The organism is Flavobacterium sp., from assembly GCF_031411595.1.
Classification (GTDB): Bacteria; Bacteroidota; Bacteroidia; order Flavobacteriales; family Flavobacteriaceae; genus Flavobacterium.
Genome location: NZ_JANOBI010000021.1, coordinates 173,014 through 230,684 on the forward strand (window position 1 = coordinate 173,014; position 57,671 = coordinate 230,684).

Below are 57,671 nucleotides of genomic sequence, written 5' to 3' on the forward strand. Positions count from 1 at the left end.
ATTTCTGCATTAAGGTTTTTCCGATTAATTCTTTTTTGGTGTACGTGCTGATTTGCACCAAAGCATCATTCACATAAATGTATTTCCAATCAAAATCGTGAATTTGAACACCTTCTTGAAGAAAATCAAAGCTGTTTTGATTTTGTAAATCGATGCTTGGCAGTGGGTTTTGTTCATCGATTACCGATGAATTTGCAGTATTTTTTTTCATAATCATTCACTGGTTTTCCATGAATGTTAGTGGCGTCATCTATGGTTTAATTTCTAATAGTTAAGAGCTAAAAAATGACATCTCTTGGCTTGAAAAAAGAGCATTTTTTTTGCTATCATGACTAAGGTAGTTGTTATTTATAAGGCACAATATAAAATCAAAAAAATATATAACTATTGAAATTAATTGTACAACAAGCGGATTTTTATCGCACTGATAAGAGTGCCATTACTATCGCATTTTATAAGAGAAGTATATTCGAGTCAGATTCAACTGTTTTCTATACTTTCGAGAAATTCTTTGTTGATTGGTTTTTCATGAAAAGCTTCAATGTTTTTATCAGAACGAATGCGATTGATATCCATTTCATCTATGGTCGAAGAAACCACGAAAATGCGACAGTGCTTTTTTAAATCAACGGGCAATTCATCAAAGGCTTCCATAAATTCAAATCCCGACATTAAAGGCATGTAGATGTCAACAAAAATTAGATTTGGTAAGGCCTCGCTATTACTACCGTTTTGTTTTAAATACTCTAGAGCATCCAAAGCGTTGGAATATTCTAAAACTTTTTTGGCGAGGTTGTTTTTGAGAATGATTCGCGACGTAATATATAAATCGATGGTGTTATCATCAATAATCATTATAGTTTCGAATTTTGTTAGAACTTCTACTGACATAATTTTAAATTTAATAGTAAAACAGAGCCAACTCGATTTTTAGAAATATCCCTTTCAGAACATTATTACAGTAAAAATTATATAAAAATATTGTCAATGGAATTTGGATAATGGGATGATGTGTTGCTTTTAAATCCGCACCATTCGGCCTAACAATATTAAGGCTTTTTTAACGATTTCTTACACTTCTTTTTGTTTAATTGTGTTAAATTTTTATTTTTATTAGCGTTTACAATATTCTTGTTAAAGTATTCGCATCCTTTACAAAACAAGAATGAAGGCGTTTTGGCATCAATCTAACTGATTCGCAACCCATTAACTACTTTCAAATCCGAAGTCAACAACACTATATCATGCTGGTCACCGACCGAACCCAAAACAAGGCATTCACTCATAAATTCACCGATTTGCTTTTTAGGAAAGTTAACCACACCCACTATTTGCTTCCCAATCAAGTCTTCTTTCTGATAGCGTTTGGTGATTTGTGCTGAAGATTTTTTGATGCCAATTTCACTGCCAAAATCGATAGTGATTTGATAAGCAGGCTTTTGTGCTTCTGGAAAATCTTCGGCAGTGAGAATAGTCCCTACACGCATTTCTACTTTTTCAAAATCAGACCAAAGCAATTCGTTCGTTTCCATTGATGATGATGTTGTATTAATGATTCTTTAATGTCAGTTAGCACTTCAAAGTTCAATTATTTTATTTAAATTTAGATTTTTAAATCGATTTTTATCTTTACCCATGGAAATTTTTCATCTCAGTGCCGAATGTTATCCCGTCGCAAAAGTGGGCGGTTTGGCTGATGTCGTTGGCGCTTTACCCAAATATCAAAACCAATTAGGTCGATATGCGAAAGTGGTTGTGCCTGCTTATAACAATAAATTTTTTCAGGAAAATGAGTATAACGTTGTACACCAAGGTCAACTCAAATTAGGCCATTTTCTCTTCTCTTATTCGATTTTAAAAGAAAAAACCAAAAAACTCGGCTTTGAATTATATCAGATTGCGATTCCCGAGTTGTTTGATCGCCCGAATGTATATTCTTATGAAGACGACACCGAACGTTTCCTAGCCTTTCAAATCGCGTTTTTAAATTGGCTCATCGAAACGAATCAGTATCCCGATATGTTGCATTGTCACGATCATCACACGAGTTTGATTCCGTTTATGGTGCAACATTGTTTTAATTATCAAAATTTAAGAAATACACCTACCATTTTAACCATTCACAATGGTCAATATCAAGGATGGTTTGGTTATGATAAGTTGCATTATTTACCGCAATTCGATTTGTCGAAAATCGGTTATCTCGAATGGAATGGCACGATTAATCCGCTTGCTTCCGCAATCAAATGTTCATGGAAAATCACGACTGTTTCGCCAAGTTATCTCGATGAAATCAGCAACCACGCCAATGGTTTAGAAAACTTAATGCGTTGGGAACGACCAAAATCATTAGGCATTCTAAACGGCATCGACACCGAAGTCTGGAACACCAAAACCGATGCATTGATGGCGAAAAATTATACACTCAAAGATTTCAAAAAAGGAAAAGCGGAGAACAAAGCGTTTTTGTGTTCGCATTTTAATCTCGATCCGGCCAAGCCTTTATTCACATTTATCGGCCGATTGGTTGGCGAAAAAGGTGCTGATTTGTTGCCACAGATTTGCAGCGTTGCCTTGCATCAAAACCAAGGTGAAATCAATATTTTGATTTTGGGCTCGGGCGATCCGAATGTAGAAAAAGAGCTTTCAAGTTTGCAAAATTTCTATCACGGCAACTACAATGCATACATCGGTTATAATGAAAAATTGGCGCATATTATTTATGCCGGTGCCGATTTTCTATTAATGCCATCGCGGGTTGAACCTTGTGGTTTGAATCAAATGTATGCCTTGCGTTACGGAACGATTCCGATTGTTCGACGTACCGGTGGTTTGCGCGACACCGTTATCGATATGGGCGACGGAGGTTTTGGAATTTGTCACAATGACACCAGTGTTTTCGATGTAACCCATTCGATTTCGCGTGCGATTGCATTATTTCATGACAGCAAAAAATTCGACGCCATTCGAAAAACCATCCAACAAATTGATCATTCTTGGGATAAAGTAGCAGCACAATATATTGAAGTATACCAATCATTAAAAAAATAGAACATGAACAATCATATTTTAGCCATTATTTTAGGAGGTGGACAAGGTTCTCGATTAGCACCACTGACCGAAAGCCGTTCAAAACCTGCCGTTCCGATTGCAGGAAAATACCGATTGGTGGATATTCCGATATCGAATTGTATCAATTCTGATATTAAAAGAATGTTTGTACTGACGCAGTTTAATTCGGCTTCTTTAAACCAACACATCAAAAACACGTATCACTTCAGCCATTTCAGCACTGCTTTTGTCGACATTTTAGCGGCGGAGCAAACACCTGATAACCCAACATGGTTTCAAGGAACAGCCGATGCTGTGAGGCAATGCATGCAACATTTCCTAAACCATGATTTCGAATATGCATTGATTTTATCGGGCGATCAGTTGTATCAAATGGATTTCAATAAGATGATTCAAGCCCATGAAAAAAGCGGCGCCACGATTTCGATAGCTACATTACCCGTGAATGCTAAAGAAGCACCGGAATTTGGCATTTTGAAAACCGATTCTGAGAATTTTATCACTTCATTTATTGAAAAACCAAAGGCGAATTTACTTCCTGAATGGACTTCTGAAGTGAGTGATGAGATGAAAGCAGAAGGCAAGCATTATCTGGCTTCTATGGGAATATATATTTTCAACCGAGATTTATTGGTAGCGCTGATGAACAATCCAGACACTAAAGATTTTGGGAAAGAAATCATTCCACAAGCGATTGGCAAACAGAAAATATTGAGTTACCAATATGAAGGTTATTGGACCGATATCGGAAACATCGATTCGTTTTTTGAAGCGAATTTAGGATTGACGGACGACATTCCGAAGTTTAATTTGTTCGATAATTCGAGTAAGATTTATACGCGAGCGCGGGTTTTGCCACCATCAAAAATTACGGGCGCATCAACGATTGATAGATCGGTTATTGCGGAAGGTTGCATTGTGAATTCTGCCACGATCGAACATTCGGTCATTGGCATTCGAAGCCGAATCGGTTATGGCTCGACGATTTTCAATTCGTATTTGATGGGTAATGATTATTATCAAAATCTTGAAGAAATCAGAACCAACAATTTGCACAACATTATGAATGTAGGTATCGGCGAACGCTGCTTCATCAACAACACAATTGTAGATAAAAATTGTAGGATTGGCAACGATGTCAAACTCAACGGCGGCAAGCATTTGCAAGACACCAACACCGATTTATATACCGTGAAAGACGGCATTATCGTAGTCAAAAAAGGGGCGATTTTACCTGATGGCTTTTCAGTAGAGTAGCTTTAAATTAATGATTAACAGACCAATATTAACCTAAATAAAAACCACACAATGAAAACTAAACTATGCGCTTTTTTGCTTTTAATGTTGGTAACCGGAAAATCATTTTCGCAAGCTTATATTCCGGTTTTAGACAATGCTTCGTGGGTTGTTACCGTATACTATTTTGGTGGAAGCCAAACTTTTACGATTAGTCAAAGTGGTGAGCAAACTGTCGGTACACATACCTATAAAAAATATGTCCGCCCTGGAACGAGCACGGAATTTCTGCTCAGAGAAGATGTCACTTCAAGGAAAGTGTATAAAAATGTTGGAGGTAATGATATTTTGTTTTTTGATTTCAATTTGAATGTTTCGGATAACATCACGTTGGCCAACGGAGAAAACTATACGGTTGATTTAATCACCAATATCAATGTGAATGGTGGACAAAGAAGGCAATGGCATTTAAACAATATATCGAGTGCGTTTGGATTTGATGAAGTTTGGATTGAAGGTGTTGGAAACAAAGAACATCCATTAATTGCCAAATATGAAATGCTGTCAGATCCTGCGTATGCTTTAAGATGTAGTTTTCAAAATGGTGAAAATGTTTACAATCAAGGATTAGCAAATGGTGGCACTGCAACAGATTGCTTGGCTTTAGGGGTTTTCGAACCCGATTATTCAGCTTCAAAAATTAGCTTTGCTCCTAACCCATTTCAAACGGAACTTATGATTACTACTGAGGTGAGTTTAAATAATTCGACATTAAAAATGTATAATGCGATTGGGCAAATGGTCAAAGAAATCGATCACTTGAACGGCAATAAAATTTCATTAAGCAGAGGCAATTTGACTGTTGGATTGTATTTGATTCAGTTAATTGAGAACGGGAAATTGTTGAAATTAGAGAAAGTGTTGATAGCGGATTAATTAAACACGGATTGCACAGATATACACGAATTAATCTGTGCTAATCTGCGCAATCCTGTTCACTTTAAATCATAAAAAAAAGCATCCTTTTTGGGATGCTTTTTTCAAGTATCGAAACTTGAAAATTATAATTGGGTATAAATATAATTCGTTATTGATGCCATTTGCGCGTCGTCTAAATGGGCTTTCATTTGCATTTTTACTAAAATCGGAGCCCAATCTTCTTTGGAAAATTCTTTTGCTGCAAAAAGTCTATGACACTTGGCGCAATTGTTCTCATAAGTTGTTTTTCCTATGGTCAATTCCTCTGTCATCACCATTACTTTTGCATCTTTGTCCGTCGTTTTGACAACCTCTTTTATAGGCGGTGGCTTTGGCGTTGTTGGCGCAACAGCCGTTTTAGAAGCACATGAATAAATTATTACTGCGAGAATGGTTAGTGCGATTATTTTTAATTTCATAGTATGAATGTTTGTTTCGTAAATATAAAAAATCCCGATAATAATTTACTATCGGGAAGTTATATTTTGATAAATTTTATGTTTTTTATTTTACATCCATTAGTTCAACGTCGAAAACCAGCGTTGCGTTTGGTGGAATCACACCGCCGGCGCCACGAGAACCGTAACCCAAATGCGATGGAATAACGAAACGTGCTTTATCGCCTACTTGCAATAACGCAATACCTTCGTCCCAACCTTCAATCACGTTGCCTTGTCCTAAAGGAAATTCGATTGGTTTTTTTCTGGTGTAGGATGAATCGAACACTTTTCCGTTTTCTAAAGAACCTGAGTAATGCACCGAAACCGTTTTTCCGTTTTCAGCTTTTTTACCGTTTCCTTTTTGAATCATTTGGTATCGCAAACCGCTTGCTGTTTTTTCGAAACCCGCAGCGAGTTTTTCCATGGCGGCTTCGGCTTCGGCTTTCACTGCAGCCTCGAGTTTGGCACGGGAACCTTCGAAAGTTCTGAAAGCTTCGATGGCATTCCATTTTTTAGCTTCGTCACCTTCTCGGATGATTTCAACAGAATCGATGACATCGCCCTGCGCAATAGCATCAACAACATCCTGACCTTCAATTACATTTCCGAAAACAGTATGTTTGTTATCGAGCCATGGTGTGGCAATGTGTGTGATGAAAAATTGAGAGCCATTACTTCCTGGTCCAGAATTCGCCATCGACAAAACGCCTGGCGCATCATGTGTCAAACTTGGGTGAAATTCATCATCGAAGTTGTAACCCGGTCCGCCTGTTCCTATGCCTTGTGGGCAACCACCTTGAATCATAAAATCAGGAATCACACGGTGGAATTTTAACCCATCGTAATATTTATTGCCTTGTGGTTTTACTTTATTTTCCAGATTTCCTTCTGCTAATCCTACGAAGTTTCCGACAGTTCCCGGTGTTAAATCGTGGGTAAGTTTTACTAAAATCGCACCTTTTGTGGTGTTGAATTTAGCGTATATTCCGTTTTCCATTGTTGTGTATTTTAAAATTGTGGTGCAAAATTAAGGAAATTAATCCGATAATACCACGATGCCCTAGCCCCGATTGCAACGGTATCCTTTTGTGGCGGTGTTCGCCATAAAAGATATAGTGGAAAGCGGGAAACAGCTCCCGAAAAAGTGGATTTTGGAATTCGTGAATTTGGTTATTTGAAAAGTGCGTCAACTTTGTACCTTTGCAACCTCAGTGCCTTAATCCCTCAGAACCTTAGAACCTCAAAAATGAGAATTGATATAATTACCGTTTTACCCGAATTACTACGCAGTCCGTTTGAGGCTTCAATCATGAAACGTGCTATCGATAAAGGTTTGGTGGAAGTGCATTTTCACAACTTGCGTGACTATACGACCAACAAACAAAAAAGTGTGGATGATTATCCGTTTGGTGGCGGTGCCGGTATGGTGATGATGGTGCAACCAATCGACGCTTGCATTACGCATCTCAAAAGCGAACGTGAGTACGATGAGATTATTTATATGACGCCCGATGGTGAAACGCTCGACCAGAAAATGGCCAATACGATGTCGATGTATGAGAATATTATGATTTTGTGCGGACATTATAAAGGTGTGGATCAGCGTGTTCGGGATCATTTTATTACGCGCGAAATTTCGATTGGTGATTATGTTTTGAGTGGTGGTGAATTGGGTGCTTTGGTATTATCTGACGCTTTGATTCGATTGATTCCGGGTGTTTTAAGCGATGAAACTTCGGCCTTGACGGACAGTTTTCAAGACGGTTTGTTATCACCACCGATCTATACACGCCCTGCAGATTATAATGGTTGGAAAGTGCCCGATGTTTTGACGAGTGGTCACTTTGCGAAAATTGAAAAATGGCGGGAGGATATGGCTTATGAACATACCAAAAATCGTCGGCCAGACTTATTAAATGAATGATTAATAGTTAATAATTAATAATGAGGTGTTTACGTTAGCAAAAAATTATCAATTATCCATTGTTAATTATCAATTAAATTTTATCTTTGCGCCCACATTAGACCAACCTCTGGCGAAATCCGTGCATGTTGCTCTGACTTTAAAACCATAATTAAAAAAATTATCATGGCAGATTTAATGAAATTCGTTCAAGACGAATTAGTAGCTAGAAAAGATTTCCCTGAATTCGGAGCTGGTGACACGATCACGGTTTATTACGAAATTAAAGAGGGTGAAAAAACAAGAACGCAGTTTTTCAAAGGCGTTGTGATCCAAAGAAGAGGTTCTGGAAATACAGAAACTTTCACGATTCGTAAAATGTCAGGTGCTATTGGTGTAGAGCGTATCTTCCCTGTAAACTTGCCAGCTTTGCAAAAAATCGAAATCAACAAAAAAGGTCATGTTCGTAGAGCTAGAATTTTCTACTTTAGAGAACTTACTGGTAAGAAAGCAAAAATTAGAGATAAAAGAAGATAATCTTCATTCCAGAATTATAGAAAGCCTCGATGTTATGTCGGGGCTTTTTTTTTGACCGTAAGATTTTAAGACTGTAAGATCATAAGATTCAATCTTACAGTCTTATAGTCCAAAATCTCAAAATCTTATATCAGAAATTACGGCTTTCTTATTTTTAAAGATTGAAAATGACAAATCCATAAATCAATCGATTTCGCTGAACAAGTAAATCGGTATGTAGTTGATTTTACTATATTTGTCTCCACAAAAAACACAAAACCCAAAAACGATTTATAATGGCAAAAATTAAAGTAGCCAATCCGGTAGTAGAATTGGATGGCGATGAAATGACTCGAATTATTTGGACTTTTATCAAAGAAAAATTAATTCTTCCTTATTTAGATTTAGATATTAAATACTATGACTTAGGCATCGAAAGCCGCGAAGCTACCAAAGATCAAATCACGATCGACTCGGCGGAAGCGATTAAAAAATACAACGTTGGAATCAAATGTGCGACCATTACTCCGGACGAAGAGCGCGTTAAAGAATTCAACCTTTCTAAAATGTGGAAATCACCCAACGGAACCATCAGAAATATTGTCGGTGGAACGGTTTTCCGCGAACCAATCATCATGAGCAACGTACCGCGTTATGTGCAAGGTTGGACCAAACCCATCGTAATCGGGCGTCATGCTTTTGGCGATCAATACAAAGCCACCGATACCGTAATCAAAGGAAAAGGAACACTCACAATGAGCTTTACCAATGAAGCCGGCGAAACCAAAACTTGGGAAGTTTATAACTTTGAAGGCGATGGTGTTGCGATGGCGATGTATAATACTGATGAAAGCATATACGGATTTGCACATTCTTCGTTCCAAATGGCATTGACGAAAAAATGGCCGCTATACCTTTCTACAAAAAATACGATTTTAAAAGCCTATGACGGGCGATTCAAAGATATTTTTGAAGAAGTATACCAACAACATTACAAAGCACAATTTGAAGCAGACGGAATCACTTACGAACACCGTTTGATTGATGACATGGTAGCTTCTTGCATGAAATGGAATGGTGGATTCGTATGGGCTTGTAAAAATTACGACGGCGATGTACAATCAGACACCGTAGCACAAGGATTTGGTTCCTTAGGATTAATGACTTCCGTTTTAGTTACTCCTGATGGAAAAACCGTAGAAGCTGAGGCAGCACACGGAACCGTAACACGCCACTTCCGCGAACACCAAAAAGGAAGAGCAACTTCAACAAACCCAATCGCTTCTATCTTTGCTTGGACAAGAGGTTTAGAACACCGAGGAAAACTCGACAACAACCAACCGCTAATCGATTTCTGTTTGGCATTAGAGCAAGTGTGCATCGACACCGTAGAAAGCGGAAAAATGACCAAAGATTTAGCAATGTTAGTGAAACCGGAAGGATTGACAAGTGCCGATTATCTTACAACTGAAGGTTTCTTAGAAGCCATCAAAGAAAATCTAGATAAGAAACTGTCATAAATTTTTTTGATATTCAATAATGAAAGACAACTGGAAACGGTTGTCTTTTTTGTTTCTCGCAAAGACGCTAAGGCTTATACACAATTCTTTGCGGCTCTGCGTCTTTGCGAGACATTTTTTTTTACATTGCATTTATAAAGCGATTGCACCATGGAAAAACTAAGAACCAACTTCGCCATGTCAGGATTCTCAGGCGAAACATTAGATAAGATTGTCGATGCTTTTCACCTCAAAGAATACAAAAAAGGAGACTACTTCGTCGAAGCCGGAAAAACCAGTTTGTATTTGGGTTTCATCGAAAGCGGATTATTCCATTATTATGTCATCAAAGACGGTGATGAAAGAACCACTTACGTTTCTATTGAAAATACTTTCGTTGCTTCATTGATGAGTTTCATCAGCGAAACCCCTTCCAAAGAATCCGTTCGTGCTTTAACCGATAGCGAAGTCAGTGTCATTTCACGAAAAGATTTGAAGATATTGATTCATGAAATTCCACCCTTCAAAGACTTTTATATTGCACTACTCGAATGGGCAATCTGCGGTATCGACTCCAGCCGTCATGACCTCATCGTGCTTTCGGGTGAACAACGTTATGAAAAAATGCTAAAGGAAGAACCCAAACTTTTACAAGTCATTCCATTGCAATACCTAGCGTCAATGCTTGGTGTCACACCAAGACATTTGAGTCGAATTCGCGGAAAAATTCGTTAAATGCCGAATTGGACATTTGTCTAGTAATTCATTATCAGCCGTGTAGATCTTTGCATCAGAAATTTTAACTAAAAAATTAAAAATCATGCAAAAATTAATTTACACAGGAATGTTGCTATTATTACTAACCGGTCTTAACGCACAAAACAAATTATCAAAACACGAATTGAGTATCAACGGTTTTAGAAATCCATCAGCTGGAATCGAATACCGTTACAAGCAAGTTTCCGTTCATGCAGGTTACTACACGACAGCTTTCGAAAAAGGCGTTTACACGAACTTCTACAAAACAGGAGTTACTTATTGGTTTATGCCGGTCGGCAAAAAAGAAAATCCATCGTCTTTCTATTCTTCTTTATCGTATGCACGTGGCATTGATCACGATTATAAAGACAAAGACGCTGTCATCAACGAAATGGGTTTCCGTTGGATGGCTTGGAAAGGTTTGAATCTTAGAATCGGTGTGGCAGTTTTAGCTGCAAGTGGTGAAAGTATCAAAGTCAATCCTACACCTGGCGTGAGTTATTCATTCTTCTTTTAATTGCCATAGCCATGAAAAATAACATCCATATCGGAATTTTATTGATTGTAAGCAGCATCGCTTTGTTGATTCCCTATTCAATCCTGACAATCATTTTCGACTATCCGAATATTCTGCGCCAAGACACCGCGATGGTTTTACAGCAATTTCACGAAGGTGGAAATACGTTAATCGCTACCTGGTTTGCGTTTGCGATGACAGGAATTCCGCTCGTTCCGGCTTACATTTTAATCGTCCAACAATTCGAAAAGAAAACTACAATCATACGCACAGCTACAACGATTGGTGTCATTGGTCTAATCGTTCAAATGATTGGTTTATTACGTTGGACATTTGTAGTTCCAGTTTTGGCTGACACTTTCGTGAATGCGACTGATCCCGCAACCAAAGCGGCTGCAGTTGTGGCTTTCAAAACAATACATCAGTTTGCAGGTGTGCTTCTGGGTGAACATTTAGGGCAATTATTCACGATTGCATGGACGTTGATGCTGTCCTATTCGCTCGCGAAATTGCAATTCGTTCCCAAATCGATGGCTTGGTTCGGCTATATAACTTCTGCGATTTATTTGTGTGCACAGGCAGAATTATTCGCCACAGTAGTTCCTGGTTTTCCGGTTTGGGAAATGGCGGGCTTCATCGGAAGCACACTTTGGCTGATCTGGCTGATTATTCTTGGAATACTATTTTTAAAAAGTTAAGAAACAGTAGTTTCATTCATCATCAAAAAAAGCAATCACAAAAGCAATCAGTAATGGTTGCTTTTTTTATTTCTCGCAAATACGCTGAGCCGCAAAGTTATCTCTAATCAATACCTAAAAAATCTATGCATCTTTGCGAGCGATTTTTATAACATTTATTTAACAACTGCGTTAGTAACAAACGTTCGTTTAATGGGACTTAAAGGGCAATCAAAAAACTAACATCATTCATGACTTCAAAACTAATTTATTACACTACGTTCTTTTTCATGCTGCTTATCAACAGCGTGTTTGCACAAGAAAAATTTACACTAAGTGGCACGATTACCGATGCCAAAAGCAACGAAACCTTAATTGGTGTCAATGTTACCATTCCTGAACTCAAAACAGGAACCACCACCAACGAATATGGTTTTTATTCGATTACGGTCCCAAAAGGAAATTATACCGTTCAGATCAGTTACATGAGTTTTCAGACCGTGACTGAAACCATCAATCTCGACAAAAACATCAAGAACAATTTCAAACTCTCGAGCATTGAAGAACAATTGGATGAAGTGGTCATAGCCGACAACCGAAAAGCAACCAACATCAGAAAAGCGGAAATGAGTGTCAACAAACTCTCGATCAGCGCGATTAAAAAAATGCCGGTCGTTTTGGGTGAAGTCGATGTCTTAAAATCGATTTTACTGTTGCCCGGTGTGACCAATGCCGGTGAAGGTGCTTCAGGTTTCAACGTTCGAGGCGGTGCTGCGGATCAGAATCTGATTTTATTAGATGAAGCGAATATCTTCAATTCGTCGCACGTTTTTGGTTTCTTTTCCGTATTCAATCCCGATGCAATTAAAGATTTGAAACTTTACAAAGGTGGCATTCCAGCCCGTTATGGTGGTCGTGCTTCTTCGGTTTTAGACATCTATCAAAAAGATGGCAGCAGTAAAGGTTTTCATATGAATGGCGGCATCGGCGTGATTTCAAGCAGATTGCTCGCTGAAGGCCCGATTGTGAAAGATAAAGGTTCGTTTCTGATTGGCGGACGCGCTTCGTATGCGCATTTGTTTTTAAAATTAAATGAAAAACAAAAAGACAACACCGCTTACTTCTATGATTTGAATACCAAATTGAGTTACAAACTCAACCCAAACAACAATTTGTATTTGTCAGGCTATTTCGGTCGTGATGTATTTAGCATTCAAAAAAGTTTTACGAATGTTTATGGAAACGCCACTTTAAACTTGCGTTGGAATCATTTATTCTCTGACAAACTATTCTCGAATTTATCACTAATCTACAGCGATTATTATTACGGTTTGGATTTAGGTTTTATCGGTTTAAGATGGGATTCCGGTATCAAAAACTACAACATCAAATACGATTTCAAGAATTATATCAGCGACAATTTCAAATTAAATTATGGCATCAATAGTATCTATTACGACTTCAATCCCGGCACTGTAAAACCGCTTGATAGCGATTCCGGAATCAACTACAAACAACTAGAAAAGAAAAAAGCGTTAGAACCTGCAGCCTATATTGATGTCGAGCAAAACGTTTCCAAAAAACTCTCATTGTCTTATGGTCTAAGATATAGCATGTTTTACAGAATGGGCGAATCGAATGTGAATACGTATGCGAATGACAATCCTGTGGTGTTCAATCAAGAACAACAGATTTATGAAAAAGCCACACCAACGGGTTCGATACATTACGGAAAAAACAAAACCATCGCCGATTTCAACAACTTCGAACCGCGTGCTTCGGTAGCGTATCAACTCGACGAAAACCAATCGTTTAAAGCCAGTTACAACCGCATGGTGCAATACCTGCAATTGCTGTCGAATACTTCATCGCCAACGCCATTAGATGTTTGGACACCAAGCGACGAATTCATCAAACCACAAATTGCCGATCAAGTGGCTTTGGGTTATTTCAAAAATTTTAGCAACGATAAATATTCGCTTGAAGTGGAGACGTTTTACAAGAAAATCAAAAACCGCCTCGACTATATCGACGGTGCGAATCTGATTGCCAACGAAGCCATCGAACAAGTCATCCTCAACGGCCGCATGCGTTCCTACGGATTGGAAGTCATGTTGCGCAAAAACGAAGGCAAACTCACAGGTTGGATTTCGTACACCTTATCAAAATCACAACAACAAACACCGGGAAGAAATGCTTCAGAAACCGGAATCAACAACGGCGAATGGTATAATTCGCTTTATGACAAAACCCATAATTTAGCCATAACCAGCAATTACGCATTGAATAAAAAATGGAGTTTCGGTGCCAATTTCACCCTACAAACCGGACAGCCTGTAACCTACCCGACCGGAAAATACGAATACCAAGACATCAAAGTTCCGAGCTACGGATTGCGCAACGAAAACCGATTGCCACTGTACCACCATCTCGATATTTCAGCCACATTAACACCACACAAAAACGCCAACAGAAATTGGAAAGGCGAATGGGTGTTCAGCATTTACAACGTCTATGCTCGTAAAAATGCAGCATCAATAGCGTTCCGTGAAAATGTCGATACCGGTGTCAACGAAGCCGTAAAAACTTCGATTTTCGGATTTATTCCGGCCGTTAGTTATAACTTTAAATTTTAATTGATTATGAAATCGAAGATTCACGAATACCAAAAACTAAATTTTAAACTCATGAGTAAAAATATATTTATCATCACCGCAATCATGTTCTCGTTTTTCCTACACAGTTGCGAAGAAGTAGTCGACGTGCCGCTCAACACCGAAAAACCAAGACTCGTCATCGATGCCGGAATCAACTGGTATAAAGGCACCGCAGGCGACCAACAAAAAATAAAACTGACTACAACCACCGACTATTACAGCAATACAATTCCTGTAGTTTCTGGCGCAACGGTTTACATCAAAAATAGCGTGAACACCGTTTTCGATTTCATAGAAATTCCCAATTCCGGCGAATATGTTTGCACGAATTTCATTCCGCAAATCGACGAAATATACACGCTTACAGTCATCAGCAACGGACAAACCTACACGGCAACCGAAACCTTAAAATCTGTCACACCAATTCAAGAACTGATTCAAAAAAATGACGGTGGTATTACGGGCGAAGACATCGAAATCAGAACCTATTTCAACGATCCGGCTTTAGAGGAAAATTTCTATATGTTCAAATTCAAATATTCGAACCAAGTCAAACTCAATTACTACGTTGATGAAGACCGATTCTACAACGGCAATACGTTTTTTAGTGTCACAGATAACGAAGATTTGAGTGTTGGTGACAATGTCGAAATCACGCATTACGGCATATCGAGATCGTACTACAATTACATGAATGTGCTGCTCAGCGTAGCCGGAAATAGCGGTGGCGGCCCGTTTCAATCACCTCCGGCAACCGTTCGAGGCAACATTGTCAACCAAACCAATTTCGATAATTATGCGTTGGGATTTTTTAGGTTGAGCGAAGCAGATACGCGCAGTTATACGATTCAGTAGGAGATTTTAAGATTGTAAGATTATAGGATTCTAAGATTCGATCTTAAAGTCTTGAAATTTTATAATCTTAAAGTCCATTCAGAAGCTAATCCGGCTATCACTACAAAAAAACCGCGTCATACCCACAATGGTAAAGTCCGGCAAGAGCTTCCTTTGGTCGCTTTCCCGAACCAACCAAAGTAACGGTCATGACGCGGTTTTGTTTTCCGTTACCATCCGGGCTAGGGCAATCCATTACTGATTTACAATTCGGATTCAAGATTTACTATATTTACGCAAGCAAATCCAACAGTCTAAAAATCTAATAATCTAACAATCCAAAAAATGTCTTCCCATCACATCGTTCGCGACGACCAAGAACCCGCACTAATCATAGCCAACGGGGCCGCCTGCAACAACGAACTGCTAGGACAATTGCTCGAATGGCAACCTTTGGTAATTGTGTTAGATTCGGCTATCGAACGCGTCAGTGAACTCAACATCAAAGTCGATGTATTGCTCGGCGATTTCGATCGTGGTTTCAATCCAGAAGCCTTCGTAGCATCACAATATCCAATAGAAATTATCCACGCGCCCGACCAAAACAAAACCGATCTCGAAAAAGCTTACGATTATTTGATCCAAAGAAAAATTCCAGCAGCGAATGTCGTTTGGGCTACCGGAAGACGCGCCGATCATACGATTACGAATCTTACCAACATTGTGCGGTATCGCAATAGTTTGAAAATTGTGATTCACGATGACCATTCGAAAATATTTCTGTTGCCCACGCATTTTCAGAAATGGTATCCCAAAGAAACCATCATTTCGTTAATTCCAATCGGGCAAGTCAATGGCATTACCACACAAAATTTAGTGTATCCATTGCATGACGAATCACTAATGATGGGCTATCGCACAGGAAGCAGCAATGCAGTCGCCGAAGACGGCATCGTCACGATCAGTCATGCTGAAGGCGATTTGTTGTTGATGGAATGTATTGATTAGTGAAAAATAACCAACAATGAAAAACAGAAAAATTCATAAAGTTATAACCTACACGATCGCAACAGTTTGGATAGCAAACGGGCTTTTCTGTAAAGTACTAAATCTAGTTCCCAGACACGAACAAATTGTTGCAAGAATTCTAGGAAATGACTATTCCAAACCTTTGACAATGCTAATCGGATTTTCAGAAATCATGATGGCCATTTGGATTTTAAGTGGTTATAAAACAAAACTAAATGCCGTTACGCAAATCGTTATAATAGCAACAATGAATACGCTTGAGTTTTTCGTTGCTCCTCATTTATTACTTTGGGGAAAATGCAATGCCCTATTCGCTTTCCTATTAATTTTAGTAATTTACTACAACGAATTTTATTTAAACAAAAAAAATACTCCAACGATATAATGCTTTCATCTTTAAAAAATCACCCATTTGCTGTTGAAGCTTTTTTTGAAAGTTCGCTTGTGCTGACCTTTGCAGTTCCAAAAGAAGAATTGCAAAACCTTATTCCCGAATGCTTACAACTTGACACTTTTCACGACCAATGGGCTTTTATTGCGGTAGCCATGGTGCAGACAAAAGATTTACGACCAAAAGGGTTTCCTAAATTTATGGGCAACGATTTTTTTCTTATTGGTTATCGCGTGTTTGTTCGTTACACTAACAATGCAGGTAAGAACTTGCGTGGCTTATACATCCTAAAATCTGAAACCGACAAAAAGAAAATGGAGGTTATGGGCAACTTATTTACCCATTACAATTACACCACAACAGATATCAAACAAATTGAACAAGCCCATACAAAAGAAATAACTTCAATACATTCCAATTTCAAAATCACCATAGATCAATCGGAAGGGGAAATTGCTTTACCCAAGCATTCTCCATTTGCGGATTGGAAAGAAGCCAGAAGGTTTGCTGGACCGTTGCCTTTTACATTCACTTACAACAAAGAAACTAAAGAAGTGCTTATCATTGAAGGCGTGAGACAAAACTGGACGCCAAATCCTATACAAATTGTCGATTATAATTTCGAGTTTTTAAATACTCTTAAACTTGAACCATTAGTTTTAGCCAACGCTTTCATCATTAAAAACATTCCATACTATTGGAAAAAAGGTAAAATCGAATCATGGAAATAAAAAGAAGAAAGTTTCAAGGCGTTCTGAATATTTTAAGTTTTAATAGACATTTTTACTTGTTTGGATTGGGCGTTTTGACTTTAATAATAACAAGTCATGTCCTAATCAAATGGTCTGACATGCTATTTTATATTACCATTGCGGCTTTTCTTTATGGACTTATAATGCCTTTGATCGTATCGGCTTATGTGTATGATTTTTCGGGATATTATGATTTCAATTGGTTGAAAAAAATTGAATTCAACGATTCAGATTCAATGCAGATTCTTAATATCAACGCAGGATTTGATGAAACAAGTTTTATTATTAAAAATAATTTTCCGAATTCCGATTTGAAAGTGTTTGATTTTTACAATCCAAAAAAACATACCGAACCAGCTATTATTAGAGCCCGAAAAGTCAGTTTAGTATTTCCTGACACACAGCAAATAAAAACCAATTTGATTCCTTTAAAAGACAATTCGATTGACATTATCTTTCTTTTGTCTGCCGCGCATGAGATAAGATCGCAAGACGAAAAAATTCAATTCTTGAAAGAATGTCACAGGTTATGCAAACCAAACGGAAAAGTAATTATGGTAGAGCACTTGCGGGATTTTCCAAATTTTTTGGCTTTCTCCGTTGGCTTTACGCATTTTTTTTCAAGAAATGTTTGGAAAAGAGCTTTTGAAAGTGCGGGGTTTTCTACATTTGAAGAAAGCAAATTCACGCCATTTATGTCTATTTTCAATTGTTGCCCTTAATCTGTAAATTTAAAAATGGATATTCATCTTAAAATAATTGGTGTTCTTTTAATTCTATTGGCATTGATACACAGCATTTTTCCTAAATATTTCAATTGGAATGAAGAACTTCAACCATTGAGTTTAATCAATCGACAAATGATGACGGTGCACACTTTTTTTATTGCATTAACGGTATTGCTCATGGGCATACTTTGTTTGACTTGTTCAAACGAACTCATCGAAACCAATTTTGGAAAAAAAATAGCACTTGGACTGGGCATATTCTGGACAACACGATTGTTGATTCAGTTTTTCGGCTATTCATCAGATTTATGGAAAGGGAAAAAATTGGAAACGATTATACATATCATCTTTTCGATACTTTGGTTGTATATCAGCACTATATTTTTGACCCTATATTTCAATTGATAACAATAAAACATGCAAAACAAAAAAATAATATTCGCACTTATTTTTATGCTAATATCGCAAATCAATTACAGCCAAAAACCTAAATTGAAGCTCGATAAAGAATCGTTTTTGTTAGGAACATTATCCGATTATATGGGTAGGATCGTAATATCGAATCAAAAAGAAAAAATTGACGAGTATGACAATCCCATGGCGGAAACAATCACTTCGCTTTTTAAAGCGGACTATGATGATTACAGAACTGAAATCAAGGAATATCCCGCTTATCACTCCAATAAAATGATAGTTTATTCTGCAAAACTTTCCAAAAAAATCAATGCAAACTTCACTTTTGAAAAATATGCATTGACACATCCCAATAAGGATACTGTGTATTATGGAAAATTGAAGGAAAATCTATTTCAAACGGAATTGCAGAAAATATCATTCATCGTGGGTTTATACTCGCAATCCGGAGTAGAAAACAAAACCCGATATTGTATTAGGTTATCCAACTCAGTAAGAAAATTTACTGAAGCCGAAAAAGTATTAAAAGAACTGCATTGTCAAAATGTTGATGTTGCAATTGAAAAAAACATCCCTACCCAATTCATCCTCTATTTTAAACCTAGTGCTGCGCTCAAAAAGTACTTGAAAGAATATATGTTTCTGCGCAAAGCAATACAAAAGGAACTCGAAAATCGCTTTCAATTGTCTTCCAAACATTCCGCTAAAAAATAACTTATGGTTGCGTAAGCTTCATTTGCAATAACGCATCGCGAATCAAACCAAAATGTTCCCACGGAATAAAGTGATTGGCGTTTTCAATCGAGATATTCTGAATCGATTTGGCGTGAACAAAAGTCTTATTCATAAACGCCATATTTTTATAAGGCACCAACGGATCTTTCGTTCCGTGAATAATAACAACGTCAGCGGTGATTTTTTTTAAGTCCGGTTCCATCGCCACCAAATCGCCTTTGAGCCACCACAATTCATCATTGGCCGGACGTAAAGCTCCCGGAATCAAATACCGCAATGGTTTCGACATGATGATGCTGCGCCAAATTTCAGGCGTTTCCGCTTTCGGATCTATCGCTCCGGCTAAAACCACCAAATGTTGAAACAAAGTTGGATTGTCAGTAGCCATTTTAACAATGACTGGCCCACCTAAAGAATGCCCGATTAAAACTATGGGCTGGTGGTTATCGATTTGTGTTACAAAAGCTTCAATGATATGCGCTTGAGTTGGTAAATCTTCGGCAACACCAAAATTACTGTTGCCAAATCCCGGGCGGTCAATAGCAATCATGCGGTATTTTTTGAGCAGCAAACTATCGCTTAAATAACTTTTGTACGCATCCCAACTTCCGGGTGAACCATGCACGAAAAACAATGTGGGTTTATCCGCATTTCCGGTTTGGATGTAATGCATTTCGTGTGCATCTACTTTGAGGGTTATGCTGATGAAAGGAATTTTTAAAGTATCAAAATAAGTATTGGTTTCTTTGGTTGTCATGCGCATCGTCATACACGACTGACAAAACAGTATGTAGAGAAACAATATTCCGAACAGCGTGTATTTAAAGTAATGTCGCAATGGATATGCAATTTATTATTCTCTAATCATCATAAACGAAGCTTTAAAACCTGTAGCAAGATACCAACGTCCTGATGTAATCAAATTTCCTTGATCATCGTAGATTTCAAACTCAGCAGTATTCGGAACGGAAAGCCCTTCGTTGATGGCTTCACATTCAATTTTATTAAAACCTTTTTCTAAACCTAAATTAAAACTGTGGGTTTCCCCTCCGAGTGTAATTTCAGAAATCATGACGCGACCATTGACTAAAAGTTTGATTTGATCACCATCAACGTAGCCAAAATCCCGGTACGTTATTTTCACATGATCCGCCTTGATTTTGAATTCGCCAAAAAACTCATCTTTCCTGAAAACCTTATTGTCTTGACCGCCCTCTTGAAGGCTGTTGTTGAGCTTTTCTTTATAAGAATCTCCGGGATTGGCAAACTTATTATTTTGAGCAAATTGTAGTTTTTTATCTTCCAAAATAGAGGATGAAGTATTCGATTTTGGTTTGGCATTCGGCGAAAAAACAGAAGGTGTAAAAGTCTTTGGCGTACTCAAACCACTGCCTTTTGGAAGCGAATTTGAGGGATTCAAAAATTCACTTTGTGCCAGTCCAACTGCTGTAAAACAACACATGGTCATGCAAAAAAATAACGTTTGAATTCGATTAAATGTCCTCATTTTAAACAAAAATGGATTTATAATTCCGCCGATAAAATTATAGTTTTTCAACGCAAGCCAACGCTTTTTATCATTTTTTTATCATTTCTTTTGGAAAGCAATTTTCGATAATTACTTTCGTTATGATTCCATTCAAACTAAATATTATTTTCATGTCGAATCCTAAAATTAAAATCACCAACACCGAAGTGCTCGCGAACAATTGGTATACATTGCGAAAAATCACTTTCGATTACCAAAAAAAAGACAATACTTGGGAAACACAAGTACGTGAAGCCTATGATCGCGGCAATGGCGCCACAATTCTACTCTACAACAAAACCAATCAAACGGTTATTCTCACGCGACAATTCCGCATGCCAACCTATCTCAACGGCAACGAAACCGGAATGATGATAGAAGCTTGCGCCGGATTATTAGACCAGGATAACCCCGAAGATTGCATCAAAAGAGAAACGGAAGAAGAAACGGGTTACCATGTGAAAGACGTTCGCAAGATTTTCGAGGTCTATATGTCGCCCGGTTCCGTCACGGAAATCGTTCACTTTTTTGTTGGTGAATATACCAAAGACATGAAAGTCAATGACGGCGGCGGTGTTGCGGATGAACAAGAAAATATTGAAGTGCTGGAATTTCCATTCAATAAAGCGTATGACATGATGGCCACTGGTGAAATCAAAGATGCAAAAACCATCATGCTGTTGCAATATGCGAAAATCAATAGCATCTTACAGTAAAGGTTCGCTATCTTTGTGCACAACTTACTGCCATGAAACCCCAAAATCCAACAGAAAAAACGCATTTGCATCCCAGAAATCTGCATCGAAACGGCTATGATTTTGAAGCTTTGATTTTGGCGAGCCCTGAATTGAAACCTTTCGTATTTACCAATCAATATCAAACGCAAACCATTGATTTTAGTGATGCTGACGCAGTAAAAAATCTCAACAAAGCGCTTTTAATTTCGTATTACAACATCGCTTTTTGGGATATTCCGGCGACTTATTTATGCCCGCCCATTCCGGGTCGTGTGGATTATATTCATTACCTCGCTGATTTACTGGCTTCAAGCAACAACGGTAGCATTCCAACATCAGAAACGATTCAAGGTTTGGATATTGGCATTGGGGCGAATAGCATTTACCCAATACTTGGAAACGCAATATACAATTGGAGTTTTGTCGGAACCGATACTGATGAAAAAGCACTTCAAAACTGCAAGAAAATCATCAGTCAAAATCCACAATTGATGGATGCGATTAGCTTGCAACTGCAAACAGAATCGAGGTTTATTTTTAAAAACATCATTGTTCCTGAAGATCGATTTACTTTCACCATGTGCAATCCGCCTTTTCATGCATCGCAGGCGGAAGCCAATAAAGCGAACCTTCGGAAAATCAATACACTTCAAAATTCGAAAAGCGAAAAACCGGTTTTAAATTTCGGTGGACAAAATGCCGAATTGTGGTGTGATGGCGGTGAAATCAAATTCATCACCCAAATGATTTTCGAAAGTGTCAAGTACGCCAAACAAGTGTTGTGGTTTACGACTTTGGTTTCCAAAAAAGACAACTTGGCGTCGATTTATAAAACCTTGCAAAAAGTCAATGCCGCCGAAATCAAAACCATCGACATGGCGCAAGGCCAGAAAAACAGCCGCATTGTAGCGTGGACTTTTTTGACACAAACGCAACAAAAAGATTGGAAGTTTTAATAATTTCAGGATTTATTTTTCTCTGATAACTTTGTACCTTAGCATCTCAGAACCTTAGCACCTTAGTACCTCAAATGAATTTCCAAGTCATCTCCGATTACCAACCAAAAGGCGACCAACCGCAAGCCATTGATAAACTTACACAAGGTGTTGTTGATGGCGAAAAATTCCAAACACTATTGGGAGTCACTGGTTCCGGAAAAACGTTTACGGTGGCGAATGTCATAGAAAATGTACAAAGACCGACTTTGGTTTTAGCGCACAATAAAACATTGGCAGCGCAACTATATTCTGAGTTCAAGCAGTTTTTCCCGCACAATGCTGTAGAATATTTTGTATCGTATTACGATTATTATCAACCAGAAGCTTTTATGCCTGTGACTGGCGTTTTCATCGAAAAGGATTTATCCATCAATGAAGAACTCGAAAAGATGCGAATGTCGACCGTATCGTCTTTATTATCCGGACGCCGCGATGTGATCGTCATTTCTTCCGTTTCGTGTTTGTATGGAATCGGAAATCCGACCGAATTTCAAAATAATATCATTCCGATTATAAAGAACCAACTCATTTCAAGAACCAAATTGTTGCATTCGTTGGTGCAAAGTTTGTACTCAAGAACCGAAGCGGATTTCACTCCGGGAAGTTTCAGAATCAAAGGCGATATTGTGGAAGTGTATCCGAGTTATGCTGATGATGGTTTTCGTATTCACTTTTTTGGAGATGAGATTGAAGAAATCGAAAGTTTTGATGTCAAAAATTCGAAAGTCATCGAACAGTATGAAAAACTCACGATTTATCCTGCGAATATGTTTGTGACTTCGCCCGATGTATTGCAAAATGCGATTTGGGAAATTCAACAGGATTTGGTGAAGCAAGTCACTTATTTCAATGAAATTGGAAAAAACCTCGAAGCGAAACGTTTGGAGGAACGCACCAATTTCGACTTAGAAATGATCCGAGAATTGGGTTATTGCTCGGGTATTGAAAACTACTCGCGCTATCTCGACGGCCGACAACCGGGCACGCGTCCTTTTTGTTTGCTCGATTATTTCCCCAAAGATTATTTGATGGTTGTTGATGAAAGTCATGTGACGCTTTCGCAAGTGCATGCGATGTATGGCGGCGACCGAAGTCGAAAGGAAAACTTAGTTGAATACGGTTTCCGTTTGCCCGCAGCGATGGACAATCGACCTTTGAAATTTGAAGAATTTGAATCCATGCAAAACCAAGTGATTTATGTTTCAGCAACACCCGCCGATTATGAATTGCAGAAAACCGATGGTGTTTATATCGAGCAAGTCATTCGTCCGACAGGTTTGCTCGATCCGATTATTGAAATCCGACCAAGCTTGAATCAGATTGATGATTTGATTGAAGAAATTCAACAGCGCGCCGAAATTGACGAACGCGTTTTGGTCACCACATTAACCAAAAGAATGGCCGAAGAACTCGCGAAATACTTGACGAAAGTGAATATTCGTTGCCGATACATTCATTCGGAAGTCGATACTTTAGAACGTATTGAAATCATGCAGGATTTGCGAAAAGGTATTTTTGATGTGCTGATTGGTGTGAATTTACTTCGTGAAGGTTTGGATTTACCCGAAGTGTCGCTTGTTGCGATTCTCGATGCCGACAAAGAAGGTTTCCTTAGAAGCCACCGTTCATTGACACAAACCATTGGTCGTGCTGCGAGAAACCTCAATGGGAAAGCGATTTTGTATGCCGATAAAATCACAAACAGCATGCAAAAAACGATTGATGAAACGAACTATCGCCGAACGAAACAAATCAATTTCAATACAGAAAACAATGTGGTTCCGATGGCGTTGAATAAGAAAATCGAAAGTGCATTCACAAAAATCCCATTGATTGATGCGGAGTTGGGCTATTTACCGTCGATGGCGGCCGAACCGGTTCAGGAATATTTATCGAAAACCGAAATTGACAAACGCATCCGTGACAAACGCAAATCGATGGAAAAAGCTGCCAAAGATTTAGATTTTATGCAAGCAGCGAAATTGCGTGATGAGATTAAAGCGTTGCAAGGGCAACTTTCTTAGTTGCTTTGCTCCTGAAAAACGCCCAATAAATAATCCGGAGATACCATATTGGTTGGTGAAAGTTTCATTGCTTTGAGAACTCGCTTCATCGCATATGGATTCAAACCCATATTGATACCAATTTCATGAATGGCATTTTTTTCACGTTCGTGCAAAACACCGTCACAGTGCATCAATAAAGCCAATCGATAAAATTGTTGAATGCGTTGAAACTCCGTTTTAATTACCGTTGGATAAAATTCCTGATGAAATAATTGCTTGAGATCTTCAGGTTTGATTTGAAGTTCGTCGGCTACCAAAGTTAAAAATTGCAGTTCACGCTCATGCAATTTTCCATCAACTACAGAAAACGAAACCATTTCCGCCAATAAATTGAGTTTTTCTTCGTAGCTATTCATCAATTGATTATTTTTAGCTAAAATATTATTTTTTGTTTAATTTGAAAATTATTCCTTTGAAATCGATCGCTTCATTCTTATTTTTATTTGCATTTTATTGCACTCAAGCGCAAGAGAGCACAGCATCAAAACAAGTTTCTACGTTTACGATCGAGGCGCCACAACTGCAATCTTCAAAAAAAATATGGTTGTATTTACCAAAGAATTACGATACATCGACCAAAAAATATCCGGTGATTTATATGCACGATGCGCAAAATTTATTCGATGACAAAACATCTTATGTCGGCGAATGGAATATTGATGAAAAACTCGATAGCCTCAACGCACAAGTTATTGTTGTGGGCATTGAGCATGGCAATGACAAGCGCATCGAAGAACTCACACCCTACAAAAACGAAAAATACGGTGGCGGAAAAGCAGAGCAATATCTCGACTTTATTGTCAATACTTTAAAACCGGAAATCGATAAAAAATACAGAACAAAACCCGATGCCAACCATACGACAATGATAGGCAGTTCCTTGGGTGGATTGGTTTCGTTTTATGCGCTTTTGAAATATCCTAAAGTGTTTGGAAAAGCCGGTGTCTTCTCACCATCGTTTTGGATTAACCGTAAAGATATCACTGCATTACTCGAAAATACTAAGAAATTGAAATCCAAGATTTACTTTATGTGTGGCGATAATGAAGGCGATGCCGATATGATTAATGACCTTAATAAAATAGAATATCTGGTCAATACCAAACGCTGTGCTTGCAAATTGCTCAACAAAAAAGTCATCGTCAAAGGCGGACAACATAACGAAAAATTATGGCGCGATGGATTTGTAAAAGCGTATCTTTGGCTTTTCTAAGTGACTGAGTTGCTGAGTAACTGAGATACTGAGAATGAGAAGCTCAACAAATTACTAAATACCCGTTTTAAAAGTCAAAATTATAACTCAGAGACTCAGCAACTCAGTCTCTCAGCAACTAAAAAAAAAATGAACAACAACGATATCTTCAAAAAACTCCGTGTCGCACTGATGTTGCGCGATGATCAAATCATAGAAATTCTTGAATTGGTTGATTTCCGTATGTCGAAAGGTGAAATTGGGAACATTTTCCGCAGTCAAGATCATGCTGATTTTATGGAATGTGGCGACCAAGTGCTTCGAAATTTCCTCAACGGATTGGTGATTCATTTGCGTGGCACTAAAGAAAATTCGAAAAATCCAAATGAGGTTTTAGCCAAACACAAAGCGGAAATTCCGGCGAAAGAGAATTTTAAATCGAGACCGGAATTCAAAGCTGCACCGAAAACTGATTTTAAGAAGAAACCTGCATCGAATGCAAAATCGCGTGAGAAAAAACCCACACCGAAAATTCAGGTGGTCGAGAAAGTAAAATTCAATAATGGGAAAAAGAAGTCTTAAACTTGTTCGATGGAAACGCTTAATACTTTATTAAATGACCTCGAAAGTAAAATAGAATACAGCGATTGTATTAATATCCATGTTTCTCAACGCGAAGTTTCTTGGCACATGGCACACAGTTTAAAAGTCGTTGGCAACATTATAAAAGCGCTTCAAAACTCGAATCCGGAAGAATACCATTGGCAGTTTAATCGTAACAGAAGCTTTGTTTATATATTGAATCACATTCCAAGAGGCAAAGGAAAAGCTCCAAAATCTGTACTTCCAGCTGATGATATCACAATCATCCAACTGCAACAAGAATTGAATACCGTAAGACAATTGGTTCTCGAATTAGAGCATTTGAATCCTAAAAGCAATTTCAAACACCCGTATTTCGGGCAATTGAATCTAAAGCAAACCAAGAAATTCTTAGACATTCATACGAAACATCATCTCAAAATCATTGATGATATCATCAAAAAAAATAGACCAACCTAAAATTTTATTCTTAAAATATTCTAATAAATAAAGGCGCATCGAAAATTCGATTGCGCCTTTTTATTTCCGTACGATTGAATCTGAAAAACATATAAGTTATTTCAAAAATAGTGTAAGGCATATTCTGGCAAAACTGTTGAATTTTACCATGTACAAAACCGAGAAAGAATTGACTGCTAATAAACTTTCAAATTCATCTCAATAGCATTTAATAATATTTAAAACTAATCCCAATGAAAAAAGCCCTCCTCACAATCGCAGCAATAATCATCACTTGTGGTGTGTTTGCACAAAATGATTCGGAAAACAAAAAAGTGAATCCAGAAAAAACCGCAACCCAAAAACAATACCCTCATCCGAACGGTTATATGATGAAAGACGGTAAACTAATGATGGTAAAAGAGGGCAACATGACTCTCGTTCAAAAAGACATTACACTCAGCAATGGTACTTTAATTATGGCTGATGGAAATTATATGGAAAAAGGAAAGTCAAAAATGATTCTTAAAGAAGGCGAACATATCGACATGAATGGGAATAAGACTCCAATGAAACCAAAAACAAAATAGATGCGACACTACATATTATACAGAACCACTTTGCAAATCTTTTTTGCTATTGTTTTGATTTTAATGATGTTTTCGTGCAACAATTCGAAAAAAGAAGAAGTACAGCAACCCAGTGTCACTGAGCAGAACGAAACCAAGATTGATGATACCAGCAAAGAAACCGATGCACAATTTCTGGTCAAAGCCACTGAAATCAGCCTCGAAGAAATCAAACTCGGGAAATTGGCACAGCAAATCGGAAGCACCAAAACAGTCCGAGATTTAGGCAAGATGATGGAAACCGAGCACGCCAAATCGCTTGCGGAAGTTACTGAACTTGCCAAAACAAAAATGGTTACCATTCCAACGGCTCCCCCTTTTGATGCTGAAGATGCCTACAACAAACTCAGTGCAAAATCTTCAGTAGATTTTGACAAGGCCTATTCCGATATGATGGTAAACGGGCATCAAGAAACTATTTTGCTATTTGAAAAAACATGCAACGAATCTCAAGATACCGACATCCGTGAATGGGCAACGAAAATGCTTCCTGCTTTAAAAATGCATCTTGCACAAGCACAAGTTGCTCAAAAGGAATCTGATAAAAATTATAGATAATATGAAAAAACAATAATAAGCTTGTAATATAACGCGGGACCTGTCAACGGTGATGCGTGTTGTTCTCGCTGTTATTGAAAAAAAAATCCTAAGTACAATGTACTTAGGATTTTTTAAATTTATTAGGTTTTATTCTTACGAACCCAAAGCTTTTTTCACTTGATCTGCAGCCTCTTGAAACTCCACCGCAGATAAAATTGGCATCCCTGAATTGTCAATCAATTCTTTGGCAATCTCAGCATTGGTACCTTGCAAACGCACGATAATCGGCACTTTGATGGCATCGCCCATATTTTTATAAGCATCCACGACACCTTGAGCTACACGGTCGCAACGTACGATTCCACCAAAAATATTAATCAAAATCGCTTTTACGTTTGGATCTTTTAAGATGATTCTGAAAGCCAATTCAACACGTTTCGCATCAGCTGTTCCTCCAACGTCTAAGAAATTCGCAGGCTCAAAACCGGCGTATTTAATCAAATCCATCGTAGCCATTGCCAAACCTGCTCCATTCACCATGCAACCTACAGTTCCATCCAAATCTACATAGTTCAAACCGGCAGCTTTCGCTTCCACTTCAATTGGGTTTTCTTCACGAACATCACGCATTTCAGCATATTGTGGGTGACGGTATAAAGCGTTGTCATCTAAATTTACTTTAGCATCAACCGCGATAATTTTATTATCCGACGTTTTCAAAACCGGATTGATTTCAAACATAGTCGCATCGCAACCTACATAAGCATTGTATAAAGCCGGAACGAATTGCGTCATTTCTTTAAAAGCCGTTCCCGACAAACCCAAATTGAAAGCAATTCTTCTCGCTTGAAAACCTTGCAATCCAACAGCTGGATCTATTTCTTCAGTAAAAATCAAATGTGGCGTGTGTTCTGCAACTTCTTCAATGTCCATTCCACCTTCTGTAGAATACATAATCATATTGCGCCCTTTTCCTCTGTTCAATAAAACCGACATATAGAATTCAGACGTTTCACTTTCACCAGGATAATACACATCTTCGGCAACCAAAACTTTATGCACTTTTTTACCTTCAGCAGAAGTTTGTGGCGTAATGAGTTGCATTCCGATAATTTGCTCAGATATTTCTTCAACCTGTTGTAAGTTTTTCGCCAATTTCACACCACCACCTTTACCTCGGCCTCCCGCATGCACTTGCGCCTTAATCACGTGCCAACCCGTTCCGGTTTCAGCAGTCAATTGTTTCGCAGCCGCAACGGCTTCTTGAGGATTGTTGGCAACATAACCGCGTTGCACTTTCACACCATAACTGGCTAATATTTCTTTTCCTTGGTATTCGTGTATGTCCATATTGAAGGTTTTTTTGACTTTTTAAAAGTGCCACAAAAATAATAAAAAACCTCAAACTATTCACTGCGATTTTGAGATTTATTTTGTGTTTTTTTAGGAGCTATTCCCGCTATCATTCCAATCTTGTCATTGCGAGCTTGCGCGGCAATCTCCCAATACCAAGGATTTTCCCTTCTATCGGGGCTAGGGCATCTCGTAGCATTCGAGAGTTATTATACAATCAGGGTTGCGTGAGGGATTGAGCCATTATTTGAGCTCTTTTTGCGCTGGCGTTCAGCGCAAAAAAGCGAGTGCGAAAGCCCGACCCTTGTGGTCACGCCCTAAAACTTACAGCCAATAATTTCATATCGACTACAGCTAACGTTCTAAAAATAAAACGATTAAGCATCCAATAATTTACTAACTTTGATGGGCAAACTTTAATTCACAGCATCATGTAATCGAAGATTCACGAAAACCAAAAAAACAATGAAAACTATGAGTAAATCTATAAAAATCATATTATGCCTGTTCGTAATGACAGCGCTAAGTTGCACCGACAATGAAACAGAAATCCCTCAAAATAATACGCCTCAAAACAAACAAAGTACCAATATCGTCAGAGACATTGGTAATACCAATACGCTTTTAAAAGGAACTTGGATCTGGACCAATACCGCCGGAGGATTTGCCGGAACCAACGAAACGCCGGCTTCTACGGGAAATACAAAAACAATCGTCTTTAGTGGCAATCATGCTTATCAATGTGCTACCAATGGCGTAACAACTTCTCAGGGAACCTATTCTATTGGAACGAAATATTGCATTCATTACGGCATCTACAAACCATCAATAGACTTTTCCGACCCAATGATTGAGGATCAAACTATTGAACGCATTTACGCTTGGGAACTAATCCTTTCGGATGATTATTTTGATGGTTACACCAGTCGTTATATAAAATAAATAACCACTTCGGTATTTTGCCAATGCTTTTAATAATTTGAAAACTAATTATTGAACCATTTTTTGCGATAGACTTTACCGCCAGACCAGACTTCAATGATGTAAAGGTCTTTTTTCAATGCCGAAACATCAACCATATAAGTGTTTTCAACCGATTTCCCGGTTGTAAAAACTATACGTCCCGAAATATCATGGATGGTTATTGTCTTCCTTTCGGATTTCTTACCCGCGAATGAAATGAGTATGTGATCATTATCTGCATTCGGGTAAACCGTAATTCCATTTTTATTACCTGCCATGAGGTCAAGGCCGATTGGGGCTTCAACATCAACGGAATCGATAGCATCGGCGCTCAAGCGGAAGTTTTTTTGCGCCTGAACTGAAGCTATTGTCAACAATAAAATGACAGTTAATTTTTTCATGGTGGATTAAGGTGATGCAAATAAACGATTTTTATTGCACTTCATCGATGAATATGCAACTTTAACACAATTTAAGTACTCCAAAATCTTATAAATCTATTACGAAAACGTTTGATTTCTAAATTCTTCTCTAATTATTTGGAAGTCAATTGCAGTAGCAATAGATTTGCTAAAAAGAACCACATGCAGCCCAAAGAACTAGTCGATTTAGCAACCGAATTCGGATGTCCGTTATACGTTTACGACGCCGAAAAAATTGAATCCCAATACCTCCGATTAACCAACGCTTTCTCGAAAGTAGAACGTCTTCGCATCAATTATGCGGTCAAAGCACTATCGAATGTTGCCATATTGCAATTCATCAAAAGCATCGGAGCCAGCCTTGACACGGTTTCCATTCAGGAAGTACAACTTGGCTTGCACGCAGGATTCCAACCAGAAGACATCATCTATACACCGAACGGCGTATCGAATGAAGAAATCGAAGAAGCTGCAGTTTTGGGTGTTCAAATCAACATCGACAATCTTTCTGTCCTAGAACAATTCGGAACCAAACACCCTAAAACTCCGGTTTGCATTCGCATCAATCCACATGTGATGGCTGGTGGAAACACTAATATTTCAGTGGGCCACATCGACAGTAAGTTTGGGATTTCGATTCATCAAATGCCACACATTTTGCGCATCGTTGAGAATACCGGAATGCACATCAACGGCATTCACATGCACACAGGTTCTGATATTCTCGACATCGAAGTATTTTTATACGCTTCTGAAATTCTGTTCGAAGCTGCGATGCATTTCAAAACTTTAGACTTTCTAGATTTCGGAAGCGGCTTCAAAGTGCCCTACAAAAAAGGCGACATCGAAACCAACATCGAAGAATTCGGGCGCAAATTGTCTAAACGTTTCAATGCTTTCGAAAAAGAATACGGTCGACCATTAACTTTAGCTTTCGAACCCGGAAAATTTCTCGTTAGTGAAGCAGGTTTCTTTTTAGCCAAAGTGAATGTAGTCAAACAAACCACATCGACAGTTTTTGCAGGCATCGACAGCGGCTTCAATCATTTGATTCGCCCAATGTTATACGGCTCGCAACACCATATCGAAAACATCTCCAACCCAAAAGGCAAAGAACGTTTCTACAGCATCGTTGGTTACATCTGCGAAACGGATACGTTTGCTAATAATCGTCGTATTGCTGAAATTCAAGAAGGTGATATTTTGTGTTTCAGAAATGCCGGTGCGTATTGTTTCTCGATGGCATCGAATTATAATTCACGCTACAAACCAGCCGAAGTGTTGTGGAAAGATGGAAAAGGAATCTTAATCCGCGAACGTGAAACTTTTGAGGATTTACTCAAGAATCAGATTTTATTGGATTAATTTAATCTCTCGCAAAGACGCAAAGGCGCAAAGAAACCGAATACTTTAGCACCTTTGCGTCTTTGCGAGAATATTTTTTTAATCTTACGCACGAATAAAATCATTATTTTTATCTCTCAAAAAAATAATGCTATGAAAACAAGATTACTTCTTATCATTTTATTTCTTTCTAATCTTTCACTTTTAGCGCAGCCTACATGGCATGAAGTATTGCCTACTTCAAGCGGTGGAAGATATGACGATGTATTTTTCTTAAATGAAAATATGGGATGGGCTGCCGGTAGTGGCGGTTTCGTATACAAAACTACTGATGGTGGCACCAATTGGGATATGCAACTTGATATGGGTGGTGTCTACATCCGAAACATCGAATTTCTGAATGAAAATGTTGGTTTCCTGGGAACACTCGATGGAGGGTTTTATAAAACAATTAACGGCGGTACTGATTGGACTTTGGTCAACAATGTCATTCCACCCAATGGCAATGACGAACCTAACGACGTGATTTGCGGATTGGACTGTGTTGGAACCCATACGATTTATGGTTGCGGTACTTATTTTGGTCCGGCTTATATCATCAAATCGGTTGATAGTGGTACTACTTGGCAATTTATTAATATGAGCGCTTATGCCGAAAGCCTTGTCGAGGTCTTGTTTGTTGATGAGAATATTGGTTATGCGTCGGGTGGCAACAGTAATGGCGGTGTGATTTTAAAAACCATCAACGGCGGGACAACATGGACAGAAATTCACCACACCGGTATCAATGGCGAATGGGTTTGGAAAATGCAGCGTTTGTTCTCTAATCCTAACGTGATGTTTGCATCGGTAGAATCGTTTTCACCACTCAATGGGAAATTACTCAAATCTGTCGATGGCGGTCAAAATTGGGTTTCGAAGGAAGTTCCTGATACCGACATACAAGCAGTAGGTTTCATTTCCGAAACGCACGGTTGGATGGGCGGTCATCATACAGGATTCCTTGAAACATTCGACAGCGGCACCACATGGACCAATACCGCATTTGGCGGAAGCCTCAACCGCATTCAGTTTTTCGACGCGAATTTGGCGTATTGCTCCGGTCGTGGCATTTATAAATTTTCGGATGAGAATCTGGGTACAAACACCTTCGCCGGAAATGCCGAAAGGGAAAAACTTGAAGTGCATGTCGTTCCTAACCCGGTTGAAAACCAATTGGACTTTAGCGTTACTTTCAAAAGCACCGATCACATTATCTTACGATTGTTCGATGCTACCGGAAAATGGCTTACTGAATTTAAAACAGAAAAAATTTATAGCGCAGGCCAACACCAATATAGTTTTCCATTTCCTTATCCAACAGGAACTTACTATTTAAGTTTGCATAACGATTCGGGTGAGCAATCGGAGAAGATTATCAAGAAATAATTATTGCTTGCTGAATTTCAAAGTTTGTATGTTGCCACTTTGATTGATTTCCAAAAAATAAATTCCGGTTTCAAAAGAAGCCACATCTAAAACCAAAGTGGTCGTGATTTTGTTTTCTTTTTCGAGTATCAATTGTCCTAAGTTGTTGTAAATTTTAATCGTAGCATTCTCAATCGTACTTCCAGAAATAGTCAGCTGATTCGAAACAGGATTCGGATACAAATCAACATTAGCCACTTCAAAAGAATTGTTAGATAAAGCTATACACGTTCCTGGAGCATCAAAAGGATTAAACCAACGCAAGGCATCTTGTTGAATCGATACATCTTCATTGCTTTCTACATCGCGGCACAACCAAGCCGTTATTGCCCCGGTTTGTAAACATTTTGGAGTTAATGCAAATCCTTCAATATTGTCATTATCGCTGTTCGGATTGGTAACATCATATTCATTAGAATCGACAAACTTTCTGTTTGCTCCAACGATTGCCGTTGTTAAATTGGTTACTTCTAATTTGTTGTTTCCGGAAATATTGTGCAGAATATACATCAAACCTGTACTTCTATCAAAAGCCAAATCGCAGCTTTCTTCTTGGTTGGTTTTGTATTTTCCGACGTAAGCAAAATCGTTATTCGTGTTCGGATTGACATCGAAAACCCAAACATAACCTTCGTCTTGATGCGCCACAAAAAACAAACCGCCCAATCCTTTGACCGAAGTGTACAATTGCCCGGTTTGTTGGCTGATAAATCCTATTGAACTCAAAAAACTATCAGGGACGAAAACTATGCCTTCGGGTCCCGTGTTTCCGGTATCTTGCATTGGTGAAGGTGAATTCAAAAGATTCCAATGCTTGAATTCGGTTACAGATGAAAAACTTGCGGTATGAGTATAACGTTTGATGGCATAGTTATTTTCATCAATCGTATAAAATTCATTCGCATACAAATTGGCTTGTGTGATGCCTTCAGGTCCACCACTTATTGTTTTATTGGCGATTTGTGTGTAAGTATTGGTCAGTGTATCCCACAGTAATACCCTAAGATGACCATCACCTTGAACACAATACAAGCGATTGTTAGTAGTATTAAAATGCAATCCACTCAAATCGGTGACACCATCAACATCCATGATATTGGTTAAATTGATTCCGTTTGACCAAGGAGATGCGGGCCATGCCTGAGCATTAGCATTAACATTCAACATCAAAAACAAAATAAAACAGTAGATAAAAGTTTTCATAAGCTAATATTTTAAGATACTAATTAGTGTCTAGTATCTCGCTGAGTACTTGAGCTTCCGTACCATTTGGAAAAGTGATTCCTATTTTTTGAGCAATCGTCGGTGCAATTTCGGTAATGACTTTTCTATCGGATGTATTTCCGGATTTGATGTTCCAACCGAAGAAAACCAGTGGCACGTGTGTGTCATAAGTATACGTTGTACCATGTGAAGTTCCTGTCGGGCCATATTCGATAAAAGCGGGTTTATCGATTAAAAGCAAATCCCCATTTTGTGTCACGTCGTAACCTCTGGCAATGCAATGCAAATGAAAATCGTTTCCGTTATCAGCCAAAATTTCTTCTTCGGTATACACGCGTTTCACTTGTTCTTGCGTCATCAAATAGTCTTTGAATGATTGTTTTACAGCAGTTAAATCTAGGTTTTTAGATTTAACTTTTTCTCGATTGATGAATACATTGAAATTCGAATAATTCAATAACAAATCTTCGCCGAAAGTGTCTGTTGAAAATTTGCGCAATCCTTTCACGATTTCCTTTGGTTCGATAGGTTGTACTGCGTAATGATGATCGGAAAGAAACTTTGCATTCTCGGCTCCGGCATGATCGGCTGTCAAAAACAACAAGTAATTGCCTTTGCCAACATTTTGGTCAAGATAATTCAAGAAATCAGCTATGGTCAAATCGAGGCGCAAATAAGTATCTTGCAATTCCATCGAGCGCGGGCCTAAAATATGTCCAACATAATCTGTTGATGAAAAGCTCACCGTTAAAAAATCGGTAATATCATCTTTACCGAGTTGTTCTTTGTCAATCGCACGTTTGGCAAAAAGCTCAAGCAAATCATTCCCAAATGGTGTGGAACGAATCAAACCGGCATCGCTTTTTTCATACATACTTTTAAGATCGTATGGAAAAACAGCTTTGTCGGCTTTACCAATTTTACCTTCATAAATATTATCATCCTCCAAACTTTCATTGTAGGTTTCAACTGGTTTTAGCAATTCCCATGGTTTAGAAAGGTAAGTCTCGTAATTTTTCTCTTTGTTGAATTCGTTCACCCAATCCGGTAAAGCAGTGCCATAGAAAGTACTCGAAATAAAACTTCCGGTTTTGCTGTACCAAAAGGCCCAATTAGCAAAATGTCCAGCTGGCAATATCGCGCCACGGTCTTTAAGGCTCATGCCAATGACTTTTCCTTTGAAGTTGGTCGACAATCGAAGTTCATCAGTAATGGTCGTCGACAATAAATTCTTAGGCGACATTTTCCCTTCATCAGCGGAACCGTTGCCTAGTGTTTGTACAGCGTCATCATCTGTGCAATAACGCTCTTTTCCGGTTTTTCTGCTAAACCATTCGTTGCCCACAATGCCGTGAATTGCCGGTGTGGTTCCGGTATAAATGGAGGCATGACCCGGTGCGGTATAAGTCGGCAGGTAATTGTAATGTGTATTGCTGAAAGTATGTCCTTGACTCATCAATCGTTTGAAACCATTGTTTGAAAAGTCTCCAGAAAAACGGTATAAATATTCCATTTTCATTTGATCGACCACGATGCCAACCACAAGTTTTGGGCGTTGTTGTTGACCGTATGAAACAATGCTCGTGATCAGTAGTAAAGTAAACAGTATTTTTTTCATAGTATAGAAATCCGATATTCTGGAAATTAAACGTTTACAAATATAATATTCTTGAGCAGTAACCATGAGAAGAAAATGTTATTTGTTGCGGTACTATTAAAAAAAAATGCCACTATCCCTAGTGGCATTTTAACCCAATTATTAACTATTTCAAAATGATAAACTCGCAACGTCTGTTGATGGAATGCTCTTGCTCGGTGCAATTATTTCCACATCTTACTAAAGGAACCGTTTCTCCGAATCCTTTCGAACGGAGTCTTTTCCTTTTAATACCATTCTTAACGAGGTACTCTAAGGTCGAGGCAGCCCGTTTGTTTGAAAGCATTATATTGTATGTGTCGGTCGCACGGGAATCGGTGTGTGCGCCTATCTCGATATCCATTTCTGGATATTTTTTCAATAAGTCAACCAATACATTTAGGATTCTTTCCGCATCGGATTTGATATCCCATTTATTTAAATCAAAATAAATATTCTCCAATACGATTTGCACTTTTCCATCTTGACGCTTGGTGATAATTTCTTCGGCATCATCATAACATTCCATGAAAAGTTCTATGGTGTAACGTAATTTTCCATCTTCATTGGTGGTGAATTCTTCGCTGTGTGGAATGTAGAAATCCTTCATAGCTTCGATTCTGTACTTTTTGTTCGGTTCGGTAGCAAATACGTAATCGCCGCCGACACCTACGACCATTTGACCTATCAAAATGTTGTTTTCATCATACAACGAAACCAAAGTCCCCGGTAACAAATTTTGGGTGTTTTTATCTTTGACTTCACCTTCTACGACATAGCGTTCTTGGTTTTCAGTTCTTGTGAAACTGTATAAAGCATCGCCGACTTTTCTGTTCGATGAGAAATAACCTAAATTTCTTTTTTCATCGACTACATAACTGAAATCATCCATGTTACTGTTGATGGTTTCACCTAAATTGAGTGGCTTGGCAAACGGTCCACCATTGAGAGATTTGCTCATAAAAATATCGAGACCGCCCATACCTTGGTGTCCATCGGAAGCGAAATATAAAGTGCTTCCATCATTGGAGATTTCCGGGAATTGCTCTCTGTGAATCGTATTGACTGCATTGCCCAAATTGATGGGTTCACCGTAAGTCCCGTCTTCATTTACGTCGACAACAAAAATATCGAATGAACCTAAAGTACCCGGCATATCGCTCGAGAAATATAGTTTCTTCCCGTCTTTCGTCAGCACCGGATGCTCAGTAGAATATAAGTCGCTACAAAATGGTAATGCTTTGATGTTCGTCCATTTGCCATCAACGAATTCTGCTTTATAGATTTTGATATTGGCAATTTTTTCTTTTCCGATTTTTACTTTTTTATCATTCGTACGATTGAAATACATGATGTGTCCGTCTTGACTGAACGTCACATTACTTTCATGGGTTTTGGTGTTGATTTCTTTTGGAAAAGGTTCGATGTTGGTCAATAACCCTTTGGCATTGACTTCCGCGCTAAACAAATCCAGATACGGTTTTTCATTCCATCCGAACGATTTGGAATCGGCAGTACGTAATGAAGCAAAAGCTACTTTATCGCCGTAGAATGACATTCCAAAATCGCCATTCGAAGTATTTTTCGACATGGTTTGCACGGTATAATTGAACGGCACATTGGTTTTGAGATTGTTGATAAATTTTGTTGTACTTACCGGAAATTTCAAATATTCACCCATAATTTGATCCGCCTTATCATAATCTGCCATACCTAATAAAGAATGGGCATACTTGAAATAATACTCAGGATTTAAAGTGTCTTTCTTATAAGTTAAAAACAATTTTCCGTAGGCACGAACGGCTTCTTTCATTTGCGTATTGTTGTAGTAGCAATCACCAAGATTTTGGAGTACATTTCTACTTTCACCAAGCTGCTCGTACATTTCAGCGGCTTTCACATAAGATCGCTTTTCGAATAATGAATTTGCTTTCTTCTCGCTTCCTTTTTGGGCCATGAGCGAAAGATTCAAGCAAAGTATAAAAAGTATATAATAGTATTTTTTCATTTTTTCCGTTTTAGAAGAACCTTGGTGATTTTTCGTAGCCTTTTGCTGAAAGATTCGATGTATCTAAATCAAACAATAAAAATATTTCGTGTGATCCTGAATTGAATTTACCCAAATTAGAAAGCGTATAATCGTAGGAATAGCCGATGCGTAAATTGGGTGTAATAGAAAATGCTACTAACCCACTCACAGCATCTTGAACGCGATAACCAGCACCCAATTCGAATTGATTATCGAATAGGAAATTCGCGGTCAAATCCATTGATAATGGCGCACCCGAAACTGCTTTGGCCATGAAAGCCGGTTTGAATTTGATGCTGGAACTTAAATCGAAAACATAACCACCCGTAAAGAAATAATGAATTTCTTCAACACCTGTAGTTTTGAGACCATTCTTAGTTTCTAGGTGTTTTGTGGTCAGCAAATTCGGAGCAGAAAGTCCTAAATAATAATGATCGCTGAAGTAAAAAGCACCGGCACCAACATTCGGAAATGTTTTATTGACGTTGTCTGCAAAAGCATCATCGGGCGTGGCATCGGTATATTGAAATCCACCAAAATCCGCATCAAAAAGGGTTACTCCTGCTTTAAGTCCAAATGATAATTTATTGGTTGGAGAAACCGGAATCACGTAAGCGGCATCGGCATAAATATTATTTTCATGAACGACATCACCAATAACATCACTAACGACAGACAACCCCAATTCGATTCTTTTAGCAATTGGAGAATGCACGAATACTGTAGCGGTTTTTGGCGCCCCTACTACTCCAACCCATTGTGTTCTGTATAAACCACCCGCATTGATGACGCCTTCGTTGTCGGTAGCATAGCCCGGATTGATGATACTCATGTTATACATATAATGTGTAAACTGAGGATCTTGCTGCGCTTTTGCCATAGTAGAAACCAGGAAAATACCGATAAAAACTAAATATGTAAAACTTCTTTTTTTCATCTTATTTCATTTATCTACTTAAATAAAGTCGACCTTGTTTGTCATCCAGAATGCCGTCATTGAATTGCAGGATATAAAAATAAACCCCAACCGGAACTGTTTTATCACCGAATTTGATGCCGCCTTCTGAAGTCGTTCCATCCCAATTTGGTGTGTTGATATCGCCTTTGTATAGAACGTTTCCGTAGCGATTGTATATTTCCAATTTAAATTTAGGATACTTGGTCGCTAAGTTTTTGATTTCAAAACCATCATTAACTGTATCTCCATTGGGTGAAAATCCGTCAGGAATTACAATATCATCACAAGGATCTAAAATAACCAGCACAGGCAAACGTGTTACACTTTCGCAACCAGAAGCGGATTGATAAGCTGCAAAATATGTTGTAGCATCAACTAATAAATCGGTGCTTGCATAAGCAGTTCCACCATTCAATGCATCGTACCAAACTACGGTTTGATTTCCTGTGATATTAGCCGTCAAACTTGCAATTGTTGGATTGGTTGGAGCACAAAATTTATTTCCGTTAGCGGATAATATCGGTGTATCTATTGCGGCTGATACTTCAAAAGTGATTGGATCAATACCAATTGTAGTTGCGTTACAAAGTCCAACAACACTTGTAATTTGTGTGATGGTAACCGTTACTGTTCCAGCGGTATTTAAATCGGTAGCCGGAATGGTAAAATCACCTTCACCATCAACAATAGCCACGACTGCTGTATTGGTAGCAATTGTTGCACCAGATAAAGTATAAGTAATATTATAAGTACCTGTTGGAAACACTCTGATTATTGGACTGGCAATATGCACATCATTTGAAGAATTGATACAGGCTTCATCAGCGGTCAAAATAGCTCCGACGAAGTCTGGTAATGCATAAACATCAAAGCTCGTATTGGCGGTTTCAGTCGTATTATTACACCCACCTGAAAGATTAACAATTGAAGTAATTGTTACCGTATAATTTCCTGAACTGCCTAAGGTAGCGGCTGGAATTATAAATTGACCTACTCCTCCAGCAATAGCAATGACACCTGTAGTCGCAGTATCGGGAGTACCCGATGGAATACTATAAACGAATTGGTAATTTCCATCAGACAATCCTGTAGCTCCGGTTATAAGTACCGTTGCGTCTTCTCCGAAACATTGATCGGCAATAGTTAAATTAGTACTGTCAAGATCAGAAGTTGGACGTATGATAAAATCGGCACTTACGTTTGGATTGATTGGAACCGTACATGATGTCGTGGCATTGGTAATATTCAAAAAGGTAATTCTTGTCGTTCCAATATTTGGAATATCATTCGCATTAATCGTAAGAATACCTGTACCACCAGCAATCGTTACCGGCGCATTTTGATTGGTTAATATGTTACTGATAGATAAGTCGTAATTTAGAACATACGCACCATCAACCATACTATTAAAAGTAACGGTCACATTATCGCCTTTACAATTTGGTGAAGACACCGTAATATTGGCAGCATCTAAAGTCGGATTGGTAAGAATTGTAAATTGAACCGTGATATCATCACTACCACAAGTATTGGTTATCGTGTAGGTATAAGAATAAATTGCTGGTGCTAAAGTCGAAACATCAACGGTATTGCTTACCGTTTGATTGGCGCTGTCTGTCCAGATTCCTCCAGTTTGTGCTCCGATTAATATCGAATTTAAATCGAAGGTTCCTTGAGAATTACACACATCAGGAATTCCAGTAGACCCACCGGCATTCGGAATTGGATTCACCGTAACGCTAACAATAGCGGAATCATTATCACAAGGGTCGTTACCGCTCAAGGTGTAAGTGTAATCGCCTGGAGCATCAACAGCCGGATCGAAAAACCCTGTCCCACTGGCTAATGGTGGAGACCAAGTTCCGCCTGATTGTGGTGTTCCATTTAAACTTGAAAACAAATTCTGCCCTGGATCAGTAATACAAAAAGTGATGTCACCATCAGATCCTGCTTCTGGTCCAAGAATAACATTCACCGTAAGATCTGCTGAATCCGGTGTACAAAATGGATTTCCAACGGTGTAAGTATACACTCCGGCCGTATCAACAGCTGGGTTGAAAAAATTGGTTCCACTGGCTAATGCCGGTGTCCAAGTTCCGCCTAATTGCGGTGCTCCTCCGAGTCTGGTAATTAAATCAACCGGATCTGAATTCGAACATATATCAGTGCTTGCAGAATCACCAGCATCAGGCAGAGGATTCACAATAACTGTTATCGTTGCAGTATCGTTATCACAAGGTTGATTACCGCTTAAGGTATAAACGTAATCACCAGCAACATCAACAGCAGGATTAAATAAATCTGTGCCACTAGCCAATGCAGGCAACCAAGTTCCTCCAGCTTCAGCTAAAGGTCCTAGTAATGGAAATAAATTGATTTGTGCACTATTCAAACACAAAGTTGTACTTGCAGAAGCACCTGCATTGGGTCCAACAGTAATGCTTACCGTTACTGTTGCAGTATCACTTGCACAAACGGCAATACCGCCAACGGTATAAGTATAAACTCCGGCCAAATCAACAGCAGGATTGAAGAAATTCGTACCACTTGCCAATGCAGGTGACCAAGTTCCTCCAGCTTGAGGTGTTCCTCCTAAATAACTCGTTAAATCTACAGGATCAACATTAGAACATAATTGAGCGATGCCATCCGTTCCTGCATTTGGAGCTGTAACAATTGTCACAACTACTAATGAAGTATCATTAACACATGGAGGCGTTCCGGCAACGGTGTATATATAATTTCCGGCAGGATCTACAGCTGGATTAAAGAAATTCGTTCCACTGGCTAATGCTGGTGACCAAGTTCCACCGGATTGTGCAGAACCACCTAATAATAAAAATAAATTTTGTAGTCCATCGTTACTACACACCGTAAGGTTGGCATTACTACCAGCCACCGGAGGTTGTGTAACGGTCATGGTTGTTGAACCTGTTATGGTTTGTGTACAACTTGGCGGATTGATTAAAGTAACACTAACCAAATCGAAAGTCGAAGTAATACTCAATGCAATATTTAAAGTAGCCATTCCTGATGCTCCAATAGTAATTGTTGCGGGAGTTCCACTATTAATAGTATAAATCACGGATGAATTTGGTGTTCCTGTAAAAAGTATCGCCGCTGATGATCCAGAACATACTGTTCCGCTAGATGAAACTGTAGCCGTTGGTAACGGGTTTATGGTTACAGTTCCCGAAGCGCTTGCACTAGGACAATTGGTGATTAAATTGGTAATGATGACAGAATAAGTTCCTCCAACTGTGGTATTGAATGTAGCTACATTCCCCGGTGGAGTCGCTCCTGTTGGAACCGTCCATGTGTATGAATAATCTGCTGCAATTCCTGTTCCCGGTGTTGCTGTTATTGTTGCATTGACACCTGAACATACAGATTGACTATTAACCGTTACTGTTGGTAATGGATTTACCGTTACAGTTCCCGATGCACTATCGCTAACACAAGTTGTAGTGATGTTGGTAATGATGACACTGTAAGTTCCTGCAATTAAGGTAGTAAATGTAGACACATTTCCAGGTGGAGTTGCTCCTACAGGAACCGTCCAATTGTATGAATAATCTGCTACAGTTCCTGTTCCCGGAGTTGCAGTCACAGTAGCATTCACGCCGGCACAAACTGATGAGCTGTTTACTGTTACTGTTGGTAATGGACTTGTAGACACCGCTCCCGATGCACTTAAGCTTACACAAGTTGTAGTCAAATCTGTTACAATAACACTATAAACTCCTACAATTGATGTTGTAAATGTAGCCACATTTCCCGGGTCTGTTGCTCCTGTTGGCACTGTCCATACATAAGAATAAGTTCCTGCAGGCGATGGTGTTGCCGTTACCGTAGCATCAACTCCCGGGCATATTGATGGACTATTCACTGTTACCGTTGGCAATGGATTGATAGTCACTGTTCCTGCACTGGCACTGACACAAGTGGTCGTTAAATCAGTCAATATTACACTATACGTTCCGGCAATTGTTGTAGAAAATGTATCTACATTACCCGGATCGGTTGCTCCGACTGGCACAGTCCAAGTGTAAGAATACGTTCCCGCCGCTCCTGGCGTTGCCGTTATGGTGGCGGTAACACCTGCACAGATCGAAGTACTATTCACAGTAACCGTCGGCAATGGATTGACCGTCACAGTTCCTGATGCGCTTAGGCTTGCACAAGTTGTTGTTGTATCAGTTATAATAACACTATAAGTTCCGGCGATTAATGTCGTAAATGTTGGTACATTCCCAGGTGGTGTTGCTCCTGCGGGAACTGTCCATGCATAAGAATATGTTCCAGCTGGTAATGGTGTTGCGGTAACCGTTGCACTATCTCCCGCACAAACTGTGGAGCTATTCACAGTAACCGTTGGCAATGGATTTACAGTAACTGTTCCTGATGCGCTTAAGCTAACACAAGTCGTAGTTAAATTGGTTACAATCACACTATAAGTTCCAGCTACCGAAGTACTGAATGTTGCTACATTTCCTGGCGGAGTTGCTCCTGAAGGAACTGTCCATGCATAAGAATAACTTCCTGCCGGTAATGGTGTTGCGGTAACTGTAGCATTTAATCCCGCACATATCGAAGGACTATTCACTGTAACCGTTGGTAATGGATTTACAGTAACCGTTCCTGATCCACTTGGGCTAGGACAGTTGGTCGTTGTATTAGTAATGATGACACTATAAGTCCCTGCCACTAATGTATTGAATGTAGCCACATCGCCTGGTGGTGTTGCACCTACAGGAACTGTCCATGCATAAGAATAAGTTCCTGCAGGTAGTGGTGTAGCAGTAACTGTAGCGCTAACTCCTGGACATACCGACGGACTATTCACAGTTACTGTAGGTAATGGATTGATCGTAACCGTTCCTGATGCGCTTGCACTTGGGCAATTGGTAGTGGTATTGGTAATAATTACACTATAGGTTCCGGCAACTGTGGTATTGAATGTAGCCACATTTCCCGGTGGTGTTGCTCCAGTAGGAACTGTCCATACATAGGAATAAGTTCCCGTCGGCAATGGTGTTGCAGTAACCGTTGCGCTAGTTCCAGCACAAACTGATGGGCTATTCACGGTTACAGTCGGCAATGGATTTATTGTTACCGTTCCTGATGCGCTTGCACTAACACAAGTCGTGGTCGTATTGGTTACAATCACACTGTAAGTTCCAGCAACAGTCGTATTAAATGTAGCAACATTTCCAGGTGGAGTTGCTCCTGTAGGAACTGTCCAAGCATAAGAATAAGTTCCTGCCGGTGCAGGTGTTGCCGTTACTGTTGCGCTAAGTCCGGCACAAACCGATGGACTGTTGACAGTTACAGTTGGCAATGGACTAATAGTAACCGTTCCCGATGCGCTTAAACTAATACAATTAGTAACCGTATTGGTGATAATTACACTATAGGTTCCAGCAATTAAAGTAGGGAATGAAGCAACATTTCCCGGCGGTGTTGCTCCAACCGGAACTGTCCACGCATAAGAATAAGTTCCTGCTGTTCCTGGTGTAGCTGTAATTGTCGCGCTAACTCCCGGGCAAACCGTCGCGCTATTCACAGTTACTGTCGGCAAAGGATTTACAGTGACTGTACCCGAAGCACTTAAACTATTACAATTGGTAACTGTATTTCTTATAATAACACTATAAGTTCCTGCTACCGAAGTAGGAAACGAAGCAACATTTCCAGGCGGTGTTGCCCCTGTAGGAACCGTCCATGTGTATACATAATTCCCTACTACACCAGGTGTTGCTGTTACTGTAGCAATACCTCCGACACATATCGACGAACTATTTACCGTTACTGTCGGCAATGGATTGACATTAATCGTTACTGACGTTCCTGCTCCGGACAAAAGTTTACTACAACTTGGTGGACCTTGAGTTGCAACACTTACTAAATTAAAAGTGGTTGCCGTTGTATAGGTATTAACAATCGAAGCCGTTCCTGCATTATTCAATAAAATCTGTAAATTTCCTCCACCTATATTATAGGTAACAGTAGCATTTGGCGTTCCTGTAAAATTAACCGTAGTACTTGAACCCGAACAAATAGTAGTTGAAGTCGCGCTAATCGTAGCATCGGGTAATGGCAAGACATTTATGGTTACAGTCGAAGAAGCTGCCGAACAAACAGAAGCTGTGACATTATAAGTAAAAACATATGGACTTCCGGCTACTGTCAATGTAGAAACATCAACCGTTCCTAAATTACCATTACTGGTTGGCAATGGACCTGTCCATGTACCCGAATTATCTGGAGTTCCTCCCAATTCATCAAACAAATTGAAAGGGGCTGTCGTAGGAATATCAGAAATACAAATACTTCTGCTACCATTACTTCCCGGATCATTTGGATCTTGAAATATTACAGAAACATCCAACCTTGTGTTACTTTCACAAAAGTCATCTGTCGAAGCTGCATAATAGGTTTGCCCTTCAATTAAAGGGGTTGAAAGCGGAATTTCAACTCCAGAAGTAGAACTTAAATACCAAACAACATTGGTTCCGTTAACTACAAAATCAGCCACTGTTGGCGGCGGTGTCGAACATACCAATTGAACATTATCACCAGTTGGCGGCGGCAAAATCCTAACCGCAACAAAAACTCTTTGTCTTGAAGTTTCGCAACCCGTATTTGGATTAATTTGACTGGCGTAATAAAAAGTATTATTAATCAAAGAAGTTGAAGGTGTCAATGCCGTACCTCCAGAGGGAGCCAAATACCATTGAATCATATTTCCGGTAGCTTGCAAATCCGATACTGTTGATTCTTCACAAAAACCTTGTTGTTGCGCCACAACCGTAGGTTTTGTATAGATAGTCACCAGAACCGATTGACGCACACAAGTACCAGTATTGTCATCCGCAAAATAATCGTCCCCATTATTCAAAGAAATCGAAGTCGACAATGGCACTCCTCCAGTTGCATTAGCATACCATTTAATTCCACCTCCATTGTCTGTCGCAGCTAAGTTTGCAATAGTAGGAGCCTCTGTATCACAAAACGATTGATTGGGATTCGTAACCGTTGGACATTGACCAAAGGAATTTACAACAAACCCAAAACAAGCTAACAACAAATAGAGATACAGTATTTTTTTTCTACCAAGAGTATTAATTCTCATAAGCATAACAAATTGACCAATTAAGAAATTTACAGCACCGAATAATAGGCTTTTATAATAAAAATCTAATGTTTTTAAAGAATCCAAACACCCCTAAAATACAGTGTGTTTAGATTAAAAACTTTAGTCCAGATTACAGATACTATATTACTCCATTTAATCTTTTCAATTTTTAAGAAATGTTAATGTTATGAACAAAATCATTAACAATCTGTTGATAAAAAACAATGCGAGATTTTATTTTCAAATTATTGATTTTCAATAAACTAAATTTAAAAATAAAAAAAAGAAAAAAAAAAAAGGCGTTTTAGGAAGGTAAAATTAAAGTTTTCAACAGCAAGATTTTAACAAAAAAAACGTGCAAAACACTATGGTTTTGTATAAAAAACAGCATGAAAAGGTATGCAGTATTTTTAAATATAAAGCGATTGAAAGTAGTTATTATCTTTCGTTTTTCTCCATATAATTTACAATGTTATACATCACAATAAAGTCTTTTTGATTGATGTAAAGTTGTTTTCGATTGCCTTGTTTTTTTCGAGTAATAATCGAAATCGTAAAAGGTACACCATCATCGTCTTTGCAAGTAAATGGATAGATTAAATCGGTGTCGTTTTCTTCTTTGTCTTCGTAATTCAGAATATCATACAGCTGAATTTCTTGAGAATAAACAACAATTCGATTTTTATTGGTATCTAAAGCAATAACAATTGAAGTCTCTTTCAAATCAGACCATTTCCCCCACTCGCCTTTAGCATTTTTTTCCATGACACTAAAACCGGTGGTTAGGAACTTATAGGATTGCGCATTCGATTGCAGTACAAAAAAAGCGATGAAACAAAAACTGTAGATATATTTCAACTTCATTATATTCTATTTAAAAATTATGCTGCGCTAAAGCAGATTTTACTTGATGGTATTCCGTGATAATCTCGGCAACAATTTGTGCTACTGGTTTGATGTCGTCAATCAATCCTGCTATTTGTCCGATTTCCAATTCACCTTCAACCAAATCACCTTCAAACATACCACGTTTGGCTCTGGCCCTACCCAACAATCTTTTCAAATCTTCAGGTTGTGGGCAATGTGCGTACAATTCTTGAATGTCATTATAAAATTTATTTTTTATCAATCGAACGGGTGCCAATTCTTTCAAAGTCAATTGCGTATCACCTTCTTGCACTTTAACAATTGTTTTTTTGAAATCATCATGTGATGAAGATTCAACAGACGCTGCAAAACGACTACCCATTTGAACACCATCAGCACCTAAAACCATCGCGGCCAGCATGCCTTTTCCAGTAGCGATTCCACCAGCAGCAATTAATGGTATGGTGATATTTCTTTTGACCATTGGAATCAACGTAAAGGTCGTAGTTTCTTCTCTACCATTGTGCCCGCCTGCTTCAAAACCTTCTGCAACGATTGCATCAACACCGGCTTCTTGCGCTTTTAATGCAAACTTGGAGCTGCTCACCACATGCACCACCGTGATGCCTTTTTCTTTCAAAAAAGCCGTATATGTTTTTGGATTTCCGGCAGAAGTAAAAACAATCTTCACGCCTTCTTCGATAATAATATTGATGATTTCTTCGATATTCGGATACAACATCGGCACATTCACACCGAAAGGTTTGTCTGTAGCTTTTTTACATTTTTGAATGTGTTCGCGCAATACTTCGGGATACATCGAACCGGCACCAATCAAACCCAATCCACCAGCATTACTTACTGCACTGGCTAATTTGTAACCGCTGTTCCAAATCATACCGCCTTGAATTATTGGGTATTGAATATTGAAAAGGTTTGTGATCTTATTCATTATTGCTTCGAAATTTTTCCGGATTGCGAATAAGTTTTGGTTTGAATGGTATACAAATACATCCCCGAATTGATTTCATTCAAATTAAATGTCGCATTCTGATTCGACACGTTTTGTTTCAAAACCAATTGCCCTAAAGTATTGTATATGCTGACATCAGCGCTATCAAATCCGCTTGGAAAGGAAATGGTGATATTGTCATTTGCCGGATTCGGGAAAATTAAAAATTTGCTTTCAGCTTGACTAATTGTAGTCAACAAAGCATGATTCAAAGCCAAATTGAAATCCGGAATACCATACCCTAATTCGTTATTTGGTGTCGTAAACAAACTTGATGATTCCTTTATTAATTGCACAATTTCCTCATTGGTTTTATTCGGTAACGCTTGCCACAAACAAGCTACCATTCCTGCGATAATGGGCCCGGAGAAAGATGTGCCGCTTGCAGTTGATATATCCCCATTCGGAGTCGACAATACAGATTGCTGCCCTTGCGCCGCGACATCGGGTTTTACTCTTCCGTCAAATGATGGGCCTTGTGAACTGAAGGTCGCGTAATTTCCGGCAGCAGTTACAGCACCAATAGACAAAGCATGCACAGCATCAGCCGGAGCTGAGATATAATGCCAGGCGTCATTGCCCGAATTTCCGGCAGAATTCACAGAAATCATACCCCTACTAAAAGCCATATCGACACCTTTCGAAATGAACGCTGTGTGACCATTCATATCTTCATAAGTAAAATTATAATTCGGATTATCGAACTCGGTATAACCTAATGAAGTCGTGAGAATATCAACACCCAAACGGTCTGCTTCTTCTGCAGCTTCCACCCAAAGTGACAATTCTAAAGGCCATTCGTTATTGCCATCTTCGGTGATGAATAAATAGTAAGAAGCATCGGGAGCCGTACCCACCAATTCACCATCTTTATAGCCACCCATTGTAGAAAGCACCATAGTTCCGTGTGATATTCCAGTGTAGAAATCGGCATTTCTATTGACATAATCATAACCTCCTAAAATGTGATTGGCATCTCTTAATCTTGAAAATGGTGAAGCGGTATCGACACCCGGAAAACCACCATCCATAACGGCAATAATTTTACCCGAACCCGTATAATCTTGTTGGTGTAAAAGATGTCCGTTGAGCATTTCTATTTGATTCGCAGAACCTCCATAATTGAAATTCGCTAAAGTTCTAAAAGCTTTTTTTATTTTTTTATGGGTTTTACTGATGCTTGGTTTACCCGCAGCATTCAAAGCTCTGTTGGCAAAATCCAAATGATCTACGAAAGACAAAGCGCTCAAAGCATTAATGTCTTCAACTGTTCCTTGTATGTGTAACGCATTGAACCATTTCGATTTGGCCATAACAGCAATACCAGTTGCCGCTGTAATTTGATCGATATACGGTTGATACATCGGTGCATCATTAATATCCAATGCAATGTTTTGCGCTGTTCTTCTGTCTAATGACCGTTGCGACAATTCCGATAATGGATTGTTGAAAAAGTCTTGCGCGTTAGGTTTTGCATTAAAATACACCCACGCGTCTTCTTGAGAAAAAGCATGAAGTGAAATTAAAAAAACAATGAGTAAAAGATATTTTTTCATAGCATATTCATTTTAAATGGTAAACTTACGAAATTACTCCAGAACCAACTAATTCATCATCGAGATACCAAGCCACAAATTGACCTTCTGTAATGGCGGATTGCGGCTCCTCAAAAGCGACATATAAACCCGACTCAAATTGATGTAAAGTCGCTTCTTGTAAGGCTTGGCGGTAACGAATTCGCGCCATGACTTGCATCGATTCTCCATTCCTTAAAGCCAAATCTTCGCGAACCCAATGCACTTCAGACGCCTCAACAAACAACGCTTTTTTGAAAAGCCCCGGATGTTGACTGCCTTGTCCCGTGTAAATTGTATTGGTTTCAACATCGGTTGCAATCACAAATAAAGCTTCCGGTGTTCCGCCAACATTCAACCCTTTTCGTTGGCCTGTTGTGAAATAATGTGCGCCTTGATGTTTGCCAACCACTTTTCCCATAGCCGGTTTATAATCGATTGCGGCAGCTTCTAGCGCAAGTTGTTGTTCTAAAGAATCCGTAATGGGTTTTGGTGTATGATAGACGGTTTCACCAGCTTCTACTTCGAAAATCAATCCCGCTTTGGGTTGCAATTTTTGTTGTAGAAATTCCGGCAAACGCACTTTTCCGATGAAACACAATCCTTGCGAATCTTTCTTTTCGGCTGTGACCAATTCCATTTCAGTAGCAATCGCTCGAACTTCGGGCTTAGTCAATTCTCCAATTGGAAACAAGGATTTCGATAATTGTTCTTGTGACAATTGACAAAGAAAATACGATTGGTCTTTATTACCATCAACACCAGCCAATAATTGATAAACAGGTTTTCCATCAACATCAATTTCGCCTTTGCGGCAGTAATGACCTGTGGCTACGAAATCGGCTCCCAAGTCCAAAGCGATTTTCATAAAAACATCAAACTTGATTTCACGATTGCACAAAACATCTGGATTGGGCGTGCGACCTTTTTCGTATTCGTTAAACATATAGTCAACGATTTTCTCTTTGTATTGCTCGCTTAAATCGACTGTTTGAAATGGAATACCGAGTTTTTGCGCGACTAAAAGCGCGTCGTTGCTATCTTCTAACCACGGACATTCATTAGAAATCGTCACGGAATCGTCGTGCCAATTTTTCATGAAAAGTCCAATCACTTCATAGCCTTGTTGCTGTAACAAATAAGCAGCAACACTCGAATCAACTCCACCGGAAAGTCCAACCACAACACGTTTCATTTCGCAAAAATTTAAGTTGCAAAACTACGATAAAATTTTATTTGGATTTAGGTTTTAGAAGTTTCTTAACCTTTGACAATTTAGGAACTAATTCTCAATCGGATTCTCTTTTGGGCGCGCCGGTTTTTTGCGCTTGATTTTGTCCATGTTGTCTTTCTTAACGAGTTTTCCATCTTTATAAAACTCCCAAGTTCCGGATTTTTTTCCGTTTTTGAAATTGCCTTTCGACACAAGATTTCCAAGCGGATCGTTGTAAATTGCCGGCCCATCGAGTTCTCCTTTTTTGTAATTGGAATTCTCGAGCACAGTGCCTTTCATCGTGTATTTTTTATAACTCCCGTTTTTTAAACCGTTGGTGTAATTGGCTTCTTCAGCAACATTTTCCTCGCCTTTAATTCCGGAACCTTTATAAAAAACCGTTCGCTTTCCTTCTAATTTTCCGACTTTATAATTTTCGATGGTCATGATGTCGGGGGAACTTTCGTGATAGTATTTCCATTCGCCTTCGTTGAGCCTGTTGACTTGCTTGCCTTCACTGACTTTGTTTTTGCTTTGATCGTAGAAAATGGTATAAACTGCATTGTCTTTTGGATTGAATTCACGTGTGGCAATGACCGTTGCGGTTTTGGTGTCGTCATAAAATTTAAAAACACCCACTTCTTTTCCGTGGTTGAAAGTGCCTTCATAGCGCAATCGTTTCGATTCGGGATAATAGCCTTTCCACGAGCCGTCTTTCTTGCCTTTAGTGTCTAATTTGTTGATGTCGGTTTGCGCAAAAATGGTAGCGCTTAACATCAAACTTAAAAAAAACAACGCTTTGATTTTCATTATCAATTAATTTGTGAATTCTTTTCAAACTCTATTTTGAACTTTATATTTTAAACAAAAATACATTTTAAAAATTTCCATTGTGATTTGATGTATTTAATTAAGATAAGATTATCAGTTTAATCTGCTTTATTATCACTCATCAATTCGCTTTTGTTCTTCGCATATTCATACCCTTGAAGCCACCAATCTTTCATTTTATCTTTATTGAAAACCAACGCATTATTGGTGAGTTGAATCGGTGTATAATATAAATTGAGTTTCACATCTTTGTTGTTCGCCGCCAATTTCCCAATCGTAATATCATGCTTTTCAACTTGATCTAAAAGCGTTTGAAACAAATCGACCATCAATGAAAATGGGTTTCTGCCGATGCGTCTTGGTGCGGTTTGCACTTCGGTTTCTAAAATGATTACATCGATTTCAGTTGCACCACGATTGATGGCTTCGCGAATGGGAACCAAACTCGAAAACCCGCCATCGCCATAATCAGAACCGTCTTTTGAAGCCAAAGTCATGAAGGGAATGTAGTTGCAAGAAATCCAAATCCAATCGCAGAATTCATCATAATCGAAATCGCGAATGCACTTATACTCGACTTCATTTTTAGAAAGATTCGTCACCGTAACCACGATATTCGTCTGCGACATTTTGAGCTGATTGAATTCCGATAAAGTAAAATTCGATTTGATGTAATGTCGCAATTCTTGGCTTTCACCAAAGGTTCGTCTTCCGCGCAGAAACTGCATTAACACATTAAAATGGTTAATTCCAACCGTATCGATTCCGTTCTTATGTTTGACTACGAAAGGGTTTACATCAAAAATATGATGCATCGCCACTTCGGTATAAACATTACGGATTTTTTCGACATTGCCCAATGCCAAATGTGGAATCAACAAACTTCCCGTTGATGTTCCGAGTAGTAAATCATACTCGCATCGTTTTTCTTGAAGTAGATATTGTGCAACACCGCCACCAAACGCGCCTTTGCTTCCACCGCCTGATATTACTAATGCTTTCATTTTATTTATTTTTCGTCTAACAAACGTTGCAAATGCGTTTTCTCGCGAATGGGCAATTGCGCTCGAATGGTAGCAAAAATATTGCGATACTTTTGTTCTTTCATCAATTGTCGGATGTTGTCTTTGCAAAACTTCACAAATTGCCAACGATGATGGGCCGTACCATAAGCCAAACTTCGCAAAACATCTTCGGTATAGATGTTTAAATTCAATAGTTTTTGTAAAGCCTGTTGCTGTATGTTCGAATCATAATTGGTGCCTGTAAACGCCAGCAATTGAAGATAGATCTTGAGCTTTTCCTTTTGATCTTTTGTCGTTAAATAAGCCAAATACAAATACATAATCTTTAAGTTTTTATCCTGAAAACCTACCCAGTTTTTTGAGATTTCTATATACCTTTTTTGATGTTCCGGAAACTGTTTCCACAAATTGAACAATGCAGTTTCTTGCGTTTCGTACGAAGCATCTTTAAGCAAGGTTTCATAAGGCAATCGAAACGATTCGGGTATGTTGGTGAGTGTATTGGCAACGGCTTGTCGAACTGGTAATTCGTTGGTTTGCAAAGCGGCATTCAGAAGATATTCCTTTTCTTCAAAAGAACTTGAAACCGATTGATAAATCAGTAATTCTTTAATCGGATAATAGGCATCACTTTTCATAATTTGCAATATAGCTTCATGATCTTTTAACAATGACAAAGGCTCATTAACCCGCTGAACATACTGATTAATAAAATCATTCTTGAGCAAGAAGACCATATCTCCTTTAGGAAATACAGCGCTTTCGAGCCATTTTTCTCGAAATGCAGCAGTGTCGAAATCAGAAACCAAATGCACTTCATTCAAAAAATCATCCGTCGTGACATTCTGAAAAGCGTATTTATTTAAGTAATTCTTGATTGCCATGTCAAATTTTTCATCACCCAAAGCTTCGTGCAAAACATGCAATGCCATGGCGCCTTTTTGATAGAAAGACAAAGAACTCGCCTTTTCATTCAACATCGGAATCGTATCGGTTTTAGAAGCTTCCACCAATTGCTTCGAAATAGTGTATAATTTGTTGTAAAAATAATCATCGCCAAAAACAGCTTTCTCGGCCAACAACGCATAATAAGTAGCAAAACCTTCTTGCAACCAATGGTCTTTTCCAGATTTCGCCGTCACCATATCGCCAAACCATTGATGTGCCAATTCATGTGCATTGACATTGAGGTAATTTCGATCGTTATACGCAATGCTATCAACAACAAAATCTCTTGAAAATACCGTTGAAGATGTGTTTTCCATGCCGGCATACAAAAAATCATGCACCGGAGTTTGACGGTATATTTTCCAAGGATAAGGCACACCGATTTTGTTTTCGAGGAAATCAAAAACTTTTCTGCTGTTGCGATACGTAGGTTCGACTTTGTTGCTATCTTCTTTTTCGTAATAAAAAACCAATGGGGTTTGAGAATTGGTAACAGTTTCTTGCTTTTCAAAATGACCAATGGCAATCATGACCAAATAGCTGCTCATCGGATGATTCATACGATAATGCCACACCATATCGTCGCCTTGGATTTCTTTATTGATTAAATCGCCGTTGGAAATCACTTCAAAACTTTTGTGGAATTTGATGTCCAAACTGAATTCAACTTTCTCATTCACATCATCAAAACTCGGCAACCAATGGCTCGTGTATTTGCCTTGACCTTGCGTCCAGATTTGACCTTGCACTTCTTCAGGTGTATCGATTTTTTTAGAGAAATCCCAATTGACAAAATACATCGTTTGGGTTGGAAAAGCTTCGTAGGAAAATGTCAAAATATTGCTACCTATCTTAAAGCCTTCAAACAACAACAATTGTTTTTTATTTTCTTTGAATTTAATCGGTTGATTGTTGATTTTAACATCAGTGAAAGTCATTTTCTGAGCATCAATTCGAATGGTGTCAATCATAGTTTTGACCTCAAAATTATAAGTAACCGTTCCAACAACATTGCGTTTAATCGGATTGATTTCTAGCGCAGCTTGCAGGGTTTTAAAATCAACCGACTGAGTTTGCTGAGCAAAAATAAAACAAGTAAATAAGAGAAAAAAACAATAACGCATGGTTTTGGTTTAAGGCATTGTGGCATACAAATATACATAGACTTCATTCAATTCTGACATTTTCAAACTTCCAGATTTTAAAATTAAAGCCTATCTTCGCTATTGTTATTTGAAACCATACAGCAATCTAAAATCTAATCTTCCAAAATGTCGAATCTTCTTCAAACTCCAATCGAATACCTCAAAGGCGTAGGCCCGAATCGCGGTGGTTTGCTTCGAAAAGAATTGGGCATTCACACGTATGAAGATTTCATTCAATGTTACCCGAATCGTTACATCGATAGAACGCGTTATTATAAGATTAATGAACTGCGGAATCAACCGGCTGAAGTGCAATTGATTGGCAAAATTATTTCTCTTAAAATGGTTGAACAAAAACGCGGTAAAAGACTGGTGTCTAGTTTTGTAGATGACACTGGTCAGATGGAATTAATTTGGTTTCAAGGCCACAAATGGATTAAGGAAAATTTGCCTTTGAATGTACCTGTAGTCATCTTTGGAAAGTGTACTTTATTCAACAATGTCTACTCGATATCGCATCCCGAAATTGAACTTTTAAAAGAACACGAACAGAACTTACGATCGGCTATGCAACCCGTTTATCCATCAACGGAAACACTTACCAATCGAGGATTAACAAGCCGCGTTTTTTCAAAACTAATGCAGCAATTATTCCTCGAAACGCATAGTTTATTTGCGGAAACTTTGCCCAATTATTTGATTGATGAATTAAAATTGATGTCGAAAAAAGACGCTTTATTCAACATCCATTTCCCTAAAAGTACCGACGCTTTAGCCAAAGCTCAGTTTCGTTTGAAGTTCGAAGAATTGTTCTTCATTCAATTGCAATTGATTACCAAAAACCTCATTCGAAAACACAAAATCAAAGGGCATGCATTTACGCAAGTTGGCGACTATTTCAATACTTTTTTTCAAAACCATTTGCCATTCGATTTGACCAATGCGCAGAAACGGGTGCTTAAAGAAATCAGGAATGACATGGGCAATCCGGCTCAAATGAACCGATTATTGCAAGGCGATGTTGGTTCAGGAAAAACCATCGTTGCTTTTATGAGCATGCTATTGGCATTGGATAATGGCTTTCAATCGTGTTTGATGGCACCAACAGAAATTCTGGCCAATCAACATTTTGTTGGCTTGAATGAATTGGCTAAATCCCTAAATATCAATATTAAAATCCTAACGGGTTCAACGAAAACTTCCGAAAGAAAAATCATTCATGAAGCATTGGAAGATGGTAGTTTGCACATCATCATCGGAACCCACGCGCTGTTGGAAGACAAAGTAAAATTCAAAAATTTAGGATTGGCTATTATTGACGAACAGCATCGTTTTGGCGTAGAACAACGCTCGAAATTGTGGCAGAAAAACGAGATTCCACCGCATGTTTTGGTGATGACCGCGACGCCTATTCCGAGAACTTTAGCGATGAGTTTGTATGGCGATTTGGATATTTCCGTGATTGATGAATTGCCGCCTGGAAGAAAACCCATTCAAACCGTACATCGATTTGACTCAAACCGTTTGAAAGTATGGAAATTTATCCGGGATGAAATCGCCAAAGGCCGCCAGATTTACATCGTGTATCCATTAATTCAGGAATCCGAAAAAATGGATTTTAAAGATTTGATGGATGGTTATGAAAGTATTTCACGTGATTTTCCGTTGCCATTTTATTCGATTTCAATCGTGCATGGCAAAATGAAACCTGCTGATAAAGATGCTGAAATGAAACGCTTTTCCGAAGGTAAAACCAACATTATGGTCGCTACAACAGTGATTGAAGTTGGCGTCAATATTCCGAATGCGAGTGTTATGATTATTGAAAGTGCGGAACGTTTTGGGTTGTCGCAACTGCATCAATTGCGTGGTCGTGTGGGGCGTGGCGCCGAACAGAGTTATTGCATTTTGATGACTTCGCATAAATTATCGAGCGACAGCAAAACCCGAATGGAAACCATGTGCCGTACCAACGACGGTTTTGAAATTGCCGAAGTTGATTTGAAACTTCGCGGCCCAGGCGACTTGATGGGCAAACAACAAAGCGGTGTTTTAAACCTTCAGATTGCCGATATTGTTCGCGACAAAGACATTTTACTCATTGCGCGGCATGAAGCCATAAAACTTTTGAAAGATGATGCGCCTATGGAAAAACCTGAGCATGCCAATTTACGTGGCGTTTTCATCGCATTATCAAAGAAAAAAAACATCTGGAATTACATCAGTTAGCATTATTTTACAAATTTGTAGGTACAACTGTTAAATAATATTTAACGCTCCGAATTTTCCAATTTGTAAAACCTAAATTTGTTTGCTACTCTTTATTCTGCGCACTATGAAAGTAAAACACCTCGCCTATATTCTAATAATTCTTGGCTTTGGCGCCTTCATCACTTATCGCATTATTGAAAATAAAAACAAAGAAGACAACGGCAAAGACAAAGGCGGAAAAAACAAAGTAATGAAAGTCAGTGGTGTCGTAGTCAAACTTCAAACATTCGACAACAATCTTTCGCTTTCCGGCGCCATCGAAGCCAACGAGCAAGTTGAAATCCGCAGTGAAGTTTCGGGTATTGTAGAAAGCATCAACTTTCAAGAAGGCAGCAACGTCAGTAAAGGGCAATTGTTGTTTAAAGTCAATGATGTAGAGCTTA

The 57,671-nt window shown here is 38.7% G+C and carries 53 protein-coding genes (2 of these 53 only partly in view); 30 read left to right on the forward strand and 23 right to left on the reverse strand.

Going from position 1 to position 57,671, the window contains the following annotated elements; translation table 11 throughout:
- The 3 genes from RMO03_RS04105 to RMO03_RS04115 all read right to left on the reverse strand — a co-directional run.
- Window positions 1-211, reverse strand: the start of a protein-coding gene (locus RMO03_RS04105; protein ID WP_309640818.1) for a PAS domain S-box protein. The gene continues 2,216 nt to the left of window position 1, outside the view; only the first 211 of its 2,427 coding nucleotides appear in the window; the start codon lies at window positions 209-211; its stop codon lies off the left edge, out of view.
- A gap of 269 nt (window positions 212-480) precedes the next feature.
- Window positions 481-891 carry a response regulator gene (locus RMO03_RS04110; RefSeq protein ID WP_309640819.1) on the reverse strand — a complete coding sequence of 137 codons (411 nt, stop codon included), beginning with the start codon at window positions 889-891 and terminating at the stop codon, window positions 481-483.
- Between the two features lie 296 nt (window positions 892-1,187).
- Window positions 1,188-1,532 (reverse strand): tRNA-binding protein, encoded by a 345-nt coding sequence (locus RMO03_RS04115; RefSeq protein ID WP_309640820.1) that lies wholly within the window; start codon window positions 1,530-1,532, stop codon window positions 1,188-1,190.
- Window positions 1,533-1,635: 103 nt separating this feature from the next.
- Here RMO03_RS04115 and RMO03_RS04120 point away from each other — a divergent pair, with 103 nt between their 5' ends.
- Genes RMO03_RS04120 through RMO03_RS04130 form a run of 3 tightly spaced genes read left to right on the forward strand, consistent with a single transcriptional unit; the run spans window position 1,636 to window position 5,244 of the window.
- Window positions 1,636-3,051: a glycogen/starch synthase gene (locus RMO03_RS04120; RefSeq protein WP_309640821.1), complete on the forward strand. Its 1,416-nt coding sequence runs from the start codon at window positions 1,636-1,638 to the stop codon at window positions 3,049-3,051.
- Between the two features lie 3 nt (window positions 3,052-3,054).
- Window positions 3,055-4,329 (forward strand): glucose-1-phosphate adenylyltransferase, encoded by a 1,275-nt coding sequence (locus tag RMO03_RS04125; RefSeq protein WP_309640822.1) that lies wholly within the window; start codon window positions 3,055-3,057, stop codon window positions 4,327-4,329.
- A gap of 51 nt (window positions 4,330-4,380) precedes the next feature.
- Complete coding sequence (locus RMO03_RS04130; protein ID WP_309640823.1) at window positions 4,381-5,244, forward strand: T9SS type A sorting domain-containing protein; 864 nt, start codon at window positions 4,381-4,383, stop codon at window positions 5,242-5,244.
- Between the two features lie 125 nt (window positions 5,245-5,369).
- Here RMO03_RS04130 and RMO03_RS04135 read toward each other — a convergent pair whose 3' ends face one another.
- Both RMO03_RS04135 and RMO03_RS04140 read right to left on the reverse strand, forming a co-directional pair.
- Window positions 5,370-5,705, reverse strand: a complete 336-nt coding sequence (locus RMO03_RS04135) for a cytochrome c (protein ID WP_309640824.1) — start codon at window positions 5,703-5,705, stop codon at window positions 5,370-5,372.
- 85 nt (window positions 5,706-5,790) lie between these two features.
- Window positions 5,791-6,723 (reverse strand): peptidylprolyl isomerase, encoded by a 933-nt coding sequence (locus RMO03_RS04140; protein ID WP_309640825.1) that lies wholly within the window; start codon window positions 6,721-6,723, stop codon window positions 5,791-5,793.
- Between the two features lie 249 nt (window positions 6,724-6,972).
- On the opposite strand from RMO03_RS04140, the gene trmD reads away from it, so the two are divergent.
- The 8 genes from trmD (at window position 6,973) to RMO03_RS04180 (ending at window position 15,109) form a co-directional block, all read left to right on the forward strand.
- Window positions 6,973-7,650 carry a tRNA (guanosine(37)-N1)-methyltransferase TrmD gene (trmD, locus tag RMO03_RS04145; protein ID WP_309640826.1) on the forward strand — a complete coding sequence of 226 codons (678 nt, stop codon included), beginning with the start codon at window positions 6,973-6,975 and terminating at the stop codon, window positions 7,648-7,650.
- A 165-nt stretch (window positions 7,651-7,815) separates the two neighbouring features.
- Window positions 7,816-8,166, forward strand: a complete 351-nt coding sequence (rplS, locus tag RMO03_RS04150; RefSeq protein ID WP_309640827.1) for a 50S ribosomal protein L19 — start codon at window positions 7,816-7,818, stop codon at window positions 8,164-8,166.
- Window positions 8,167-8,441: 275 nt separating this feature from the next.
- Window positions 8,442-9,665: an NADP-dependent isocitrate dehydrogenase gene (locus RMO03_RS04155; protein ID WP_309640828.1), complete on the forward strand. Its 1,224-nt coding sequence runs from the start codon at window positions 8,442-8,444 to the stop codon at window positions 9,663-9,665.
- A 150-nt stretch (window positions 9,666-9,815) separates the two neighbouring features.
- Complete coding sequence (locus tag RMO03_RS04160; RefSeq protein ID WP_309640829.1) at window positions 9,816-10,379, forward strand: Crp/Fnr family transcriptional regulator; 564 nt, start codon at window positions 9,816-9,818, stop codon at window positions 10,377-10,379.
- Window positions 10,380-10,464: 85 nt separating this feature from the next.
- A complete protein-coding gene (locus RMO03_RS04165) occupies window positions 10,465-10,920 on the forward strand; it encodes a hypothetical protein (protein ID WP_309640830.1) in 456 nt (151 codons plus the stop codon).
- Between the two features lie 11 nt (window positions 10,921-10,931).
- Window positions 10,932-11,618 carry a DUF4386 domain-containing protein gene (locus tag RMO03_RS04170; RefSeq protein WP_309640831.1) on the forward strand — a complete coding sequence of 229 codons (687 nt, stop codon included), beginning with the start codon at window positions 10,932-10,934 and terminating at the stop codon, window positions 11,616-11,618.
- Window positions 11,619-11,848: 230 nt separating this feature from the next.
- The gene (locus RMO03_RS04175; RefSeq protein ID WP_309640832.1) at window positions 11,849-14,233 is read left to right on the forward strand and encodes a TonB-dependent receptor; all 2,385 of its coding nucleotides are present in this window, start codon (window positions 11,849-11,851) and stop codon (window positions 14,231-14,233) included.
- Between the two features lie 51 nt (window positions 14,234-14,284).
- On the forward strand, window positions 14,285-15,109 hold the full coding sequence (locus RMO03_RS04180) for a DUF4249 family protein (RefSeq protein WP_309640833.1): 825 nt from the start codon (window positions 14,285-14,287) through the stop codon (window positions 15,107-15,109).
- A 100-nt stretch (window positions 15,110-15,209) separates the two neighbouring features.
- Here the strand turns inward: RMO03_RS04180 and RMO03_RS04185 are convergent, their stop codons facing one another.
- Window positions 15,210-15,368: a hypothetical protein gene (locus RMO03_RS04185; RefSeq protein WP_309640834.1), complete on the reverse strand. Its 159-nt coding sequence runs from the start codon at window positions 15,366-15,368 to the stop codon at window positions 15,210-15,212.
- Window positions 15,369-15,433: 65 nt separating this feature from the next.
- Between RMO03_RS04185 and RMO03_RS04190 the strand changes: the two genes are divergently transcribed.
- From RMO03_RS04190 to RMO03_RS04215, 6 genes are read left to right on the forward strand one after another with little or no spacing between them, the layout of a single operon-like run.
- Window positions 15,434-16,096 carry a thiamine diphosphokinase gene (locus RMO03_RS04190; protein WP_309640835.1) on the forward strand — a complete coding sequence of 221 codons (663 nt, stop codon included), beginning with the start codon at window positions 15,434-15,436 and terminating at the stop codon, window positions 16,094-16,096.
- 16 nt (window positions 16,097-16,112) lie between these two features.
- Window positions 16,113-16,502, forward strand: a complete 390-nt coding sequence (locus RMO03_RS04195; protein ID WP_309640836.1) for a DoxX-like family protein — start codon at window positions 16,113-16,115, stop codon at window positions 16,500-16,502.
- Complete coding sequence (locus RMO03_RS04200) at window positions 16,502-17,239, forward strand: DUF2071 domain-containing protein (RefSeq protein WP_309640837.1); 738 nt, start codon at window positions 16,502-16,504, stop codon at window positions 17,237-17,239. Before RMO03_RS04195 ends, RMO03_RS04200 begins: the two co-directional genes overlap by 1 nt.
- Window positions 17,230-17,982: a methyltransferase domain-containing protein gene (locus tag RMO03_RS04205; protein WP_309640838.1), complete on the forward strand. Its 753-nt coding sequence runs from the start codon at window positions 17,230-17,232 to the stop codon at window positions 17,980-17,982. The genes RMO03_RS04200 and RMO03_RS04205 overlap by 10 nt, the downstream gene beginning before the upstream one ends.
- Before the next feature lie 15 nt (window positions 17,983-17,997).
- Entirely contained in the window at window positions 17,998-18,393 is a 396-nt protein-coding gene (locus tag RMO03_RS04210; protein WP_309640839.1) for a hypothetical protein, read from the forward strand.
- Between the two features lie 48 nt (window positions 18,394-18,441).
- Window positions 18,442-19,116: a hypothetical protein gene (locus tag RMO03_RS04215; protein ID WP_309640840.1), complete on the forward strand. Its 675-nt coding sequence runs from the start codon at window positions 18,442-18,444 to the stop codon at window positions 19,114-19,116.
- 1 nt (window position 19,117) lies between these two features.
- Here the strand turns inward: RMO03_RS04215 and RMO03_RS04220 are convergent, their stop codons facing one another.
- On the reverse strand, window positions 19,118-19,975 hold the full coding sequence (locus RMO03_RS04220; RefSeq protein WP_309640841.1) for an alpha/beta hydrolase: 858 nt from the start codon (window positions 19,973-19,975) through the stop codon (window positions 19,118-19,120).
- Window positions 19,976-19,990: 15 nt separating this feature from the next.
- Complete coding sequence (locus RMO03_RS04225) at window positions 19,991-20,557, reverse strand: hypothetical protein (RefSeq protein ID WP_309640842.1); 567 nt, start codon at window positions 20,555-20,557, stop codon at window positions 19,991-19,993.
- A gap of 239 nt (window positions 20,558-20,796) precedes the next feature.
- On the opposite strand from RMO03_RS04225, the gene nudK reads away from it, so the two are divergent.
- The 3 genes from nudK (at window position 20,797) to uvrB (ending at window position 24,424) form a co-directional block, all read left to right on the forward strand.
- Window positions 20,797-21,381, forward strand: a complete 585-nt coding sequence (nudK, locus tag RMO03_RS04230) for a GDP-mannose pyrophosphatase NudK (RefSeq protein ID WP_309640843.1) — start codon at window positions 20,797-20,799, stop codon at window positions 21,379-21,381.
- Between the two features lie 32 nt (window positions 21,382-21,413).
- Entirely contained in the window at window positions 21,414-22,358 is a 945-nt protein-coding gene (gene rlmF / locus RMO03_RS04235) for a 23S rRNA (adenine(1618)-N(6))-methyltransferase RlmF (RefSeq protein WP_309640844.1), read from the forward strand.
- Window positions 22,359-22,432: 74 nt separating this feature from the next.
- Window positions 22,433-24,424, forward strand: coding sequence for an excinuclease ABC subunit UvrB (gene uvrB / locus RMO03_RS04240; RefSeq protein ID WP_309640845.1), 1,992 nt, complete (start codon window positions 22,433-22,435; stop codon window positions 24,422-24,424).
- On the opposite strand, the gene RMO03_RS04245 is transcribed toward uvrB, so the two are convergent.
- Window positions 24,421-24,822: a TerB family tellurite resistance protein gene (locus tag RMO03_RS04245; protein WP_309640846.1), complete on the reverse strand. Its 402-nt coding sequence runs from the start codon at window positions 24,820-24,822 to the stop codon at window positions 24,421-24,423. The genes uvrB and RMO03_RS04245 overlap by 4 nt on opposite strands.
- Window positions 24,823-24,878: 56 nt before the next feature.
- Between RMO03_RS04245 and RMO03_RS04250 the strand changes: the two genes are divergently transcribed.
- The 5 genes from RMO03_RS04250 to RMO03_RS04270 all read left to right on the forward strand — a co-directional run bounded on the left by RMO03_RS04250 (window position 24,879) and on the right by RMO03_RS04270 (window position 27,886).
- Window positions 24,879-25,679, forward strand: coding sequence for an alpha/beta hydrolase-fold protein (locus RMO03_RS04250; RefSeq protein WP_309640847.1), 801 nt, complete (start codon window positions 24,879-24,881; stop codon window positions 25,677-25,679).
- Window positions 25,680-25,808: 129 nt separating this feature from the next.
- The gene (locus tag RMO03_RS04255; protein ID WP_309640848.1) at window positions 25,809-26,240 is read left to right on the forward strand and encodes a DUF1456 family protein; all 432 of its coding nucleotides are present in this window, start codon (window positions 25,809-25,811) and stop codon (window positions 26,238-26,240) included.
- A gap of 9 nt (window positions 26,241-26,249) precedes the next feature.
- The gene (locus RMO03_RS04260; RefSeq protein WP_309640849.1) at window positions 26,250-26,720 is read left to right on the forward strand and encodes a hypothetical protein; all 471 of its coding nucleotides are present in this window, start codon (window positions 26,250-26,252) and stop codon (window positions 26,718-26,720) included.
- A 233-nt stretch (window positions 26,721-26,953) separates the two neighbouring features.
- Window positions 26,954-27,289: a DUF6799 domain-containing protein gene (locus RMO03_RS04265; RefSeq protein WP_309640850.1), complete on the forward strand. Its 336-nt coding sequence runs from the start codon at window positions 26,954-26,956 to the stop codon at window positions 27,287-27,289.
- Complete coding sequence (locus RMO03_RS04270; protein WP_309640851.1) at window positions 27,290-27,886, forward strand: DUF4142 domain-containing protein; 597 nt, start codon at window positions 27,290-27,292, stop codon at window positions 27,884-27,886.
- Window positions 27,887-28,021: 135 nt separating this feature from the next.
- Here RMO03_RS04270 and sucC read toward each other — a convergent pair whose 3' ends face one another.
- Window positions 28,022-29,218 carry an ADP-forming succinate--CoA ligase subunit beta gene (sucC, locus tag RMO03_RS04275; RefSeq protein WP_309640852.1) on the reverse strand — a complete coding sequence of 399 codons (1,197 nt, stop codon included), beginning with the start codon at window positions 29,216-29,218 and terminating at the stop codon, window positions 28,022-28,024.
- 477 nt (window positions 29,219-29,695) lie between these two features.
- Between sucC and RMO03_RS04280 the strand changes: the two genes are divergently transcribed.
- Entirely contained in the window at window positions 29,696-30,163 is a 468-nt protein-coding gene (locus tag RMO03_RS04280; protein WP_309640853.1) for a hypothetical protein, read from the forward strand.
- A 44-nt stretch (window positions 30,164-30,207) separates the two neighbouring features.
- Here the strand turns inward: RMO03_RS04280 and RMO03_RS04285 are convergent, their stop codons facing one another.
- A complete protein-coding gene (locus RMO03_RS04285; RefSeq protein WP_309640854.1) occupies window positions 30,208-30,585 on the reverse strand; it encodes a T9SS type A sorting domain-containing protein in 378 nt (125 codons plus the stop codon).
- A 183-nt stretch (window positions 30,586-30,768) separates the two neighbouring features.
- Here RMO03_RS04285 and lysA point away from each other — a divergent pair, with 183 nt between their 5' ends.
- Together lysA and RMO03_RS04295 are read left to right on the forward strand one after the other, a co-directional pair.
- On the forward strand, window positions 30,769-31,971 hold the full coding sequence (gene lysA, locus RMO03_RS04290; RefSeq protein ID WP_309640855.1) for a diaminopimelate decarboxylase: 1,203 nt from the start codon (window positions 30,769-30,771) through the stop codon (window positions 31,969-31,971).
- A gap of 132 nt (window positions 31,972-32,103) precedes the next feature.
- The gene (locus RMO03_RS04295; RefSeq protein ID WP_309640856.1) at window positions 32,104-33,378 is read left to right on the forward strand and encodes a T9SS type A sorting domain-containing protein; all 1,275 of its coding nucleotides are present in this window, start codon (window positions 32,104-32,106) and stop codon (window positions 33,376-33,378) included.
- Here RMO03_RS04295 and RMO03_RS04300 read toward each other — a convergent pair whose 3' ends face one another.
- The 12 genes from RMO03_RS04300 to RMO03_RS04355 all read right to left on the reverse strand — a co-directional run bounded on the left by RMO03_RS04300 (window position 33,379) and on the right by RMO03_RS04355 (window position 54,996).
- Entirely contained in the window at window positions 33,379-34,620 is a 1,242-nt protein-coding gene (locus RMO03_RS04300) for a T9SS type A sorting domain-containing protein (protein ID WP_309640857.1), read from the reverse strand.
- Between the two features lie 19 nt (window positions 34,621-34,639).
- Entirely contained in the window at window positions 34,640-36,259 is a 1,620-nt protein-coding gene (gene pafA, locus RMO03_RS04305) for an alkaline phosphatase PafA (protein WP_309640858.1), read from the reverse strand.
- 145 nt (window positions 36,260-36,404) lie between these two features.
- Window positions 36,405-38,285 (reverse strand): OmpA family protein, encoded by a 1,881-nt coding sequence (locus tag RMO03_RS04310; protein WP_309640859.1) that lies wholly within the window; start codon window positions 38,283-38,285, stop codon window positions 36,405-36,407.
- Between the two features lie 10 nt (window positions 38,286-38,295).
- On the reverse strand, window positions 38,296-39,243 hold the full coding sequence (locus RMO03_RS04315; RefSeq protein ID WP_309640860.1) for a type IX secretion system membrane protein PorP/SprF: 948 nt from the start codon (window positions 39,241-39,243) through the stop codon (window positions 38,296-38,298).
- Window positions 39,244-39,253: 10 nt separating this feature from the next.
- Window positions 39,254-46,399 carry a gliding motility-associated C-terminal domain-containing protein gene (locus RMO03_RS04320; protein ID WP_309640861.1) on the reverse strand — a complete coding sequence of 2,382 codons (7,146 nt, stop codon included), beginning with the start codon at window positions 46,397-46,399 and terminating at the stop codon, window positions 39,254-39,256.
- Window positions 46,400-46,840: 441 nt separating this feature from the next.
- Complete coding sequence (locus tag RMO03_RS04325; protein ID WP_309640862.1) at window positions 46,841-47,266, reverse strand: hypothetical protein; 426 nt, start codon at window positions 47,264-47,266, stop codon at window positions 46,841-46,843.
- 10 nt (window positions 47,267-47,276) lie between these two features.
- Window positions 47,277-48,221, reverse strand: a complete 945-nt coding sequence (locus RMO03_RS04330) for a nitronate monooxygenase (protein ID WP_309640863.1) — start codon at window positions 48,219-48,221, stop codon at window positions 47,277-47,279.
- The gene (locus RMO03_RS04335) at window positions 48,221-49,837 is read right to left on the reverse strand and encodes a S8 family serine peptidase (protein ID WP_309640864.1); all 1,617 of its coding nucleotides are present in this window, start codon (window positions 49,835-49,837) and stop codon (window positions 48,221-48,223) included. The genes RMO03_RS04330 and RMO03_RS04335 overlap by 1 nt, the downstream gene beginning before the upstream one ends.
- A gap of 25 nt (window positions 49,838-49,862) precedes the next feature.
- Window positions 49,863-51,050 (reverse strand): tRNA 2-thiouridine(34) synthase MnmA, encoded by a 1,188-nt coding sequence (gene mnmA / locus RMO03_RS04340; protein ID WP_309640865.1) that lies wholly within the window; start codon window positions 51,048-51,050, stop codon window positions 49,863-49,865.
- Between the two features lie 87 nt (window positions 51,051-51,137).
- A complete protein-coding gene (locus RMO03_RS04345; protein ID WP_309640866.1) occupies window positions 51,138-51,878 on the reverse strand; it encodes a hypothetical protein in 741 nt (246 codons plus the stop codon).
- A 119-nt stretch (window positions 51,879-51,997) separates the two neighbouring features.
- Window positions 51,998-52,903: a patatin-like phospholipase family protein gene (locus RMO03_RS04350; protein WP_309640867.1), complete on the reverse strand. Its 906-nt coding sequence runs from the start codon at window positions 52,901-52,903 to the stop codon at window positions 51,998-52,000.
- Window positions 52,904-52,908: 5 nt separating this feature from the next.
- Window positions 52,909-54,996 carry a M1 family metallopeptidase gene (locus RMO03_RS04355; protein WP_309640868.1) on the reverse strand — a complete coding sequence of 696 codons (2,088 nt, stop codon included), beginning with the start codon at window positions 54,994-54,996 and terminating at the stop codon, window positions 52,909-52,911.
- A gap of 147 nt (window positions 54,997-55,143) precedes the next feature.
- On the opposite strand from RMO03_RS04355, the gene recG reads away from it, so the two are divergent.
- Complete coding sequence (gene recG, locus RMO03_RS04360; protein ID WP_309640869.1) at window positions 55,144-57,246, forward strand: ATP-dependent DNA helicase RecG; 2,103 nt, start codon at window positions 55,144-55,146, stop codon at window positions 57,244-57,246.
- A gap of 106 nt (window positions 57,247-57,352) precedes the next feature.
- Window positions 57,353-57,671 carry the 5' end (the start) of an efflux RND transporter periplasmic adaptor subunit gene (locus RMO03_RS04365; protein WP_309640870.1) on the forward strand. The gene runs 740 nt beyond the window's last position, so 319 of the gene's 1,059 nt are visible here — the first part of the coding sequence; the start codon lies at window positions 57,353-57,355; its stop codon lies off the right edge, out of view.

What these genes read in the sequence shown, in the direction of transcription:
- RMO03_RS04110 (WP_309640819.1), bottom strand. Translation starts at nt 891, where the DNA reads ATGTCAGTAGAAGTTCTAACAAAATTCGAAACTATAATGATTATTGAT.
- RMO03_RS04115 (WP_309640820.1), bottom strand. Translation starts at nt 1,532, where the DNA reads ATGGAAACGAACGAATTGCTTTGGTCTGATTTTGAAAAAGTAGAAATG.
- RMO03_RS04120 (WP_309640821.1), top strand. Translation starts at nt 1,636, where the DNA reads ATGGAAATTTTTCATCTCAGTGCCGAATGTTATCCCGTCGCAAAAGTG.
- RMO03_RS04125 (WP_309640822.1), top strand. Translation starts at nt 3,055, where the DNA reads ATGAACAATCATATTTTAGCCATTATTTTAGGAGGTGGACAAGGTTCT.
- RMO03_RS04130 (WP_309640823.1), top strand. Translation starts at nt 4,381, where the DNA reads ATGAAAACTAAACTATGCGCTTTTTTGCTTTTAATGTTGGTAACCGGA.
- RMO03_RS04135 (WP_309640824.1), bottom strand. Translation starts at nt 5,705, where the DNA reads ATGAAATTAAAAATAATCGCACTAACCATTCTCGCAGTAATAATTTAT.
- RMO03_RS04140 (WP_309640825.1), bottom strand. Translation starts at nt 6,723, where the DNA reads ATGGAAAACGGAATATACGCTAAATTCAACACCACAAAAGGTGCGATT.
- trmD (WP_309640826.1), top strand. Translation starts at nt 6,973, where the DNA reads ATGAGAATTGATATAATTACCGTTTTACCCGAATTACTACGCAGTCCG.
- rplS (WP_309640827.1), top strand. Translation starts at nt 7,816, where the DNA reads ATGGCAGATTTAATGAAATTCGTTCAAGACGAATTAGTAGCTAGAAAA.
- RMO03_RS04155 (WP_309640828.1), top strand. Translation starts at nt 8,442, where the DNA reads ATGGCAAAAATTAAAGTAGCCAATCCGGTAGTAGAATTGGATGGCGAT.
- RMO03_RS04160 (WP_309640829.1), top strand. Translation starts at nt 9,816, where the DNA reads ATGGAAAAACTAAGAACCAACTTCGCCATGTCAGGATTCTCAGGCGAA.
- RMO03_RS04165 (WP_309640830.1), top strand. Translation starts at nt 10,465, where the DNA reads ATGCAAAAATTAATTTACACAGGAATGTTGCTATTATTACTAACCGGT.
- RMO03_RS04170 (WP_309640831.1), top strand. Translation starts at nt 10,932, where the DNA reads ATGAAAAATAACATCCATATCGGAATTTTATTGATTGTAAGCAGCATC.
- RMO03_RS04175 (WP_309640832.1), top strand. Translation starts at nt 11,849, where the DNA reads ATGACTTCAAAACTAATTTATTACACTACGTTCTTTTTCATGCTGCTT.
- RMO03_RS04180 (WP_309640833.1), top strand. Translation starts at nt 14,285, where the DNA reads ATGAGTAAAAATATATTTATCATCACCGCAATCATGTTCTCGTTTTTC.
- RMO03_RS04190 (WP_309640835.1), top strand. Translation starts at nt 15,434, where the DNA reads ATGTCTTCCCATCACATCGTTCGCGACGACCAAGAACCCGCACTAATC.
- RMO03_RS04195 (WP_309640836.1), top strand. Translation starts at nt 16,113, where the DNA reads ATGAAAAACAGAAAAATTCATAAAGTTATAACCTACACGATCGCAACA.
- RMO03_RS04200 (WP_309640837.1), top strand. Translation starts at nt 16,502, where the DNA reads ATGCTTTCATCTTTAAAAAATCACCCATTTGCTGTTGAAGCTTTTTTT.
- RMO03_RS04205 (WP_309640838.1), top strand. Translation starts at nt 17,230, where the DNA reads ATGGAAATAAAAAGAAGAAAGTTTCAAGGCGTTCTGAATATTTTAAGT.
- RMO03_RS04210 (WP_309640839.1), top strand. Translation starts at nt 17,998, where the DNA reads ATGGATATTCATCTTAAAATAATTGGTGTTCTTTTAATTCTATTGGCA.
- RMO03_RS04215 (WP_309640840.1), top strand. Translation starts at nt 18,442, where the DNA reads ATGCTAATATCGCAAATCAATTACAGCCAAAAACCTAAATTGAAGCTC.
- nudK (WP_309640843.1), top strand. Translation starts at nt 20,797, where the DNA reads ATGTCGAATCCTAAAATTAAAATCACCAACACCGAAGTGCTCGCGAAC.
- rlmF (WP_309640844.1), top strand. Translation starts at nt 21,414, where the DNA reads ATGAAACCCCAAAATCCAACAGAAAAAACGCATTTGCATCCCAGAAAT.
- uvrB (WP_309640845.1), top strand. Translation starts at nt 22,433, where the DNA reads ATGAATTTCCAAGTCATCTCCGATTACCAACCAAAAGGCGACCAACCG.
- RMO03_RS04245 (WP_309640846.1), bottom strand. Translation starts at nt 24,822, where the DNA reads ATGAATAGCTACGAAGAAAAACTCAATTTATTGGCGGAAATGGTTTCG.
- RMO03_RS04255 (WP_309640848.1), top strand. Translation starts at nt 25,809, where the DNA reads ATGAACAACAACGATATCTTCAAAAAACTCCGTGTCGCACTGATGTTG.
- RMO03_RS04260 (WP_309640849.1), top strand. Translation starts at nt 26,250, where the DNA reads ATGGAAACGCTTAATACTTTATTAAATGACCTCGAAAGTAAAATAGAA.
- RMO03_RS04265 (WP_309640850.1), top strand. Translation starts at nt 26,954, where the DNA reads ATGAAAAAAGCCCTCCTCACAATCGCAGCAATAATCATCACTTGTGGT.
- RMO03_RS04270 (WP_309640851.1), top strand. Translation starts at nt 27,290, where the DNA reads ATGCGACACTACATATTATACAGAACCACTTTGCAAATCTTTTTTGCT.
- sucC (WP_309640852.1), bottom strand. Translation starts at nt 29,218, where the DNA reads ATGGACATACACGAATACCAAGGAAAAGAAATATTAGCCAGTTATGGT.
- RMO03_RS04280 (WP_309640853.1), top strand. Translation starts at nt 29,696, where the DNA reads ATGAGTAAATCTATAAAAATCATATTATGCCTGTTCGTAATGACAGCG.
- RMO03_RS04285 (WP_309640854.1), bottom strand. Translation starts at nt 30,585, where the DNA reads ATGAAAAAATTAACTGTCATTTTATTGTTGACAATAGCTTCAGTTCAG.
- lysA (WP_309640855.1), top strand. Translation starts at nt 30,769, where the DNA reads ATGCAGCCCAAAGAACTAGTCGATTTAGCAACCGAATTCGGATGTCCG.
- RMO03_RS04295 (WP_309640856.1), top strand. Translation starts at nt 32,104, where the DNA reads ATGAAAACAAGATTACTTCTTATCATTTTATTTCTTTCTAATCTTTCA.
- RMO03_RS04300 (WP_309640857.1), bottom strand. Translation starts at nt 34,620, where the DNA reads ATGAAAACTTTTATCTACTGTTTTATTTTGTTTTTGATGTTGAATGTT.
- pafA (WP_309640858.1), bottom strand. Translation starts at nt 36,259, where the DNA reads ATGAAAAAAATACTGTTTACTTTACTACTGATCACGAGCATTGTTTCA.
- RMO03_RS04310 (WP_309640859.1), bottom strand. Translation starts at nt 38,285, where the DNA reads ATGAAAAAATACTATTATATACTTTTTATACTTTGCTTGAATCTTTCG.
- RMO03_RS04315 (WP_309640860.1), bottom strand. Translation starts at nt 39,243, where the DNA reads ATGAAAAAAAGAAGTTTTACATATTTAGTTTTTATCGGTATTTTCCTG.
- RMO03_RS04320 (WP_309640861.1), bottom strand. Translation starts at nt 46,399, where the DNA reads ATGAGAATTAATACTCTTGGTAGAAAAAAAATACTGTATCTCTATTTG.
- RMO03_RS04325 (WP_309640862.1), bottom strand. Translation starts at nt 47,266, where the DNA reads ATGAAGTTGAAATATATCTACAGTTTTTGTTTCATCGCTTTTTTTGTA.
- RMO03_RS04330 (WP_309640863.1), bottom strand. Translation starts at nt 48,221, where the DNA reads ATGAATAAGATCACAAACCTTTTCAATATTCAATACCCAATAATTCAA.
- RMO03_RS04335 (WP_309640864.1), bottom strand. Translation starts at nt 49,837, where the DNA reads ATGAAAAAATATCTTTTACTCATTGTTTTTTTAATTTCACTTCATGCT.
- mnmA (WP_309640865.1), bottom strand. Translation starts at nt 51,050, where the DNA reads ATGAAACGTGTTGTGGTTGGACTTTCCGGTGGAGTTGATTCGAGTGTT.
- RMO03_RS04345 (WP_309640866.1), bottom strand. Translation starts at nt 51,878, where the DNA reads ATGAAAATCAAAGCGTTGTTTTTTTTAAGTTTGATGTTAAGCGCTACC.
- RMO03_RS04350 (WP_309640867.1), bottom strand. Translation starts at nt 52,903, where the DNA reads ATGAAAGCATTAGTAATATCAGGCGGTGGAAGCAAAGGCGCGTTTGGT.
- RMO03_RS04355 (WP_309640868.1), bottom strand. Translation starts at nt 54,996, where the DNA reads ATGCGTTATTGTTTTTTTCTCTTATTTACTTGTTTTATTTTTGCTCAG.
- recG (WP_309640869.1), top strand. Translation starts at nt 55,144, where the DNA reads ATGTCGAATCTTCTTCAAACTCCAATCGAATACCTCAAAGGCGTAGGC.